Genomic DNA, 44427 nt, shown 5'->3' with positions numbered 1-44427 from the left:
TCCTAAATGCTTCCCCATAACGGATCATCCCCTTAGCTAATAGTTTAAATTATTGGCTGAGAGGACTCCAGTTTAATTAAGGGGCCTTGGAGCAATCTGCAACATTTGCAGGGATTCGAGCGATCAAAAGGTGATTGTAGGCGAGAATGTTGCATTTGATGCAACATTTCCTGCAAGAGGCCTCTTCTTCGTCTAAAATGTTGCAGAAAATGCAATATTTATCCCCGGGACTGCCGGAACGAGGAGGTATAGTTTACTTTACTATCGGCGAAGCGAGTACTGCTGCCCCTTGAAACGAAGTGCACCAATCGTTTAAGCTAGAGGAGGACCTCCCGGTGCTACAGGCGGCGGATGGCGGTCTCAACTTAATATGAGGAGTGTGCATTAAGAATGGCGAAGAGTACGGCGCGTAAGCAGCGCGATAAGAAGCTGCAGCAAGGCGGAATGGATCCAACGATGCAACGAGGGAATTGGAACGGCGTGAAACCTGTGACGAGGGTGAAGCCGGACAAACGGAAATATGCGTATCCGAAGAATGACGATGATCGAGGCTTTAAGCGTGCCGGAGCAGCTTAAAGATTGGATCATCGTCATTCTTTTTATCTATCCATCCTGCTTCCAGCTTCTTACTATGCAATCGTTTATTGAATAAAACCAAACAAGATGGTATATTATCTAGGTAATTATCAAACGAATGATGGAGTTGTTTGTTATGGATATTTCAGAATCCTTCTATACCGCATCGCTCTCTGAGCTGAAGCAAGGTTATGTATATCATGGGGAATCCGATAGCTATTACTGCTTGGTTTGCGGGGAACAATTTGAAGAGGGGATCATCTATTCCATTGATAATCGCCTGATGGAAGCTCACAAAGCAGTTGCCAAGCATATCGGCAGCGCGCATGGATCCGTGCTGCACTATCTGCTTGAACTAGATAAGAAAGCGACGGGTCTAACTGATTTGCAGAAGCAGCTCATCAGTGCTTTCGCCTCAGGCTCTTCCGATGCAGACATTGTGAAGCAAACCGGCAGCGGCAGTGCTTCAACCATTCGCAATCACCGTTTCGCATTGAAGGAGAAAGCGAAGCAGGCAAAGCTGTTTCTTGCCATTATGGAGCTAATGGACGGGGGCCTTGCACAAGGAGCGAAATTCGTGCCGGTGCACCGTACGGCGCCTCTGGTTGATGAGCGTTTTGCAATCACACATGATGAGTACAAAGCGCTGCTAAACAAATATTTGCCGCAAGGACTGGCTGGCCCGCTCACAGGTCTGCCGCGTAAGGAGAAACGCAAAGCAGCACTGCTCCGCCACATTGCAACGAGCTTCAAGAAAGGCCGCAAGTACAAGGAAGCAGAGGTTAACGAGCTGCTCAAGCGTTTCATGGAAGAAGATTATGTGACGCTTCGAAGATACTTGGTCGACTATGGTTTTCTAGACCGCGAGAGCGACGGAAGCGTATATTGGCTGAGCCTGTAAGATGGCAGAAGCACTTAGCATGAATGGGAATGGGAATGACTGGAGGAGGAATTTACAATGATGAACAGACGTAAGGAACTACAGAATGAATATGGGATGAAGCAGCGCGCGATGGGCGTGTTTCAAATCATCAATGATCGCAATGGCAAACGTTATATCGCCTCATCACCAACACTAGACTCAGCATGGACGCGCCAGAAGTTCTCGCTCGACATGAACGGTCATATGAACACTGCACTGCAAGAGGAGTACAGAGCGCAAGCTGGCGCAGACTTCAGATATGAGGTATTGGAGCAGCTCAGTCTTGGCGAAGAGGTGCGTAATGATTACAAAGATACGCTCATTCCCGGCACGGAAATCGTCGATCGCAATGCCTTAATGAACTACCGCGATTCCCTCAAGCGACTGGAGAAGAAGTGGCTTGATGAATTACAGCCGTACGAACCGAACGGTTACAACCGTCCGCCTAAATAAACCGAATAAGGAGTTAGGTACGAAATGAATACTAATCAAGCAGCACCGGCAGGTACAACAGCCCAAACGCCGCTGCTGCGGAACCGCTTTTTTCAAACGATTCTCATGTCGAATATTATGCTGCAAATTGGAATATGGGTGCGGAATTTTGCCATCCTACTCTATGTGACCGATCAAACGAACAACGATCCCATTGCGGTATCTCTGATCTCCGTTGCGGAGTTTTCACCGATTTTCCTATTCGCCTTTATTGGAGGCACCTTCGCGGATCGCTGGCTTCCCAAACGTACGATGATTTGGTGTGATTTCATGTCGGCGGCTTCCGTCCTGCTGGTGCTGGTCGCACTTGTGTATGAATCATGGGCGGCCGTTTATTTTGCCACCTTCTTATCCGCGACGTTATCGCAATTCTCGGCACCTTCATCCATGAAGCTGTTCAAGCGGTATGTCCCGCAGGAGCAGCTGCAAAGCGCGATGGGAATCTTCCAAACGCTGATGGCGGTGTTCTTAATCGCCGGGCCATCTGTAGGAACAATCGTCTATCAAAACTTCGGTATTCACGTCTCCATTGGTATTATGGGGGTAGCAAGTTTATTATCCGCACTTATCCTGTTCCGACTCCCGCAAGATCAAAAGAACACGCAGCGCGATCCCGGAGCGAAGCCAACCTCCGTCATGGCGGAAATGAAGGAAGGCCTTCGCTATGTGTGGAGCAGCCGCGTACTTCGGACGATGTGCATTACCTTTGCGCTGGCAGGCTTATCGGGCGGTATTGCGCAAACGCTGGGACTGTTTGTCGTGACGGAACGACTCGGGCAGCCGAAGGAGTTTCTGCAATATGTGCTCATGCTGAGCGGGATTGGCATGCTGATTGGCGGCGCATTTATTACGGTCATTTCGAAGAAAATGTCTCCGGTTAAGATGCTCGCGCTCGCTTTAGGCGTAAGCGCGATCGGTACAGTCGGCGTTGGTTATTCCGTGAACGTACCGTTTACGCTGAGTTTGCAGTTGATTATGGGCATGATTTTCCCGATGGTTCATATCTCGATCAATACGATTATGCTGAAATGGTCAGCGCCTGAATTTATCGGACGCGTCAGCGGCACACTAGGTCCGATGTACATGGGAGCCATGGTGCTCATGATGGCACTTGCCGGACCGCTGAAGACGATCCTTCCGCTTACCACGATTTATACGTTGTCCGGCTTATTGATGCTTGCCGGAGTGCTGTCGCTGGTACCTCTCTTTAAGCAGCGGGCACCTGAGCCGGCGGCAACGAGCGTATCCGCCTAAAGATAAATTTACCAAATACCTGTTGACACCGAAAGGGTCAGCGGGTATTATCATTTATAAATCATAGTAAATCGATAGGAAAAGAATATTTTAATCCACCGGATTACCGGAGAGGGACCAATCATCGAGAGATGAGTGCGTCTCTTTTTTTTATCACTTTTTCCTGTGATTCTGATTAAAATCCGATGGAGGGTTGCTCATGAAATCGTATTTTGCAAGGAAATCAGCCTTAACCGCATTCACGCTGCTCATCGCTTCATCCCTGGTATTGACCGGGTGTAACGAGAAGGATGCCAGTGCCACAGGCAAGACGGGGGACGGAGATCTAGAGGTATCGGAGCTCCGGTACCAAGGGTCGGTCGGCGCTGTAACCTTCTCCGAATTAGCGGAGGATCTCGGTTATCTCGCCCCGCTGAAGCTGAACTATATCGGCAATACGATCAGCGGTCCGCAGGATATTCAGTCCGTCGTGACCGGCGATACCGACTATGGCGGCGCATTCAACGGAGCAATCGTCAAGCTGCTGGCTGCCAAAGCACCGATTAAGTCCGTTATCTCCTACTATGGTGTGGATGATGCAACTTGGACCGGATACTACGTCCTTGATGGCAGTCCAATAAAGACGGCAAAAGATCTGATTGGCAAGAAGATTGCAGTGAACACGCTTGGCGCACACCATGAATTTGTCATCAAGGAGTATTTGCACAGAGCCGGGCTGACTGCAGAAGAGATCAAGCAAGTGACGCTAGTGGTCGTTCCGCCGGTCACAACGGAACAGACGCTTCGTGCGAATCAAATCGACGTTGCTGCCCTTGGCGGCACTTTGAGAGATAAAGCGGAAGAACGCGGAGGCATTCATCCGCTGTTCAAGGATAAGGATTTGTTCGGGACATTCAGCGCAGGCAGCTATGTCATGACGGATAAGTTCATCAAGAATAATCCCAACGCGGCCAAGAAGTTTGTGGAAGCTACTGCCAAAGCCATCGAGTGGGCGCGAACAACACCGCGTGAGGAAGTCGTTGCCAAGTTCGAGGACATTATCAACAAACGCGGCCGGAAGGAAGACACAGGCGCGATCAAGTTCTGGAAGAGTACGGGGGTAGCCGGCACAGGCGGGCTGATCGCCGATAAGGAGTTTGACACTTGGATCAAATGGCTGGTAGCCGAAGGCAACCTGAAGGATGGGGAGCTTACGGCGCGAGATCTCTATACGAATCAGTTCAATCCCTATCAGGGTGAAACGAAATAATCGCGAATCAGGAGAGGAGCATGACGATCATGGATGGCAAAATGGATGCCAAAATCAGCCTCCGGAACGTACACAAGTCGTTTCGGATTCAGCGTAATCTATCCCATCTGAAGGCGGATCTGCAGCCGGTATCGGCGCTGCAGAATATTAATTTGGAGGTCAAGCAAGGCGAGTTTATGGTCATTGTCGGCCCGAGCGGCTGCGGTAAATCGACCTTGCTGGATTTGCTCGCTGGACTGACAACACCGAATAGCGGGCAGATTCTAATGGACGGCAAACCGATTAAAGGGCCGAATCTGGAGCGCGGAATCGTATTTCAACAATATGCGCTATTCCCTTGGAAAACAGCGCTCGCCAATGTGGAATTCGGACTGGAGACCAAAGGCGTTCCACGCAAAGAACGCAGAGAGATCGCCCGCAAGTACATCTATCTCGTCGGCTTGGCCGGCTTCGAGAATCGGTATCCCCACGAGCTGTCCGGCGGCATGAAGCAGCGGATCGCCATTGCCCGCAGCCTCGCTTACGATCCCGAGGTGCTGCTTATGGATGAACCGTTCGCGGCGCTCGATGCGCAGACGCGCGAAACCCTTCAAACCGAGCTGCTCCGCATCTGGGAAGCGACGAAGAAGACGATTATTTTCATCACGCATGGGATCGAAGAGGCCGTTTATCTCGGGCAGCGAGTTGCGGTTATGACCTCAAGGCCGGGTAGGATTAAGCAAATTATCGACGTTCCATTCCAGTCGCGTACAACGGAAGAGGATCTGCGATCCAATCCGGAGTTTGTGCGCATTCGGCATCAAATCTGGGATTTACTCAAGGATGAAGTGTCGCGGGCACAGGAGCAGGAGAAGAACAAGAGCCTCGTCGCTGGCAGCGGCATCAAGAAATAGAGGACCAAAGGAGTGAATGTCTATGGCTAATGTAACGACAGGAAACGGTAAAGCTCTGGCGCGCTTTGAAACCGAGGCTGCTCAGGCTCAGGCACAGGCTCAGGTAGAACAGACCGGTAGTGCTGCACTGCAAGCTGCAGGTGTTCACGTGCGGAAATGGTTTCGCAACCTCGTTGTGATCGTTGCTTTTCTCGTCCTATGGGAGCTCGCTCCGCGCAGCGGATTGGTAGACAGCACCTTCTTCCCACCGCTGTCGGAAGTGCTAAAGGCGTGGTGGGGGCTGCTGTTATCCGGCGACTTGGCTGCGCACACCGAAGCAAGCTTGACCCGATCATTAGGCGGATTCCTGCTGGCGCTTCTCGTGAGCGTGCCGATCGGGCTTGCGATCGGCTGGTGGAAGCCGGTGGCCGCGTACTTAAATCCCTTGCTTGAAGTGATGCGTAATACGGCGCCGCTAGCGATTCTTCCGGTATTTATCCTGCTGCTGGGACTCGGAGAAACGTCGAAAATCTCCATTGTCTTCTATGCCTGCTTCTTTCCACTGCTGCTCAATACGATAAGCGGGGTGAAGAACGTCGATCCGCTCTTGATCAAATCCGCCAAATCGATGGGACTCTCCTCTGTTGCACTCTTTCGCAAAGTCATTATACCCGCTGCTATCCCTACGATCTTTATCGGTATCCGTCAATCCGGGGCGGCCTCGATTCTTGTGCTTGTTGCGGCTGAGATGGTGGGGGCGAAGTCGGGCCTTGGTTATCTCATTCAATATACGCAGTTTAGTTTTCAAATCCCTGAGATGTACGCCGGTATCGTGTCCATCTCCGTCATCGGCTTGATTCTCAACTATGCCATCTTGTACATCGAGCGGAAGCTAACGTCGTGGAGACAGACCTACGGCGACCAATGATTTCTCGAAATGAGGAAAGGTGCGTGGTGAAGCGATGGGCAACAAGCAGAAGAAACAGATGAATTTGAATGTATTTATTATGAATGCCGGCCATCATGAGGCGGCTTGGAGGCATCCCGGGACGGAGCCGCAGAACATTACGGATATTGCGTATTTTCAGCGAATCGCGCGAATTGCCGAGCAGGCTAAGTTCGATTCGCTGTTCCTGGCAGACGGTCTGGCGGTGAGCAATAACATCAAGCACGGTGCTTTTGTCGGGCTGGAGCCGTTCACGCTGTTGTCCGCGCTGGCTGCGGTCACGGAGCAGATCGGTTTGATCGGCACCGTATCGACGACCTACAACGAGCCATTCCATGTCGCTCGCAAATTCGCTTCGCTGGATCATATCAGCAAAGGCCGCGCAGGCTGGAACATCGTGACCTCGGGCAGCGAGTTCGAGGCAAGCAACTTCAGCCGCGATAAGCATCTGGAGCATCACAAGCGGTATGAGCGTGCCAAAGAATTCCTTGAGGTGACGACGAGTCTGTGGGATAGCTGGGAGGATGATGCCATCGTCATTGACCGTGAGGCAGGAGTGTTCGCGCAGCCGGAGAAAGTGCGGAGCATCAACCATGCCGGCGATGCGTTCAAGGTGCGCGGACCGCTGAACATTCCACGATCGCCGCAGGGTCATCCGGTGCTGGTGCAGGCGGGTTCATCAGAGGACGGCAAGGAATTTGCCGCGCAATATGCGGAGGCTATCTTCACGGCGCAGCAGACCTTGGCCGAAGCGAAGCAGTTCTACAGCGATGTGAAAGCACGCGCAGCACGGTATGGAAGAAATCCGGAAGAGCTCAAGATATTGCCCGGCATCTGCGCGGTCATTGGCGCAACGGAGTCCGAAGCGAAGGAGAAGGAACAGCAGCTGAATGAACTGACCGTTCCTGAGTATGGACTTAATCAGCTCTCGAACATGCTGGGCCTTAATTTGTTCACCTATCCGCTAGACGGGCCGCTGCCTGAACTGCCGAACGTCGGCGATATTAACGGGAACAAAAGCAGATTCCAGCTGGTAGCTGATCTTGCGACACGCGAGCGGCTGACGATTCGCCAGTTGATTCACCGGCTGGCCGGTGGGCGCGGACACCGCGTATTCGCAGGCACCGCGCTGCAGGTGGCGGATGAGCTGGAGGCCTGGTTCACGCAGGGCGGCAGCGACGGCTTCAATATCATGCCGCCGTACTTGCCGGCGGGACTGGAGGAATTTGCTTCGCAGGTCGTACCGGAACTGCAGCGCAGGGGATTATTCCGGACCGCCTATCAAGGACGGACATTGCGGGAACATTTTGGCCTCGGGCGACCGGTTAATCGGTATGGGATACAGGCACCGGATCAGGCTCCATTGGCAGCAAGGAATTAACCACATAGATGAAGGAACAATCGAAGTAAAACCAAAAACAATCCAAGGAGGCAATACCATGAGCAAAGTAGAACAAAATGAAACGGTTGGTCAAGCATTCGAGGTTCGTCCGGTAGCAGGTAGAATCGGAGCAGAGATTAGAGGCGTTACGCTCTCTTCTAGTTTGAACGAAGAAACGGTTAGCTTCATTAGAGAAGCGCTGCTGAAGCATAAGGTTATTTTCTTCCGCGGGCAGAATCACCTTGATGATGCGGGACAGGAAGCTTTTGCCCAATTGCTTGGCGATCCGGTATCTCACCCGACGGTACCGAACAAGCAAGGTACCGATTATGTATTGGAGCTCAATTCCAATCACGGCGGACGTGCCGATTCCTGGCATACGGATGTTACTTTCGTGGATGCTTATCCGCAAGCTTCCATTCTACGTGCAGTTGTCGTACCGGAGGCTGGCGGCGATACCGTCTGGGCGAATACGGCAGCAGCCTACGACCATTTGCCTGCCGAGCTGCAGAAACTGGTCGACGGCTTGTGGGCGGTACATTCCAATGAATACGACTATGCAGCCTATCGGAGTAAGCCAATAGATGTGGCGGCAGAAACGAGGTATCGCGAAGTATTCGTATCTACGTTATACGAAACGGAGCATCCGCTCGTACGTGTGCACCCGGAGACAGGGGAGCGGACGTTGGTTTTGGGCCATTTCGTGAAGCGGATCCTCGGGTTGTCTTCTACGGACTCGGCTCAACTGTTCTCGCTGCTGCAAAATCATATCACTAAACTGGAGAACACCGTTCGCTGGCGCTGGGCTGAAGGCGATGTTGTCATCTGGGATAACCGGGCGACGCAGCATTATGCCGTCAACGATTATGGCGATCAGCACCGTGTCGTGCGCCGCGTTACGGTCGATGGCGATGTACCGGTAAGCATTGATGGAAGAAAGAGTGTTACGCGCAAGAAGGTAGTAGGGCCAGCGGGTCAATCGGCGGCGGAATCCGCTTAAGTAATCACGATAGCGATGAATTGCTTGGAAGCCTCAGGTAGCGAGAAGCTGGAAACAGCTTTTACTGCCGGGGCTTCTTTTTATTTGCGAAAAAGATACTCTACTTCCCGCCCATACATGTGTATAATGTGATGGTACTTTATACCATTTGAGCACGGAATGATAGATTTCTATGATCCGATTAGAAGAGTAGGGAACCTTTCCAGCACTCTATCGTCTACTTGATGAGGTGAACGACTTGCAGTTTGATTACTTGAAGCATGTGACAGGCGGCTTAGACCGGCATGCGGTGCTGAATGAGCTTATGGCGGCGTACGGTAAAGACGTTTGGAATTTCGCTTTCTTCTACACACGTTCCAGAGAGCTGGCCGATGATATTTCCCAAGACGTATTCGTGAAGGTGTTTCAGCAGCTCTACGAATTCCGCGGGCAATCGTCGATTAAGACATGGCTGTTGGCCATTACTCGCAACACGGCGCGCGACGTGCTGCGGTCGGCATGGATTAGGCGTGTGACCTTCTTCGGAGGGATCGTCCGTCCACAAGAGCAAACTTCGCCTTCGGCGGAGCGGGAAAGCTTCGATAAACTGATGACCGAGGAAATTTGGGCGGTTGTCTTGAAGCTGCCGCAGAAGCTGAGGGAAGTGCTGATGATGAGCAGTCACTATGGACTTTCGATGCAAGAGATGGCGGACATGCTCCATGTATCGGTCGGTACGGTGAAGTCGAGACTTCATCGTGCCCGAGCTGCGGTCAATCGCAGTCTTACCCAAGAAGCGAAGTGGACTGGGGAGGAAGAATGGACATGAAAGAACCGTTAAACAGCTGGGAGCATAAGCTTGCAGGGAAACCTCCCGTGAAGAATGGGTTCACCTCAGAACTGGAGCATAAAGTGAGGGAGCGCATTCATATGCAAAATGAGAAAAGAAGGTCACCTTATCGCGCGGTTGCAGCATTGATGAGTATTGTATTGCTGCTGGGCTGCGGCTGGTGGTTCCGCGATGACGTGAAGGCGATGCTGAAACCAGATACAGCCGAGAACGTACCGGCCGCACTGCGCGGTGATTCACTTCGTGATCGGGAATATACGCTTAAGATCCATCAGTTTGCACAGGATGGCAGCATCGAATATCGGATTAAGCGGCCGTTCATTATTCGCCACCCATCCGTGAAGCTGAATACGGTCGATGCGCCTAGAGATTTATATAACGATCCCGAAATGTTCAAAGCTTGGGTGGACAAGGAGCAGCCGGACATGCTGCAGCTTCCGTTGAAGTTGTTTAGAGAGCTTGCGGCAGACGGGAAACTTAAGTCTCTGGATACGATAGTGAAAGAACACAAATTTGAGCTAGGTGCTCTCTATGCGCCATTGGTTGAACTGCTGCGCCAGTTTGGCGGAAGCGGCGAGTTGTATGGGGTACCTTCGGATTTTAATACTACAGCGCTGTATATTAATGAGGATGCTTTTGCGAAGCAAGGGATTCCGCTGCCTGAAGGAGAAGTTTCACCAGAGGAGATTATGCAGCTGGCCAAACGGTTCCAAGGTACAGGGATTAGCGGTCTCGGGGCATTTGATCGTGACAATAAATTTGCGCTCGCGAAATTATTAGGACAAGTCTCCGGGCTGCAAACCCTCAGTAAGAGCAATGAGGGTAAGACGGAGGCCACTATCAATACGGAAGCATGGAAGCAGATCTGGCAAACGGTCGCGGCCGGATATCAGGAAGGCTGGATCTTGCAGCAGAAGCCAATTGATTACGGCAAGAATGGCATCTCGATGAAGGATATGGGCAAGAATGATGCGTTTGCTCAAGGCAAAATCGCAATGATGATCGCACCGAGCTACTTCTATTCGAACTTGGAGAATTTTGAGTATGCGGGAGTCATGAAAGCGAACTGGTCGACAGTTCCGCTTCGCGTGGACCCTTCGGCCACAAACCAGTTGTCATTCTTGGGCACGAATACCGTTTATGCTATCAATGCGGCTTCCACCCAAGAGGATGCGGTCTGGGAGCTGATGTCGTTTATTATAGGCGGTTCTTGGCTGAACGGTCTGGATGATTCGCAGCGATATGCTTATGCTACTCTATTAGCGGATAAGTCGGTCATGGATGAGAAGGAAAGCAAGCACTGGAAAGCATTCTATGACAGTAAGGTAGATGCGGCAAAGGCAGCCGAGGGTTATAAGGTTGCTTACGACAATCGAGCGAGAGGGGAGCTGGATGCTTCCTTGTATACGCTTGGCGGTGAACAGATGGAAGCCGTTGTGAAAGGAACGAAGTCTGTCGATGCAGCGCTTGACGAATTGCAGACCACATTTGAAATGAGGCTAGCCAGAAAGGGTGATCAGACTCATGAATAGTCGAGTACGTCGCCCTTCAATCGTGGGTTTTATCAGCTTCCTGGTGGTTAGTTTCCTATTAAGCGGCTGTATGGCGGATAAACGGGTGGCCGGTAACGAGAAAGAGGTCATTCGTATTGCGTTATCTACCAAGAGCAGTTATAACTTTTCAATCGGGGATTTTGTGACTGCTGCTTTCCCGAATTTCCAGGTAGAACTCATCGAGATGGAGCCGGATTATAAGCCAATACCTGAGGAGCAGTATGAGAAGAAGCTGAAGCAAGAGAAGCCGGACCTTGTTCTGCTAGGCTACTCAGGTAAATATCCTGGTCTGGCGGCTCATGGCGTATTGGAAGATCTGTCCGTACGTCTGCAAGCAAGCGGGATGAAACCAGATGACTTCTATCCTGGGATGATCGATAAAATCAAACGCGAAGGGGGCGGCAATTTATATGCCTTAGCTTCTTCCTTCCAAGCTTCCGTTCTCTATTACAACGCAGATTTGTTTCATAAATACATGGTAGATTTGCCTCGGAACGGCATGACGATCATGGATGTAATGCAGTTGGCCAGCCAATTTGCGAAGGCAGGAAGTCGCAAGGACGGGATTGTCGGCTATCATCAGCCTTTCAGCAGTATGCCTAACAGTCTGCTCCTCAGTCTGTCTGACTCGGAAGGACTTCAATCCTACAATTTCCAAACCGGCAAAGTGACCGTAGACACGCCTGCTTGGCGCAGTGTATTCGCAACCGTCGTGGATCTCTATAAGAATGGCACCTTCATGATGCAGGATGTCAAAGGCGACATGGTCGATGGGACGTTAATGTTTGATGAAGATGCCGTGAATGAAGCGGATTTGTTCAAGCAAGGTAAATCTGCAATGACAATCGACAGATATAACAGCGTTAAAGGGATGAAGTTTGAAACGGGCATGGTTACGCCGCCGGTTAGTTCCATTGATACGAGCAGATCTGTTCATTTAGGGGTATACGATTATATGGCCATACCGGCAGGCGCGCGGAATGCCGATGCAGCGTGGCAAATCATCGAGTTCATGTTGAGTGATTATGTGGCAAAGGCTAAATCCGGTATTCAGGACGCTTCAAGCATGCCGACGCGCAGGTCCTACATGAGCTACGATCATAATCCCGTGCTGGCTGAGCTGTATGAGACGTTTCCGAGCATTGATCGGAGTTATTCGCTCGAAGGGTACGATCCTAAATTCTTGCAGCTGTTTCAGGAGCTTGAAGATCGTGAAGTGAAAGCAGCGGTTAATGGCGAGAAGAGTGTAGACGCATGTATCGCTGCTGTGCAGAAGGAAGGACAAGCCCTATTAGAAGCGGCGAAGCCTAGAAGTCAATAACGATTCAACTTGCTCAATTGACAGTCAATTTTACGAAATGCATATGTTCAAGCCCCAATCGAATATGGTATTATATTGGCAAAGAAACATAAACAGGCAAAGAGAGTCGGCGGCAACCGACTCCCGGCGCGATTAACCGCTTTTAAGGGCGGAAGGCTGTATCAGGATATGAGATTATAGAGTAGACCGCATTCCTTCGCGAGAGGGCGGTCTATTTTTTTTTGAGGTAAGTGAGCAGCGCGAGAATAAACATGCCGAACGTGAACATCAGCGTCATCGCGTCTTGTACCTCCATAGCGTCACCTCCCTTCCGGGAGACTAGCCGACCGCCCTTGCAAGCCATTCATCGCTTCTCTATTATAAGCGAACGCTTGTTCGTGTGTCTACATGTAATTTGGTACATGTTGGGAGGGGGCTGTGGCGCGGCGGCTGTGATATTTCATAGATAACTGTAAATGATTCAAAATAAGTTGTAATTTTTATTTCACGAATCAGGCCATTCAGTTAAATGTATAATTATGCATTCGTTAGTTGGACAATATGTTGCTCACTGTTGTAAATATCGATGAATCACAAAAGTCTCCTATATATGAGTTATTTATCTCGGATTAACGATCTCTCTTTGGTCGTAATACCCCGTTTATCCTGCATGGCGTTTTACCAATTTAAACGCTAGGACATTCGCAATCGCGACACCCGACGCCCGTTGTACTTGAGGCAATGAGCCCGGATCCGGCCGTCGACGACTGCCTTGATCTCAATCTGCCGCGTATATCAAAAAATATCAGTATTTAGATGGTGTGTGGGATGAACTTCTACCGGCGCTACATAGACTGTACAGTTCTTACGATAACTGGGAAGATATCCATGTTTTCGAAGAACTCGCTAATATAGTTATAAAGCTATGGGAACAGCTAGGGATTTATCCTAGAAATGAAAGTGGACAATTGTACATTTCAGTGCCATAAGTAGTCCGGACCAGCCTCAATCTAGGTCCTGTCAAGCAGGAGTGCACATTATAGGGCATATTTTATTAGCATAGAGCGTATTAGTGATTCTACTTAGTGGGATTACTTTGTGCTCTTTTTTGTTTTCAAAAAAGAAAAAACGGTGAACCCTATTGCTTTTAATAACTATAAACAGTACCAATAAGCGATTAAAATAGACAAATTAGTTAAAAGGCCATTTGAACTAGTTGTTCTAATACTTACACGCTGATCATCCCGAAAATGATCGGAAGTTGTGACGGAAAATAGTTTAGAACTAGTTGGAACCACAGTGAATTTTGTCGAAATATAGCTTCATATTTCCTATTCTTGATAAATTTCAAACTTGTTATGCTGGTTTAGCTGAAAATTTACAGGAAATATGTTGCATTATCTTTTTGGTGATAAGCTGGCCAGCTGTCATAGAAGTATCCTCAAAAGTTGATTGAGGATAGCGAAATTATTTACATTGGGAGGCATCACTTTGTTTAACCTGAAAAAAATAGTATCTATGGTTTGCGTTACAGCATTACTAGGCGTAAATCTTTTGACAGGACAGCAAGTCTATGCAAAGGATAGTGCAGCACCTGCTGCAGAAGAGCTAAATTCTGACGGTAATTATCTAGTCAAGCTCAAGCAAGAACCGAATGTTAATAATTTCAAAGATAAGAATGGTTTAAAGAACAAGAAAGTTAAGAAGCTTAAATCGAAATTGTTATCAGTTCAACTCAATAAAAATGAACTTGAAAATATAAAAAAAGACAGTGAAGTTGACTATATTGAAAAAGATTCAAATGTCACTATTAGTGACTCAGCGACTGGGGATGATATAAATAATGGATCGCAGACAATCCCATGGGGGAACCATTCAATTGGTGCAGATCTCATAAATGATTCAAACAAAAAAGGAAAAAATATTAAAATTGCTGTTCTCGATACCGGTATAAGCCAGCATCCTGATCTTTCCATTTCAGGAGGGGTGTCCTATGTTGATGGGACCTCTGATTATCATGATGATAATGGCCATGGAACACACGTGTCAGGAACGATAGCAGCACTGGATAATAATATTGGTATAGAGGGAGTTGCCTCTCAATCATTAATATACGCCGTCAAAGTTTTGGATCAAAATGGTTCAGGTAGCTACAGTAAGGTCATTGAAGGGATTCAATGGGCGATCGATAATGATATTGACATTATTAGTATGAGTTTTGGCGGAAGTGAGAACAGCCAGATTCTACATGAAGCTTTAATAGAGGCTAAGGATAAAGGGATCATTCTTGTTGCAGCTGCTGGGAACAAGGGAATAGGCGAAGAAACAGAAATGTCCCCGGCTTTATTCCCTGAGGTTATTTCAGTCGGAGCAGTTACTAAATCCCATAAACGATCGGTTTTCTCAAGTACTGGAGCAGAAATAGATCTTGTTGCACCGGGGACAGATATACTTAGTACGACGAATAGTGGAGCATACGGTGAATTATCTGGTACCTCCATGTCAGTTCCACATGTTGTTGGTTCTGCTGCAGCTATATGGTCAGATAACCCTCAACTTACATCAAATGAAGTCGTTAATAAATTATACGAGACAGCAACACCACTAGGGGAAGCTAATCAATATGGTCATGGTCTTATTAACTTAGCGAAGGCCGTTGGATTAACAGAATCTCCTATCGAACCATACACTAATGAGGATCAACAACCAAGCGAAAACACTTTGCCAACTCTATCTGATATTAATAAATCGGACAACTTGTTATTTGGCTACAATAAAAAATTATTGGATCTAAAAGCAAAGGCTAAAAGTGAGGGGAATAAACCGCTAGCTAAAAAGATTCTTCAGACATACAATGATTTACTCATTAATAATATTGAGCTTCATGAGCTATCTGATGAAGTTAAATCTCTATCAAAAGACGAAAATGTTTCACAAGCAATGAGTGATTACTATAGTCATAAAGAAACTGACTTTAAGAAATTAGAGGCATTGTACTTAAATGCAATTGATTTATTTAATAAACAAACCAAAGTTGAAAGTTCCGAAAAAGATAATCAGGTAACTGACACATATGAACCAAATAACAACTTTGAATATGCGCATACCATTAATCCTGTTAACACTTATAATTCAACTATCTCTAGTTCAAGCGATGTGGACTATTATAAATTCACTTCTGAGAAAACCGGTTTAGTTTATGTAAGTCTAGCTGTTCCGACTGACAAGGACTACGATTTCTATGTTTATAACAAAGACGGCTATATTCTTTCATTAGGTAATACAGGGGCGATTGGATCGGCAGAGGGATCATTTATTAATGTTGAGACCGAGCATACCTATTATATAGGTGTTCAGTCACACAACCTTGATTTCTCGGATAGTGCAGCTTATACCCTACAACTGAGTAATTATATCTTAGACCCTCAAATTCTTAGTCTAAATAATCCGATTGATGTAAGTCTTCCTCAAGGTTACTCTGTGTACCAATTTACACCAAATAAGTCCGGGAACCATAAGATTTTTACTGGCCCTTACGGTGGATATGGCGCAGCTAATGACACTGTACTTGAGGTTTACACAGATGCAGCCTTAACAAATCAAGTTGCTTCCAACGATGACTCAAATGGAACGACCTATTCTGAAATAAACACTTCATTAATTTCGGGATTTAAGTATTATATTAAGATCAGAAACTATAGAATATCAGATCCCTTAAATGCCCGCTTAATGGTTCAACTTGATTCACCACAAATTAGTCCAATTTCAGTATTTTCACCAGTAGATGTAACTGCTCTTGCGGGAGAAAGTAAGATTTTTAAATTCTCTCCCCCAGGCTTTGCGACATATAAAATTTTTACTGGGAATTATGGTGGAGAAGCAAGTACATCTGTTGTAAATGATACAGTACTTTCTGCGTATCTAGATCCTAACTTAACTCAACCTATTTCATTTAATGATGATTATAATGATTCGTTGTTTTCTCAGCTTCTTATTACTACAAGCTTGGACTTGTACATTAAAGTAGCTGGTTATGATGAAGGACAGCTAAAGGCTAGAACAACAATTCTCCCAATTGAGGATCCGGCAAGTGAATTGATTTCGTTGAATACACCTGTAGATACGGCTAAGGCACTTGGTACCAATGCGTATTATCATTTTACACCTGATCAATCGGGCGTGTATCGTTTCTACACTTCATCGTATCAAAATACCGGGGAAAATAACGATACCGTATTGTATTTATATGATAATGCTACAGGTCACAAACTTGCACGAAATGATGATGCAAGTGAAGCTAATTCATTTTCAAAGATTGAGTATGATCTAGAAGCAGGTAAGACATACGGAATTGTAATTCGGAATTTTAGTAACTGGGAGTATTTAAGAACACGTTTTCAGGTTGAGAGTGATATTAATAGTGATATAGATGATGCTATTCCAGCTACTTGGGAAGAGATTTATACCGATGATTTGTCATCTATCTATGATGTTGACTATTTTAAAGTAGAAGTAACGGAACCGACATCTGTTCATTTAAACATTACAAGTAATAAAGTAACGATTGAAGATATTGTAGGCAATCAGTATGGCATCTTTACACCAGATAATAGCGATGTATTTGAGCTTGGACCAGGTACGTACTATGCAAAAGTTGAATTTTTATCTGATGATGATTCAACTTCTACCATGGGTTCACAATCTATTAACTACGAAGTATCTCATAAGAGAGCTTCTGTTACCTATGGAAGTACGGAGACTACTACTCAAGCTGTACAAAGCTTTATCGATCCATCAAAACCTCAATTATCCGATTATGCGACACTAGATTGGTATTATTCTAGTGACCATGCTAGTACATTGGTCCAAATTATTAACGCAAAAAACTATGTGGTTTATGAAAAAACATTGGATTTTCTCCTTGGAACTTGTACTCCACCAGGAGCTCCTGAATATGTTAAGGTGTCACCTTGTAAACATAGTTTCAAGTGGGATGGTAAAGTAAATACGAATCTTTCATTTGGCATACCAGTCTATAATGTATTTAACGGGGATCTGGAATATTACTATGCTAAAAACGGGAAGTACAAAATAGTAATTAAGCCTTTAGATCAGTATTCAAAACATGCAGTAGTGCATAGCATCACTGTCATAAATCAAGCAACTACGCTCACCGGAATAATTCCTGCACCACCTGTAAAAATGAAAAAAGGATCTTCGCAAGTTGCTGTAACAGCTAGTAATAAAGGTAAATGTATTGAGTGCAGAAATTATTTCTATAAGTATGTTTGGAATAAAACCTTACAAACGCCTCAGGAAACTCAATATGTTGGCTGGTCTACTTCAATATATGGTCCAGATGGTTTGCAAAGATTTTGGAAAGCAGCAGAGTTATTTATTTATGATCCCAATAAGTCTGCAATTGATAATCTTCAAAACCTCATTTCGATACCAGGAATGATGGTTCCGGTATTTGACGCAGCCAATAGTGTTATCTATATGATGCGTGGAGATGAGGTCAACGCAGCTCTTTCGGCTGTATCCATAATTCCATTTTACGGCGATGGAACGATGGGTATTAAAATGTTCCGCAGGGTCTATAATTTGGCAGCTTGTATTAATTGTTTTACTGCAGGGACAACAGTTACCACCATTGATGGCGAAAAGCCAATTGAAGAAATTAAGATCGGGGACCAAGTACTTTCCAAAAATCCTTATACCGGAGAAGTTGCGTATAAAGGTGTTGAGCAACTTTTCGAAAGGGAAGTCTCCAGTACGTGGAATATTACAGCTGGTAAAGAAGTAATTTCTACGACTGCAGAACATCCTTTCTGGATCGTAGGTAAGGGCTGGACACTTACTAAAGATCTTAAAGCAGGGGATCAATTTGAAACCTACGATGGATCAAAATTATATGTAGAGAAAGTAGAAATCAGCAACAATAAATCCAAAGTATATAATTTCTCAGTAGCAGACTATCACACCTACTACATTTCGAATTTAAAAATACTTTCTCATAACACCGCATGTTTAACTCCAGCGGATTACATTGCTAAAAAAGTGTCTCAGTACACGAGTAGATTAACGGAAGGGACTAGTGGAACAATACTTGACAGAGAATTAATTGCAGCTGGTATTTCAAAGCCGGACGTGCCAGAAGTGAGTTCATGGGCTGCGCATCACATTATTGCAAAAAATATAAATGGTAATCCTGATATTGAAATTGCTCAGGCAATACTTGCGAAATATGATATTGATATCAACTCAGCAGCTAATGGTGTATGGCTTCCGAAGTTGAAGGGAGAATCCGGAGTACTAATTGACGGAACGATGGTATCTACTCATAATGGATATCATGTTGGAGATTATTTTGAGTATGTCCGCGAAATGCTAGAGGAAGTTCAAGATGATAGGGATAAGGTATTGTTGGCTATTGAACAAATACGTTCAGATTTGCTTACAAATAAGATTAAATTGGGTAATATTGATTCATAATAATACGATACATTAATTATCCCATATGTGATAGTTCAGTATCTATCACATATGGGATAAGTTTTGAGGTGAGCGAGTAATGCGAGTGTGGGAATTAAAAACAACAAATAAAGTACGCATTAATTGTGAGAATTTTAGCCAGATATACTATAAATATTTCGATACTCAGTTTATTGGTGCCCCAGTTAAAGAATGGGGGAGTATTGTAATGAAGATTACCCAAGGAAATGAAGAAGTATGCGATGCGCCAAATTTCGTATCTGGAAAACCTATCTTCAGCCAAAGAGCTGTAGAAGTGCTTCACGATATAATCAATCCATTCGTAGAAGTATTGCCAGTCATTCATGAGCTGTATCCAGTACACGCTATTAATGTCGTGAATGTAGTGGATTGTATTGATTATAGTAATTCCATTAAAGATACGTTATCTGATGGAACGTTTACAGGCTTTTCGAACTATGCATTTAAAAAGGAATTAGTTGAAAATCAACACATGTTTAAGATTCCTGAAAAGCTTAGGGGGCCAGTATTTGTATCCGATGAATTTAGACAAACAGTGATCGAGAATAAATTAACTGGGTTTGCTTTTAAAGAACTTTGGAATTCTGAACTCATATTAAAACCAGTTTCAAATTCTGAACATGAATTAGATGAAGCGCAAGTTGAAGGGGTATCTTTCCAAGAAGCGATGATAATCATCGAAGGAGGAGAGAAGGCTGCATTAAATGGTAAGGTTAAGTGGCAGAAAAATAAAAATAGGGTAATAGTATTAGGCCATCTACAAGATGATGGATCCTACGTCTGGATAAAACCAGTGTATATCCCAATACCGCATTTAAGCGCGAAATGGTTGATTACTGACAAGTCTTAATGGTATATAATCACGGCAGTCCGATGGTTGAGGTTAATGATCTTTTTCCGTGTCTTTGTTCATTAATGGATATAAGGTTGCTGGTGTGGAAATCCGAGTGCAGAATCCCTATTCTTAATTAACAATCAACTTGATACTCGATTCACAAATCGTATGAGGTTCTATCCATTCAAGTACGACAAAGCTTTTCGTTCATTTCTAAAAACTGTCGATGCGAAATTGCCTTTCTCGGAACGCTCACGTTTAGCTGATCCTGAGCTATCTCAAAAGCTACAGTATGCATCAATGGGAAACCTCCGAGTATTGATGCGGACAATTGAACGGGCAACCGGTGAGGCTGTTGCTGCAAATAGAGATCATATAAACGAGAATGATCTGTATGTTGCTTACAGCCAGATAGATTTATCCTCGAGACCACATGCCAAGAATCCGTTTAATGATGACAATTTTAATTTCAAAGTTGCTATTGTAGAAGAGAGAAAAAAGAGTAGTAAATAGTGATGATTAAGATAAATAGCCGGAGGTTGTTTACTTTTGACTGCTGACAATGTCGGCAGTCTTTTTTATATCCTTGTGGCACCTTTGATAAAGAAAACCCGGTCACAGTGGTTCTATTGTTGATCGCTGTATATTTATTCAAAAAATGCATGAGCCATAATTTGCACTATATTATATTATGAAATATTGTGGACTAATTCACTAAAATACCGATTAATTATGAAATAACAACAACGGAGCTATGCGGGTTTGCGGCCTCCAATTTACAATTAAAGATGAAAGATAACATGCGGCGTTATTTATTATTACGATAGAGTTTATTCATATACGCACATGATAAAAAATCAGTGGTTTGAACTAGCCAAAGAACTGGTAGCTGGACCATTCCGATTTTGTACAACCCAGATGAAGGGAAGCATCTCGTATTATTTGACATGGCTGGATTAGAAATTGCATCCTCAATCGAAGAGGCGTTAGAGATTGAACCTGCTGTTCTAGAGAGTTACTATCGTGCTTTAAATTTTTTGAAAGATAATATGAAATTATTCAAACGATAGTTTTAACATAACCAAAACATGGTACTTGAGTTGCGCAGTATTTTTCTCTCAGACTAAGCCTAGATAGGGAACATGAAAAACGCATAGGAAGAAATTAAGATCCATCTGGAATATCATTATTGATGTATTTAGTAAGTCTTGCTAATACATCTTCCTCACAGTCGAGACAGATAGTAACAGGGTACATATCAGGGTGAGAATAAATTTGAATAGGTCCGACGGTTTTTAAGGAATGAGTTGTGGCCCAACGTATCTCTTTACAACAGACACAGAATATTTGTGTAGGTAATGAATTCAATCAAAACACATCCTATTAAGGAATCATACTATTCATTTAATTGAAAAATGATTGTCCGACAAATGTCCAATCAATTAATGAAACTATCTTGTACCGAGAGCCTTGAAGTTAACGGCAGTTTTCAAGTAGTCTCCTGTTGTAAAAAACGAACCAATTGGGATGTTTTTGCTCGGTGTTTTTCTTGCACAAAAATGATCTCATTTTGAATTTCATCAGCATACTTGGTCGATCCCATATTTTTATGGATTCTATATTGTACTAAATCTTCATGTAAATAATAAAACTCATAATGTGGTAGCATTCGCAACCACATATCATAATCGTGCGTAAATCGCAGAGATTCATCGAACAAGCCAATACTTTGAAATACACCCATATCTATCATTACTGAGGAACCGTTTATAATACAGCCCAGTATTAAGGTATTAACTAGGTGAATTCTTTTCGGGAAATCAAATCCTTTCAGAGTTCCTATTATCTGATTTTTATCATTAATTTGAGAATACGATGTGTGACAAAAATGTCCACTATTATCAAGCATTACAATGATTTGTTTTGTTATTTTGTCCGGGTGAAATACGTCGTCTGCACTTAGCCAGACAAAGAAATCACCACTAGCATTGACAATTCCCGTATTTAACGCAGTCGCTGTACCGCCGTTTACTTTTCTGATGTACTTAATTTTCTCCATATACGGCTCCACTTTATCTAAGAATTGAGTAGATCCATCATCCACGACTAATATCTCAATATTTGCGTAAGTTTGGTTCATTACACTATTAAGAGCTTGGTCTACGTAAGGGCAATCATAAAACGGAATAACAACGGATACTAATGGCAGCATTTGTTTTCACACTCCACAACAGTTGGCTTATGTTCCGGTTCCTAGGAAAAAGAACCGAAAAGCTAAAGGAATCAACTTTTCGGTTACAAGTAACTTAGTTAAGATAATGGACTTAATACATCAATGAAGGCTAATTCAGGCGGTGTAAAGCGCTGGTTATTAACGAGATTTCCAAACTCGTCAATTCCGTATACTGTTAATACAGTATTGTTAGTTAGCGGCATTATTTCTTCAAATTGAACTTCATATGCAACATTACCAGAAATAAAATACGTCATGACCTGACTGGTATTTGGTGGCAATAGAAATGATTGTGCATAAACAGGTACGAAGCTAGAGGAATCCACTGACGCGAAAATTCCCAAAATGATTGTTGCTGAATTTACTTGGTCATTATTTTTGAAGTTAACGACGATGTTCGATGCAGCCGTGCCAAAATCACGTGTGTTTGTGACCCAACCTGTAGTAAAAGGCATCCAATATCACTCCTTTCTGTCAAATCAATTCATCTATGAAGATGGAGTAGAGCCACTTCTCATAAGAATCTTCAATTAGACATGTTATATTCTATGAAAACAAATTAGGGCTTGTTACATTATTTGGAATTAATAGGTTTTTTTGCTGTAACTAGCGCGTGTCCCTTGCATTATCTATTGGTAGTTGCCAGCTAATGTTCGTACGTCTATGGGAAGTGTGTTGCTAAATACAGCCGAGTCAACAGGTATGATTAACATCGCCATCAACAGCGACTTATTTAGGAGTTGTAAGGGCCTCAGCTATTTCATTGACAACTTATGGTTACGTTAATTTGAAGGAAGCAACCTTGGTGTATGACACCATGCAATAGTTAAATCAACTTTATTTGATTTAACTATTGCTCTAAAGTTGAATATGTGGTAAATTTTACTCAAGTAGATAAATCAAAAATAATTGATGTAATTGAGTTGTTGAATTGCACCTAATTGTGCAGCTGGATGAATAAGAGAAATGAAGTTGTATGAGGGGTAAGAGAGGCACGCTGCGTTAATAACTGCTGTGTAATCAATGCATAAAAGAAGGTGATCGTGATGACAAAATCTATTCCAGTCTATGAACTAACAACTATACCTTTAACATTTGAAAAGTACGAACAAAAATTTAAAGCATTAGCCGATGAAAAGAGACTTCAGATCCTATTTGAGTTGTGCCAGCGCGGCAATACCTGTGTTTGCGACCTAACTGAAGTAGTGGAGATGCCGCAATCCAAACTATCGTATCACCTGAAAATACTGCTGGATGCCGGACTTATTACAAAGGAGACCAAAGGTACTTGGAGTTATTATGAGCTTAATGCAGATGAAATTGGATCATTACTGTCCGAGCAGCTATGCTGTATTTTCAGACCGAACATGAAACAAGACGGCTGTTGCTAATTATTTGCTTAAATAATCAAAAAAAATTGATTTAAAGAGGAGTGTTGATGCATGAAAATGCACGTAGCCATTAATGTTAGAAATTTGGATCAATCGCTCGAGTTTTACAAAAAGCTGTTTAATGCAGAGCCGACCAAAGTAAAAGAAAACTACGCCAAGTTTGAGCTTGATAATCCTGCATTGCATTTTTCGTTAAACGTTCGTCCATACGAAAGCCGTGGTGTGTTAAATCATTTCGGTTTTCAAGTACAGAATACCGAAGAGGTGTTGGCAACAAAAGCACGTTTGCAACAAGCCGGACTGGTTTCATTTGATGAAATGAATACAACATGCTGTTATGCCGTGCAGGATAAAATTTGGGTATCAGATCCGGAAGGTAATCCATGGGAAGTGTTTTACACCAAAGAGGATAGTGAGTTTGAAGCAGCGGAAGATCACGTAAATACGCAACAAGATGTTTGCTGTGTCACGCCTGCCCCTCAACAAGTGGAACTTACTGATATGCGTGTAAAAAACAAATGCTGTTAATTCAAAGGGCCCGCTGGATACCGGCGGGCTGTTTTGTGAAGTGTATCATTTACAAAACCTCAATATATAATCTGTTGATTATATAATTAAATCATTATATGATTATGACGTGATTTCCACTATACGAGGTGATGCTATGAGAAAGCCTTTACGCATTTATTTTTTGTCCATTCATAGTCGTTGCAATGGGAAATACCTGATCCGACGCCTAAGAATGGTGAGCAAGGAAACATTGATGATTTTCGTTCAGTACGGGATGAAATAAAAGACAAAGTGCTTCAACTGCTGAAAGAACAGCGGATGATTGGTGCATAAGGGAGATTAAGTATGGAACAAATTCAAGTGATGGCAGATCAATTTAAATTGCTCGGAGACAAGACTCGTCTTACCATGCTTGCAATGCTGAAAGAACGGGCGCTTTGCGTATGCGATCTGGTCGATTTTCTTGAGACTTCGCAGCCAAACGTCAGCCAGCATTTGCGCAAGTTAAAAGATGCTGGGCTCGTTAACGAAACAAGAAAAGGACAATGGATTTATTACTCACTTCATATCGAGGACAAACCTTATATCGGTACCATATTAAATCATATCCCGTCCTTGAAAGAGCAAATAGACAACTTAAAGAACGACTGCTGCGAGTAATATGGGGGTTCATCATGACGATAATAGCGTTTTTAATTTTTCTGGTCACTTTAACGTTTGTCATTTGGCAGCCGAAGGGTCTAAATATCGGCTGGTCAGCAAGCGGAGGTGCAATTCTTGCTTTAATTTTCGGAGTGGTGGATCTCGCCGATGTCGGAACCGTAACAGGAATCGTGTGGAATGCGACACTTGCATTTGTAGCTATAATTTTGATTTCGCTCATTCTAGATGAGATTGGTTTCTTCGAATGGGCAGCCTTGCACATGGCAAGGCTTGCCAAGGGCAATGGTAAACTTATGTTTATTTATGTTGTACTCCTTGGCGCAGCTGTTGCAGCTTTTTTCGCCAATGACGGTGCCGCGCTCATATTGACACCGATTGTCCTTGCTATGGTGCGTGCACTTAAATTTGAGCAGAAGATGATATTGCCGTTCATTGTGGCTAGCGGTTTTATTGCAGATACGACATCGCTGCCGCTTGTAGTTAGTAACCTGGTCAACATCGTCTCTGCCGATTATTTTGGTATCGGGTTTGTGGAATACGCCAGCCGGATGATCATTCCAAATTTATTTTCGCTTTTAGCAAGCTTGTTGGTCTTGTCTTTGTTCTTCCGCAAGAGTATCCCTAGCAACTACGATTTAAATCATCTCAAGAATCCGGCAGATGCAATTAAAGACAATAAGCTATTTCGACTTTCGTGGATTATCCTCGCGGTGCTATTGGTTGCTTATCTAGTTAGCCAGTTCATTCATGTCCCGGTTTCAGTCATTGCAGGTGTCGTCGCGATATGGTTTATTATTGCAGCGCGCCGAAGCCCGGCAATTCATACTTGGCAGCTTGTCAAGGGCGCACCGTGGGCAGTTGTCATTTTTTCTATAGGTATGTACGTTGTTGTGTATGGATTACGCAACGTTGGGCTTACCGATGAGCTGGGCAAAGTTATCGACGCAATTGCGGATAAAGGACTTTATATCTCCACGATCGGTATGGGTTTCCTTGCTGCAATTTTGTCTTCGATCATGAACAATATGCCTACAGTGATGATTGATGCGCTCGCCATAAAAGGAACATCAACACAAGGTGTGATTCGCGAATCTTTAGTGTACGCCAACGTAATCGGCAGCGATTTAGGTCCGAAAATAACACCGATTGGATCACTTGCCACGCTATTGTGGCTGCATGTCCTCTCACGTAAGGATGTTAAAATCACTTGGGGCAATTACTTTAAAACAGGTATTGTCCTTACGGTTCCAACGCTCTTTATCACGTTGTCGGGATTATATCTGTGGCTGCATTTAATCCATTCAACAAACATAAACGTTTGGATTTTGATCGGTATAGTTGCGGTAATCACAATAGTCATTGCAATGTTGATCAAAGCGCTGGTTGGCGCAAAGACAAAACAATGAAAACCTTCAGAAGTATTAAATATCAAATAAATAGCCGAAAAGGGAGATCAACAATGATGAAAAACAACAAACCGCTCGTTTACTTTCTATGTACAGGAAACTCTTGCAGAAGCCAGATTGCTGACGGCTTTTTAAAGGCGCTCGGCAGCGATAAGTATGAGGTGAAAAGTGCAGGTCTTGAAGCACACGGCTTAAATCCTCGTGCTGTTCAAACCATGAAGGAAGCCGGAATTGATATCACAAATCACACCTCGGATGTCATTGATCCTGAAATTTTGAAAGAAGCGGACTACATCATTACCCTATGTGGACACGCTAACGACAACTGTCCAGTTGTGCATAATGACAAAGCCGAAAGATGGCACTGGGGATTCGACGACCCAGCTAAAGCAACTGGCACTGAGGAAGCAATCACGTTGAAATTCAACGAAGTTCGCGATTCGATTAAAGATCGTATTGAGCAATTTGTGAAAGAAGGCAAATAAATCAATGTCACAGGAAAAGAGGTATCATAACCTTCACGACAACATGATCTTCATGGGTGGAGCTGCTGATGTAGAAGCAATGGTGAAGAACGAAGGTGTTGAAGTTATCGTTGATCTACGAGCCGAAGCTATAGAGTGTGCTTATCCGGAAGCCGATGTAATGTGGATCCAGGTACCGCTCGAAGACAACACAGAGGATCTTGAGGAAGAGCTTTTTAAGGAAGCCATCAATCACGTCCTGGAAGCATATAAAGGTGGCAAAAAGGTGGGCTTTCATTGCGGTGGCGGTAAGAGTAGAACAGGAACTGTTGCAGCAGGTATGCTGATCGCATTAGGCGAGTCCAACACAGTCGATGAGGCTGAACAAAAAGCAAAAAGTATTCGTTCGATAATAAATATTAAACCGCCGCAACTCGCTGCGCTTAAAAAGATTTTTCCAAATAATTAAGTTGAAAAGGATGGCATGCGCCATCCTTTTTTGTAAAAAAAACCATACAAACGACTAGAGTACACGTCTGGCCGTTACGTAATGCGTGGACCAATAACCGGAAGTCAGCGAATTGATTGCAAGCCCGTCCTTGGACGGGGTGTTGTGGATGAATTGACCGCCGCCGATGGAAATCCCGACATGGTTAATGACTTTGTTGTTGCTTCCGATCGTATCGAAGAAGACGAGATCGCCTTTGCGCAGGCTGCTTTTGTTTGTGTAAGAGCCTTGGTTCTTCTGAGATTTCGTGCCCCATTTCAGATCCACGCCAACTTTAGCGAATACGAATTCCGTAAAGGAAGAGCAATCGAAGATCAGTTTCGACGGGTTGCGCGTACCGAAATCATAATGGACCCGGCCTATATAGCTTCTGGCGATATCGACGACGCGATCCGTTTTCGAGCTGCTAGAGCTTGATGAACCCGACGAGCTCGAAGCATCGTGGTTCGTATATTTATCGTTCGCGGATACGTAGCCGGTATTCCCTCGTTTATCGGAGACCTTAAGCCAATAGCTGTTTACCTGAGAGATGACGTGGATCGATTCACCTGTCGGAATCAAGCGAATGACGCGGCCGCTTGTGCTTGCACTTGCGCGCAAGTTAACTCCGGACGTGACCTTCGTTTCGTAGACAGTCGCGGCTGACGCTTTCGGTAGAAGCGAGGCTTGTCCGATGCTTATTGCTCCGAACCCGATTGCGGTGCACAAGCCGACGGCCATTATTTTACGCAGAATAGGCTTTATAGACATGAGAATCCCTCCATTGTTTGTTGTCGGGATTCACTCTATCACAAATCCGAAAGCCTAATCTTTTCCTCTAAGAGAGGAAAATCCGTCAGATCGGCTACTTTGACTCTTTATTAGAAAATTATGAGAATTTATTAAGGAATGCTAGGAAGCGTGATCTATACCGATTGGCGATTCTGCAATTGGCTGTAACTGGTTTCGAATATCGTAATCGTTTACAAAATTAAGCGTCTCATGTATGATCTATGAAGAACTGCATATTCGTTGTTTTCTAGGAGGAGTCTGCCAAATGGGGGCTCTTTTTGTCGTTTTTTAAGCTTAAATGGAAGATGAGAGGGCTAGTCACTTACGATAAAACCGTTTGGAATAAAATTAAACGCTTGAGAATAATTGGAAAATGGAATAACCTAAATATACGACATCACAGGAGGAATTATGGACGTACAAGCATACTGGGCCATTGGCATTTTTTTAGTTATTTATGCTTTAATCATCTCTGAGAAAATACATCGCACGATTATAGCCATGCTTGGCGGCGGTTTAATGCTTGTTTTCGGAATTGTGGATCAGGAAACGGCATTACATCATATCGATTTTAATACGCTAGGACTCTTAATCGGGATGATGATTATCGTTAGTATTACGGCTGAAACGGGGTTGTTCAAATATATAGCGGTTTGGGCTGCCAAAAAGGTAAAAGGTGAGCCGATTCGGATCCTGATCGCGCTAGCACTGATAACGGCGACGGGCTCAGCTTTTTTGGATAATGTAACAACCGTTTTGCTTATTGTCCCGGTAACGTTCAGCATCACGCGACAACTTCAAGTAAATCCACTTCCATTCCTCTTTACGCAAATCATCGCGGCTAATGTGGGAGGAACAGCTACGCTAATCGGAGATCCTCCGAATATCATGATCGGCAGCGCGGTAGAAGAACTAACGTTCATGGCGTTTATCGAGAATCTTGCTCCAATCACGGGGATTATCATGCTTTCCTATATCCCGATATTTGTATTTATGTTCAGAAAGCAAATCAAGACTACGCCGGAATTGAAAATGAGCCTGCTCCAACTGGATACCTCACAGCTCATTACAGATCATAAATTACTTCGCAAATGCTTAATCATGCTTGGGTTGACGATTATAGGATTTTTCCTGCACCAGTCGTTACATTTAGAGTCTGCAACAGTTGCACTGGTCGGTGCCTTTTTGCTGCTCCTGATGACGGGAGAGCATATGATGGAAGAGGCCTTTACGCGCATTGAATGGACTACGATATTCTTCTTCGTTGGGCTCTTTGTACTTGTATCGGGCCTTGTCGAGACCGGCGTCATTGCTGAATTGGCCGCACGTGCTATAGAATGGACCGGTGGTGACGTTTTAGCTTCGTCCATGCTGATTCTATGGCTAAGCGCCATTGCTTCCGCTTTCCTTGATAACATCCCCTTTGTGGCAACGATGATCCCTATGATTCAAGAGATGGGGCACATGGGGGTATCGAATCTGGAACCGCTATGGTGGAGTTTGGCATTGGGCGCATGTCTGGGGGGGAATGGTACTTTAATCGGTGCCAGTGCAAACTTAATCGTGGCAGGCCTTTCCGGGAAGGAAGGCCATCCTATTCGTTTCACTTCCTATTTGAAATTTGGCTTCCCTTTGATGCTGCTGTCGATCTTATTATCAAGTGTGTACATTTATTGCCGCTATCTTATTTAAGAAACGGAGGGCTACAAATGCTCAGCTATCAGTTTGATAACAAAGTGCTGGATATTAAAGAGACCCAAGACGGTACCGATTTTGAATTTCACATTCAAGTTTTAACGGAGAAGCCATATGTGGAACGCATCAGACAGGTTTGGCATTTCTTTGATCAGAATAAGGACTATACGGACGTTCTCTTCTATGCATACCCGAATCATGAATACAGAGTTATTGTACGGCAAGAGCATTACGTGGACTTTCTAACGGAACTGTTTAAAGCTCAATTACTATTGCGGTTGGAATGGAGTAACATTTAAAAGTTAAAACAACGTCAAATAGCCCACGTCATGTTTACATGACGTGGGCTATTTGACGACTATGAGATTATGTACTAAGGAATCACATGCCCCATTAAAGCATGTACCTTGGTACGAGCCAATTCAGCTGAGTCTGCAGGTTGAAAAGTAACTTCATAAATAAGCTGGGTTCCACCGCGCAAAGGGTAATAATAAAGTCGCACGTCCGGTTCTTGCCGGACATAGGCGTCTTTGTCAGTCTGATGTTGTAAGGCGATTTGCTTAGCTTGTTTGGGAGATAGAACGGGATGCGTCGCCCGATTGAACAAGGTTCGTTCCAAGTGTGGATATATAGTGCCTTCCACTAGGCGAACAATGCCCGAATGATCGATCCGAACCGTAAGCGTTGCGCCATATACAGGGGTATTAAAGAGCATCTGCTGCAATTTCAGGTTTGTGTTAAGATCAGCTGTACGCTCGAGATCCACGATTTGTAAATCGCGTTTAGGGTCACGCAAACCATAGGTGGATCGCAGCTTATTGAGAAACCCGTATGCAATCCATTGGGGTGAATGTCCCGATGGAGAGCTTAAGGAACCCTGCAAGAGGGAGGGGGTTCCTAATTTATCGTTCCAATGAATCGCGATTTCATTATTCTTTAAACCAAGCTTTTTTGTAATCGATTGTGTGGCTGGCGGGATTTGTGAAGAAGGGCTGGCAATGGTGCTTAAAGGCACTAAAGCAAACCACAGAAGCAGGATACTTGAAGCAATTCTCATATACACTTAACTGATGCGCCTCCGGATAATAGGATCCCTTTCTCTTATATGGTCTTTCCTATGCTATCTATTTTATACAGGGAAGGGATGCTTTTGTTTATCTCTGATCTGCCATACGCCACCATGTAAGTGTACCATACATGCCAAGTAGGCCGGAGAGTACCACGATTACGTAACTTACAACACTTAGTTCGGCATTCTCCGGTCCTGCGGCTCCGCTGAAGAATGCAGGAATCGACCATGGGAAGTAAGCGCCATAACCGATTGTTCCAATGATTTGGGATAGAAAAATCGTTCCGATGACGAAGCCCATAGGTGCCATGTAACCGCGGCCGTAACAAGCGATAAAAGCAACGGGAGTACACAGTACGATATTCATAACAGCTGCTCCTATAATAATAGAGGCACTATACCTTGCAAGCTCCGAAGACCAGCCCGGTAACCCGATCGAGAAGCCAACTACGAGTCCTACTGCGATAACAACCAAACTAAGAATCGTACACCATAATGCGATTGCGATAAATTTAGAGAGGACAACCTTTGTTCTGGATATCGGTAAGGCGAGCAGATCCTTGATTGTTCGATCGGTATATTCACGACCAAACACCCAGGCCGCGACGAATCCGAACAGTATGATGCCGCCGATGGAGACGACTTGAGCTATCATGCCGAAGTATGCAGGCCAGTCGGCTTCTCCGGCGAGATTTGCCTTTTTACCCAGTAAACCAGCATTACGTGCGAACTCCGGATTTTTTTGGATGAACATAAGGAATCCCAGCATGAGCGGAGCAAAGGTGAACCCAAGTATTGTGAGCCAAAGCATGTTAGATTTGATTATTTTCAGAATCTCTACCTCTAAGGAATTCCTAATCTGATTCATACAGCCGTAGCTCCTTTCTGCCCGATTACACGAACAAAATAGGATTCAAGATCCTCTTCGATTACTTGGAGTAAGGTTGGCGGACATTCTGCTTGAACGAATAGGCGGGCGACATGATCCGGTCGAAGAACTTCTGCAGAGCGGCTGAGTTCAAATATTCCTTGTTCGTTAACCGTATAGGGCAAGCCGTTTAGTTTCAGAATGGATTCGGCAGTATGTTGGTCGCGTGCAGCCACAAGGAGACGTTTTCTGAGGCACTGCTCTAACTCGGACGCCTTCACCTCTTGAAGCAGGCTGCCAGCGTGAATAATTCCAATGCGCGTTGCCAGTTTGGAGACCTCTCCCAGCAGGTGGCTGGAGATAAAGATGGTTACGCCTTGCTCATAGGCCAAACCTTGAAGAAGCTCGCGAATCTCGACAATACCGATTGGATCAAGACCATTAGAAGGCTCGTCTAAAATAAGGATATCAGGCTCGTGCAATAACGCTTTCGCTATTCCGAGCCGCTGTGCATTTCCCAGAGAGAGGTTTTTTGCCTTCTTATTCTGATATTCCCCTAGCTGCAATCGATCTATGATTCGTTCCACGCTGCGATAGTCAACGATGCCACGCAGTTTCCGCATGGCTTCCAGATTCTCTCTCACCGTCAAATCGGGGTAGGCATAGGGGGTTTCAACCATATATCCTACCTGATTCCATATCGTTGAAGAGGCAGCGTTGATAAGCTTGCCCTTTAGGTACGCAGCTCCGCTCGTTGGACGAATCATCCCAAGCAGCATGCGAATCATCGTTGTTTTCCCTGCACCGTTCAATCCCAGAAATCCGTAGATCTCTCCTCGAAGGACTTGGAGTGAAACATCATTTACTGCATTGAAGCTCCCGTATTGTTTCGCCAATCGCTCTGTAAGGATTACCTCATTCATAGGTTTCACCCTTTGTCACAATCAGTTGTTCTACAACGGCGTCGATAAGAAATGAGAGAGTTTCCGGATAGGCTGCTCCAACCTGTTTGCGTTGTGTGGCAAGCAGGAACAGGGAGCGTAATACCCCTGCCACGGTCTCTGGGTCAACAGATAGAAGTACGCCATCTTGTTTCCATTTTTCGATGATTGGCAGTAGCATATCGGTATCCTTGCGCAGGTGAGTTTCAAGCCATTTCGTGAGGGCTTCTTGACCGAAAATGCTTGAGAAATACCTGAGAAATATTGCAGGGAACACATATTTCGAAGCATTGACAACCATGTTTCTTTTAATTACAGTAATACCACCATAGGTTCCTGAGAATAATATCTTGAGAGTGGAGGGGCTTTTTTATTTGATAAATAAGGGGAGAGTGAACATGAGAAGCGCTATAGTTGGGGTTAAAAGGAAAAAAATAAAAATTTCGGCACCCAGAATGATTGTGTTCGGTTTTGCCATATCCATTCTGATTGGGATGATCTTGCTTGCGCTCCCGATATCATCAGAAACCGGAGATAGTATTGGGGCGTTGGATGCATTATTTACGTCAGCATCTGCGGTTTGCGTAACAGGACTAATTGTGCTAGATACGCCGTCGACGTTTACAACATTCGGGGAAGTTGTCATTATGATTCTGATCCAAATTGGCGGACTTGGTTTCATGACATTTGGCGTATTCATTGCAGTTCTGCTGGGTAAAAAAATCGGTCTCAAGGAACGCTTATTAATTCAACAATCTATGAACTCCCTGACATCGCAAGGAGTAGTTAAATTAGCATTGAATATTTTTTTTATTGCTATGATAATTGAGTTTTCTGCTGCTCTCTTACTTACTGTGGGCTGGATGGGGGAATATGGGGTTGCGAAAGCTTTATATTATGGCGTGTTCCATTCCATCTCTGCATTTAATAACGCCGGTTTTGCATTGTGGCCGGACAGTTTGATGAGATACGTTGGTGACCCTGTTGTTAACATTGTAATTTCCTTTTTATTTATTCTAGGCGGTCTTGGATTTACAGTAATATTGGACCTTATGAAGAAACGCAACTGGAAAGAATTATCTCTACATACCAAAATAGTAGTATCCACAACACTGATTCTAATCGTTCTGGGGGTTGTAGTTACATTTGTTATAGAGATGACCAATACAAACACCTTCGGGCATCTTACGTGGGAAGAAAGATTATGGGCGAGTTATTTTCAAGGCGTTGTGCCAAGAACGGCGGGCTTTAATTCAATTGATATTACAATAATGATGCCCGCGTCGCTATTTTTCATGATCTTCTTAATGTTTATCGGGGGCTCCTCGGGTTCAACGGCAGGTGGAATCAAAACGAATACTTTTGCAGTGTTGGTATTATCCGTAATCACGATAGTAACTGGCAGAGAGGATTTTCAACTCTACAAAAAAAGAATTGCAACCAGCCTCATTTTACGCTCATTGGCGGTTATTATTATTTCGCTTGGCGTTGTGCTAACTTCTACATTTTTACTTACAATCACAGAGCATCGTTTAAACAAAGACTTTTTGGAGATATTGTTTGAAGCGACTTCTGCATTTGGAACAGTAGGGATGTCTATGGGATTAACGAGTGAGCTTACTTCAGCAGGTAAGCTAGTTATTATTACCACCATGTTTATCGGACGATTAGGGCCATTAACACTAGCCTATGCACTGGCTCGAACGGAAAGCAAACAACTATATCGTTATCCTGAAGAGAAAATAATGATTGGTTAACTGGCTGGTTTAAATGGACGGGAGGAGGAAATAACTTTACATTACGGAGACTCCACCGTATAATCGGGATAAACCCAAACATAATATGCATGTTTTACCGGAGGAGCCTGCCAACAGCGGGCTCTTTTTGCTTTTTTTACATCATTTCTTCTTATGGAGGTTAACATGGAACAACAAGCTATCGTTGCAATCGGGGTATTTCTTGTTATTTATGGATTGATTATTTCAGAAAAAATCCACCGCACAATTGTTGCTATGATCGGTGGAGTATTGATGGTTGGTTTGGGAATTGTCAATCAGGAAACAGCTATTCACCACATCGACTTTAATACGCTAGGACTTCTGATTGGGATGATGATCATTGTGAGTACTACGGCAGAGACAGGATTGTTTAAATACATCGCCGTGCTTTCAGCCAAGAAAGCCAAAGGTGATCCGATGAGGATATTGCTTGCATTAGTCGGGATAACGGCAATTGGGTCGGCATTCCTTGACAATGTGACGACCGTTCTTCTTATGGTCCCCGTAACATTCAGCATTACACGTCAGCTGCGGGTGAATCCGATGCCGTATTTAATCACTCAGATTATTGCGTCTAATGTGGGAGGAACAGCGACATTGATCGGCGATCCTCCGAACATTATGATTGGCAGCGCGGTCAAAGAATTAACATTCATGGCGTTTATTAACAATCTAGCGCCTATCGCGATCATTGTCATGGTAACCTACATTCCGATGTTCTTTTATCTCTATCGTAAGCATATTCAGACGAGCCCTGAACTCAAGCGCAGCATAATGGAAATGAATGAAAAAGAATTAATCACGGATCAAAAATTGTTAAAAAAGTGCTTGGCTGTATTGGGCTTCACGATTCTTGGTTTTTTTCTTCATCAGATGCTGCATTTGGAATCGGCTACAGTCGCATTGGCAGGCGCATTCTTGCTCCTTCTTCTCACTGGAGAACATATGATGGAGAGTGCGCTTACTAAAGTAGAGTGGACGACGATATTTTTCTTCGTCGGATTGTTTGTCCTTGTCTCCGGACTAATCGAAACAGGTGTCATTGCCGAGTTAGCGGCACAAGCCATTGAATTGACGGGCGGCAATATAATTGCAACATCGATGCTGATATTATGGCTAAGTGCCATCGCATCTGCATTTCTGGATAATATCCCTTTTGTAGCAACGATGATTCCGATGATACAAGAGATGGGAAATATGGGGGTCAGCAATCTTGAACCGCTGTGGTGGAGTCTTGCACTTGGTGCCTGTTTGGGCGGTAACGGTTCATTGATCGGAGCAAGTGCCAATTTGATCGTTGCCGGCTTGTCGGCCAAAGAAGGGCATCCGATCAGATTTGTCCAGTTTTTGAAGATCGGTTTTCCGCTGATGATATTTTCCATCGTTTTATCAAGCTTCTATATCTATTTCAGATACTTGATGTAAAGATACGGAAGGTTAATCGATGGGACAGTTTTTTGTTATTATAGTAGAGTGTATTTATTCTGTTTTCAGGGATGTGAGATCGTAATCGTGTTGAATCCAATAGCTATTTCTTTGGGACCTATCCAGGTGCACTGGTATGGAATTATTATTGGTTTAGGTGCTCTACTTGGTTTAATGCTTGCGATAAGAGAAGGAAAACGATTTGGTATTTCATCCGATTTTTTTATGGACTTACTGTTAATCGGGCTGCCATCCGCTTTAATTGGCGCGAGGACTTACTATGTAGCATTTGAATGGAACTATTATAAAGATAACTTAACCGACATTATTGCAATATGGCACGGCGGCATAGCCATTTACGGCGCTTTAATTGGTGCTATTCTGGCGGCTGTTATTTATACGCGGAGGAAAGGGTATGACTTCTGGCGAATTGCTGATTTTTGCGCACCTGGTTTAATTACCGGACAGATGATCGGGCGCTGGGGGAACTTTATGAACCAAGAAGCGCATGGCGGTCCTGTATCGGAGAGTTTCTTGCGAAATACCTTGCATCTTCCAGACTTTATCGTAAACCAAATGTACATTAACGGGCAGTATTACCACCCGACGTTTTTATATGAATCAATATGGAGTTTAACCGGACTTTTGCTTTTGTTATGGATTCGCCGAAGATCGTTCTTGCGGTCAGGCGAGCTGTTTATGAGTTATTTCATCTGGTATTCGCTCGGTCGTTTTTATGTAGAAGGTGTTCGCACAGACAGCCTTGCCTTCGCAGGCCCTCAGTGGTTGGCCTCGTTTCTTAAAGAAATATGGAGCCCGATGAGTTCCTTTGGCTGGGGAGCGATGGAAGCGGGTAAAAATATTCGTATTTCTCAGTTGCTTGCGGTAGCCATTCTTATAGCAGCCGTTGCGTTTATTTTTATTCGCCGGAAACAAAAAAGCTCTATCCCTTATAGTTCCTCCGTTGAAACCGAAATCTGGGCTGCTACAGCAATTCAAGGGCAGCAGCCCCGTGAAACCTAATACTCCATTCTATACTCCTGCCATACTTATGGCAGGAGTTCATTTTTGTTATACAAAGGCGGGAATAGCAGTATTTTTAATGTATATCATGTTTATGGAATGAGAAAGATAATTCAGCAAGTGAATGTATTTAATGAAATTATTCTGGGGGGGAAGAACTAATGAAAACGACAAATAAAGCATCTGCTGTCTTGTTAGCTGTTTCAATTGTAGTTTTAGGATTACTTTTGCTTGCTATCCTTTTCAGTCTTATTTTCTGATGAAAAAAATGTACCCGATCCGTTAACCTATCCTTGCGCTATTCCTTAGTTAACGGACTTTACGTGTTCCAAAACAATAAGAGGTTGACGGAGAAGCAAAAGTTCACTATAGTATTTATATACCCATACGGGTATTGGTATCAATAAAAGGGGTCTAAAAAAGGATTTCTTTCGAAACCGGAATTGATAAATATTTTTTTTGCCTTAAATAATACCCCATGGGGTATAAAGACTGAAACATACTAAATTTATTTTTTAGAGAGGTAGGAGCCTTATGGATTTGGCATGGATCATGACCATTTTCGCGATTGGCTTCTTGGGCTCATTCATTTCTGGAATGGTGGGAATCGGCGGTTCGATTATTAACTATCCGATGTTGCTGTTTATCCCGCCTGCTTTAGGATTTGCGGCTTTTACTGCTCAGGAAGTATCAGCAATCAGTGCAGTTCAAGTTTTCTTCGCGAGTTTTATGGGAATGCTGGTTTTCCGAAGAGGCGGACATGTTAATAAAACATTAGTTCTCTATATGGGCGTGTCCATTATCACGGGGAGTTTCTTGGGCAGCTTTGTTTCAAATACGTTGCCAAGTTCAGTGATCAATATCGTATATGCCATCTTGGCTCTGATTGCAGCCGGAATGATGTTTCTGCCGAAAAAAGGGAATGATTCGCAAAATTTAAGCAAAGTGACATTCAATAAACGTTTAGCTATTACTTTAGCTTTTATGATCGGTACTGTTTCTGGAATTGTAGGAGCAGCAGGCGCTTTTATAACTGTTCCAGTGATGCTTGTGGTACTAAAAATTCCAACAAGGGTAGCAATTGCATCCTCGCTTGCAATTACGTTTATTTCGTCGATTGGATCCACGACAGGAAAGTTAATGGGCGGACATATGTTATTGATTCCATCCATTGTCCTGGTTATTGCCAGCACCATTGCTTCGCCGATCGGTGCGAAACTAAGTAAAAATATCAACACAAAGATGCTTCAATGGATCTTGGCAGGATTGATTTCAGCAACAGTCTTAAAAATTTGGATTTCGATTTTATTTTAAGAAGAGCTAAATGAGCAGAAAAACGTATTAGGAACAGCTTCTAGTTTGCCGCAGCGGCAATCGCAGTGGAAGAGCATGTGAATAGTTATGATTATGGAGTTTGGTAAATAACACAAGGGGGTTTTATGGATGACTAATTTGCAAGTTAACCAAACATTAGAATGTGAGGGTCTAGCATGTCCGCTTCCGGTGGTGCGTACCAAAAAAACGATAGAGGAGATGAGGACAGGCGAAGTATTAGAAGTACGTGCAACCGATAAAGGCTCCGTTGCGGATCTTCAAAGTTGGGCGAAGCGCACCGGTCATCAATATATCGGCTTTAAGGAAGATAAAGGTGTCTTCCGGCACTATATTCGGAAATCAGATCCTACTGAAACCAAGGAAGAAAGTAAATTTCCGCATACGATTTCCAATGAGGAAATCCGAAATAAGCTTTCCGCTGGCGAAAAGTTAAAAATTTTGGATGTCCGCGAACCTGCTGAATATGCTTTTGGTCGAATTGCTGGAGCCCAATCCCTACCATTAGGAGAGCTTGAAAAACGACTGCATGAGCTTGATCCGGAACAGGAATATTATTTGGTTTGCCGCAGCGGCAACCGTAGTGATATGGCTTGTCAAACATTAGCGGAGCAGGGTTTTAAAAATGTGAAAAATGCTGTTCAAGGCATGACCAAATGGACTGGCGAAGTTGAAAAAGATTAATCACAGGTTCCTTGACTTTGCGCAAGATGCAACTGTCACACTAATGTTCTAATACAGGAGGATGAAATAGCAACTATGACGATACAAAAAATAACTGCAAAAGAAGTCGCGAAAATGGTCCTTCATAACGAAGAATTGTGTATCCTGGATGTACGGAATGAATCTGATTTTAAGGATTGGAAAATTGAAGGAAACAGCGTTGAAATCATAAATATTCCCTACTTTGATTTATTGGATGACATTTCTCCAGCTCTTGAAAGTATCCCGGATGGTAAAAATGTCATAGTGGTTTGTGCTAAAGAAGGTTCGTCTATTTTTGTCGCGGAACAAATTGCTGAGGCGGGTAGAAGCAATGTTTTTTACCTTGAAGGTGGTATGAAATCGTGGAGCGAGTACCTTGAGCCTGTAAGAGTAGCCGATCTATCCGGTGGAGGAGAGCTTTACCAATTTGTTCGTATTGGCAAAGGCTGCCTGTCATATATGGTGATTTCTAATGGTGAAGCCGCAATTATCGATACAAGCCGCATGATCGATCAATACGAGCAATTTATGCAAGAGAAAGGTGTAAAGCTGCTTCATACGATCGACACACATCTTCATGCCGATCACATTTCCGGGGGAAGAGCACTGGCTCAGAAATACGGCGCGACGTATCTCTTGCCGCCAAAAGATGCGACTGAAGTGACGTTCGACTATGAAAAACTCGAAGAAGGTAAAGACATTTATGTCGGTAATGAAACGATTAAAGTGCAGCCTATTTATTCACCGGGGCACACAATTGGATCGACATCCTTCATTATTGATAATAAGTACCTTTTGACTGGAGATATTCTCTTTGTTGAGTCGATTGGACGCCCCGATTTGGCAGGACTCGCGGAAGATTGGGTTGGTGATCTTCGTGAGACGCTTTACAGCCGCTACAAAGATCTATCCGAAGCGTTGATTGTACTTCCTGCCCATTTCGGTAAAGGAACTGAACTTGGCGAAAGAGGTCTTGTATCCGGTCGCTTAGGAGCTCTGTACAAAGAAAATCCGGGATTAAATATTCAAAATGAAGGTGAGTTCCGCAAAATTGTAACCGAAAACTTACCGCCTCAACCGAACTCCTATCAAGAAATTCGCCAAACCAATATGGGGAAAATAAATCCAAATAAGGAAGAACAGCGTGAGATGGAAATAGGTCCGAATCGTTGTGCAGTTCATGATAAATAAGGAGGAAAAACAATGAACAGCGATAAAGTGTTGGATGCTAAAGGCTTGGCTTGTCCGATGCCTATTGTAAGAACAAAAAAGTCTATTACAGAACTTGAATCAGGTCAAGTATTAGAAGTGCATGCGACAGATAAAGGTGCTAAAAACGATCTTGCGGCTTGGACTAAAAGTACAGGACACGAATTGCTTAGCCACGCAGAGGAAAATGGCGTATATAAATTTTGGATTAAAAAAGCGTAATAAAACGAAGGAGAAGGAAGAAGTTCCGCGTCATTTTCCTTTTAAAAACCAAAACATCAATCTTTTTGAGGTTAAAACAATGTGCTTTTTTTTAATAATATTGAATACCCATACTCGTATATGTACAATAAGAAGGGATGAACATTCTTGACAGGAAATAATGAAAAAACGACAATCGTTCTTTTTAGTGGAGAATTAGATAAGGCTATTGCAGCATTTATTATTGCGAACGGGGCGGCTGCATATGACCATGATGTGACTATTTTCTTTACATTTTGGGGGCTTAACGCGCTTCGTAAAGATGAACAAGTAGCTTTAAAAAAGGGATTCTTAGAAAAGATGTTTGCAAAGATGATGCCACGCGGCGCGAATAAGCTGGGTCTATCCAAAATGAATTTTGGCGGAATGGGACCTAAAATGATTAAGCATGTAATGAAGAAGCATAATGCTCTGTCTCTCCCTGAGCTCATTGAATTAGCTCAAGAGCAGGGGGTCAAATTAGTGGCTTGTACGATGACCATGGACTTGCTCGGTTTGCAAAAGGAAGAGCTGATGGATGATATCGAGTACGCAGGGGTTGCTGCATATTTGGGCGATGCAGTAGATGCGAAAGTAAATTTATTTATTTAAAGATCGAACGAAAAAGTATACCCATATCCGTATAAAATTGGAGGGTTCCGAATGCAATATGATGATGATGTAAAACGAAGATTAAAGCGTGTTGAGGGACAAATACGCGGGGTCTTGAAAATGATGGAAGAAGAACAGCCTTGCAAAGATGTCGTAGCACAGTTATCTGCTGTCAGAAGTGCAGCAGATAAAGCAATTGCCTACATCGTAGCAGTAAACCTCGAAAAATGTATCTTTGAAGAAAAAGAAGCTGGCGGAGATACAAGCAAATTAGTCAAACAAGCGGTGGAATTGTTGGTCAAAAGCCGTTAAAATATTGCAAAATAATAAAAAATCATTAGCACATATGGGCTAATGATTTTTTTTCTTACATAGGTTTTATGAATTTGCACATAATTATTTTGTTGAATCCTTGTAATGCTCGATATATCCATCTAATGAAGGGATGAACTCCTTCTGGTAGTGTTCATTAGGGCATGATTTCAAGATATGAGAAAAAAGTGAGTTAGATTTATCAGCGGTTAGTGTTTCGTTACAGATGAATTGTAAATAAAAAAATCTATTGGAGGGACGTTATCTCTAATGAAATGTAACGTCGGTAAAACTGAGCAAGTTATAAGAATTTCGATTGGAACAATAATTATTCTTATTGGAATTTATTATAAAAGTTGGTGGGGATTAATTGGCTCAGCGCCAATTATAACGGGGGCTATCAGATATTGTCCTGTTAGCGCAATACTAGGTGTTTCCACATGTAAGCAAACAACAAGAAGTTAATTTTTATTTAAGGGTATTCGTGGTGCTGCCGTATGTGTAATCTCATTGCTTAGTTCAATTTATTTTATACGTAAACAGCAGCATAAGGTATTGGATAAAAATACCAGTATGACTACAGTTAAACATCCGGTATTATCCAATCCGATTGTGCTTGCGTACTTCGCACTTCCAGTTCTTATAATTTTCGGTGCGATTATCTGGTCACTTTTTTTAAGATAGTGGTAAAGGAGGATCTTACATGGAAAAAAGAAAATATTACGTTTCGGTTCAGTCAAAATGCATTATGCATAATCAAGGCGATGCTGCCTATGAATTAGAGATCTATGCGTCTGAAGATGAAGTCGAGAAGTTAAAAAATTTATTTGATGATTGGGAACGAGCGGAAGAGCATACTTATTTCCGTGCACATTATCCGGGTATTCCTTATCACCATGACAGTGAAAATGACGAATATGATTTCTTACTTAAGGAAATTTATAAAACCATTGGCGATATAGGTACTGATGAAACTAAGAAATTTATTGCTTCAATGGATTTACAAATGGGAGCACCTAAAGAGTTTTAAGCAGTAAAGTCGCAAACAATCATAATGTGACCAATTTCCAGTTGTGGAAATTGGTTTTTTAATAGCCTATTAATGCACATTTTGACGATCCCTTAATTAGGCATCTGCATATGATAAAAGATGAAAAACAGGTGTCAATGAAGGGAGAACGAAAATGTACCAACAATCATGCTATCCGTATCGATGGCATAATCCTATGTATTCGAACTGGAATCATAACATTTGGTGTAATAATTGGAATCCTCATTCTTACAATTGGAATACGATCAACCAGAATTCATATGGAAACATCATACTAACAGATTATGGACCGAAACCCTTTGTCGTGAATATTGATCAAGCCGCTAAGCAAAACAAAACATACCGCACGGCATTATGGACAGGGAAACATTTTCAAGTGACCTTGATGAGTATTAATGTTGGAGAGGACATCGGTTTGGAAGTTCATCCGACAACAGATCAATTCATACGTATTGAAGAAGGTCAGGGACTTGTTCAAATGGGTGATAGCAAAAATAAACTGGATTTTCAAGAAAGAGCCTATGACAACTATGCCATTATGATACCTGCAGGAAAATGGCACAATGTAACCAATACAGGTCATACACCACTGAAAATTTACGTTATCTACGCGCCACCTGAACATCCACATGGTACGGTACATGAAACCAAGGCAATTGCCACGGCTGCTGAATAATACTTCTTTCACAATTTAATTAGCTTGTTAATAGAGTGAGCATGACGACCCATGAATAGGTCTATGGATTGACCCAAGGATTGACAACTCTCGTATTATTGAGTACAGTATAACCAGCTTAGTTTCCGGTATAACCGGAAAACGGGGAAACCAATTTTTTGGGGCGAATCGGTCGATTATTCGATCGTAGGGAACCATCTATCCCGAGTCCGTCAGCTAACCTCGTAAGCTTTGGATGGGTCATGTGTTTTTTACAGTGTAACTCTGTATATCAATGACCCTTTTACGGGGTCTTTTTGTGTTTTTATTAGGCCCTTAGCGTGCAGAAAAGGTATTTTTCTGTTCGCGCGAGGGTCTTTTTTATTTTATTTTGGAGGTGAGAAGCGTTTCCCGGCAGGAAGAGCCGAGTGATAAATATACCTTTTGGAGGGATTATGAATGGCACAACCAAAGTATATTACGGACATTGGAAAGATCACGGCGATCACTGAGTTGGAACGAGAACGACTAAAGCGAATAACAGACAAATTCGTATTTCGCGTGAATGACTACTATCTCAATTTAATCGACTGGAGCGATCCTGACGATCCCATTCGAAAGCTTGTCATCCCTAATGAAGGGGAGTTAGAAGAATACGGGCGATGGGATGCTTCGGATGAAGATACCAATTACGTCGTGCCGGGCTGCCAGCACAAATATAAATCTACGGCATTATTAATCGTTTCCGAGGTGTGCGGGGCTTATTGCAGATATTGTTTCCGAAAGCGTCTTTTTCGTAACGATGTGAAAGAAGCCGTGTCAGACGTGGAAGCCGGTCTGCAATATATTGATGAACATCCTGAAATAAGCAATGTGCGCTTGACGGGAGGAGATAGTCTCATCTTGGCTACTCCGAAGCTGCGCTCGATTCTTAAGAGATTACGAGCAATAGGCCATGTTCGGATAATTCGTCTCGGCTCCAAAATACCGGTGTTCAACCCGATGCGAATTTATGAAGACAAAGAGCTGCTGGAAACGATTAAGGAGTTTTCCTCTCCGGAGCGAAGAATCTATGTGATGGCCCATATCAATCATCCGCGGGAGATTACGGAAGAAGCGAAGCGTGGTTTCGATGCGTTACATCAAGCAGGGGCAATTGTCGTGAATCAAACCCCCATTCTTAAGGGGATAAATGACGACCCGGTTGTACTCGGCGACCTCCTGGACCAACTATCATGGGCAGGCGTTACACCGTACTACTTTTTTATTAACCGTCCGGTAGCCGGGAATCGTGACTTTGTCCTTCCCCTTGAGGAAGTCTACGAAATTGTAGAGCAAGCCAAAGCACGTACATCAGGCCTTGGCAAACGGGTCCGGCTCTCTATGAGCCATACATCGGGAAAAATCGAAATTCTTGCAATAGAGCAAGGTAAGGCGTATCTCAAATATCATCAATCAAGAGATGGACAATACGGGCGCTTTATGATTTTGGATTGCCCTCCGGAAGCATCGTGGTTCGATGAACTGCCCGGGAATGAAAAGTATTGGATGAAGCCGTCGAAGAAAACGAATGCCGTTGTTTCAGTAAACGAAATGCCGGATCTACCATCGAGCAGAAGGGTAATCGCAGACAGGTACGTAATCAATGACTAATTCGCATGCGCATGAAGTAGTTAAGCCTTTGTTATCCAAAGGCTTAACTTGTCAAGTTGGAGGTAACCTATGGGTGTAAAACAAATGACTTATACCTTATACATAAGCCGATCTTGGAATTTTAATGGCGCTTACAACGAATTGGAGGCACTCTCCGGTGCGTGGGAGGCTAGGGATAAATGCCGTTC

The 44427-nt window shown here is 43.6% G+C and carries 44 protein-coding genes and 1 riboswitch (1 of these 45 running past the window's edge); of the genes, 36 read left to right on the top strand and 8 right to left on the bottom strand.

Annotation, left to right across the window (positions count from 1 at the left end; all coding sequences use genetic code 11):
• The first annotated feature begins 390 nt into the window (after positions 1–390).
• The 12 genes from BLW29_RS25775 to BLW29_RS25720 all read left to right on the top strand — a co-directional run bounded on the left by BLW29_RS25775 (position 391) and on the right by BLW29_RS25720 (position 12395).
• The gene (locus tag BLW29_RS25775; protein WP_090985040.1) at positions 391–576 is read left to right on the top strand and encodes a hypothetical protein; all 186 of its coding nucleotides are present in this window, start codon (positions 391–393) and stop codon (positions 574–576) included.
• Positions 577–712: 136 nt separating this feature from the next.
• Positions 713–1477 (top strand): DUF2087 domain-containing protein, encoded by a 765-nt coding sequence (locus tag BLW29_RS25770; RefSeq protein WP_090985038.1) that lies wholly within the window; start codon positions 713–715, stop codon positions 1475–1477.
• A 57-nt stretch (positions 1478–1534) separates the two neighbouring features.
• Positions 1535–1951: a GIY-YIG nuclease family protein gene (locus BLW29_RS25765; protein WP_090985036.1), complete on the top strand. Its 417-nt coding sequence runs from the start codon at positions 1535–1537 to the stop codon at positions 1949–1951.
• A gap of 24 nt (positions 1952–1975) precedes the next feature.
• Positions 1976–3244, top strand: a complete 1269-nt coding sequence (locus BLW29_RS25760) for an MFS transporter (protein ID WP_090985034.1) — start codon at positions 1976–1978, stop codon at positions 3242–3244.
• A gap of 199 nt (positions 3245–3443) precedes the next feature.
• Positions 3444–4493, top strand: a complete 1050-nt coding sequence (locus tag BLW29_RS25755; protein ID WP_090985032.1) for an ABC transporter substrate-binding protein — start codon at positions 3444–3446, stop codon at positions 4491–4493.
• 41 nt (positions 4494–4534) lie between these two features.
• Positions 4535–5386 carry an ABC transporter ATP-binding protein gene (locus BLW29_RS25750; protein WP_090985061.1) on the top strand — a complete coding sequence of 284 codons (852 nt, stop codon included), beginning with the start codon at positions 4535–4537 and terminating at the stop codon, positions 5384–5386.
• Between the two features lie 22 nt (positions 5387–5408).
• The gene (locus tag BLW29_RS25745; protein ID WP_090985030.1) at positions 5409–6293 is read left to right on the top strand and encodes an ABC transporter permease; all 885 of its coding nucleotides are present in this window, start codon (positions 5409–5411) and stop codon (positions 6291–6293) included.
• A 34-nt stretch (positions 6294–6327) separates the two neighbouring features.
• Positions 6328–7692 carry an LLM class flavin-dependent oxidoreductase gene (locus BLW29_RS25740; RefSeq protein WP_090985026.1) on the top strand — a complete coding sequence of 455 codons (1365 nt, stop codon included), beginning with the start codon at positions 6328–6330 and terminating at the stop codon, positions 7690–7692.
• Positions 7693–7750: 58 nt separating this feature from the next.
• On the top strand, positions 7751–8692 hold the full coding sequence (locus BLW29_RS25735; RefSeq protein ID WP_090985024.1) for a TauD/TfdA dioxygenase family protein: 942 nt from the start codon (positions 7751–7753) through the stop codon (positions 8690–8692).
• A 229-nt stretch (positions 8693–8921) separates the two neighbouring features.
• A complete protein-coding gene (locus tag BLW29_RS25730; RefSeq protein WP_371264793.1) occupies positions 8922–9500 on the top strand; it encodes an RNA polymerase sigma factor in 579 nt (192 codons plus the stop codon).
• Positions 9497–11053 (top strand): ABC transporter substrate-binding protein, encoded by a 1557-nt coding sequence (locus tag BLW29_RS25725; protein WP_090985020.1) that lies wholly within the window; start codon positions 9497–9499, stop codon positions 11051–11053. The genes BLW29_RS25730 and BLW29_RS25725 overlap by 4 nt, the downstream gene beginning before the upstream one ends.
• Positions 11046–12395 (top strand): ABC transporter substrate-binding protein, encoded by a 1350-nt coding sequence (locus BLW29_RS25720; RefSeq protein ID WP_090985018.1) that lies wholly within the window; start codon positions 11046–11048, stop codon positions 12393–12395. Before BLW29_RS25725 ends, BLW29_RS25720 begins: the two co-directional genes overlap by 8 nt.
• Positions 12396–12606: 211 nt before the next feature.
• Here BLW29_RS25720 and BLW29_RS31925 read toward each other — a convergent pair whose 3' ends face one another.
• Positions 12607–12690, bottom strand: a complete 84-nt coding sequence (locus tag BLW29_RS31925; protein WP_256208904.1) for a putative holin-like toxin — start codon at positions 12688–12690, stop codon at positions 12607–12609.
• A 1175-nt stretch (positions 12691–13865) separates the two neighbouring features.
• Between BLW29_RS31925 and BLW29_RS25715 the strand changes: the two genes are divergently transcribed.
• A complete protein-coding gene (locus BLW29_RS25715; protein ID WP_090985016.1) occupies positions 13866–18869 on the top strand; it encodes a S8 family serine peptidase in 5004 nt (1667 codons plus the stop codon).
• A 79-nt stretch (positions 18870–18948) separates the two neighbouring features.
• Entirely contained in the window at positions 18949–19740 is a 792-nt protein-coding gene (locus BLW29_RS25710; RefSeq protein WP_090985014.1) for an imm11 family protein, read from the top strand.
• Between the two features lie 1474 nt (positions 19741–21214).
• On the opposite strand, the gene BLW29_RS25700 is transcribed toward BLW29_RS25710, so the two are convergent.
• Complete coding sequence (locus BLW29_RS25700; protein WP_090985010.1) at positions 21215–21937, bottom strand: glycosyltransferase family 2 protein; 723 nt, start codon at positions 21935–21937, stop codon at positions 21215–21217.
• 98 nt (positions 21938–22035) lie between these two features.
• On the bottom strand, positions 22036–22413 hold the full coding sequence (locus BLW29_RS25695) for a hypothetical protein (protein ID WP_090985008.1): 378 nt from the start codon (positions 22411–22413) through the stop codon (positions 22036–22038).
• A 591-nt stretch (positions 22414–23004) separates the two neighbouring features.
• Here BLW29_RS25695 and BLW29_RS25690 point away from each other — a divergent pair.
• From BLW29_RS25690 to BLW29_RS25665, 6 genes are all read left to right on the top strand, one after another.
• Positions 23005–23349 (top strand): ArsR/SmtB family transcription factor, encoded by a 345-nt coding sequence (locus BLW29_RS25690; RefSeq protein ID WP_090985006.1) that lies wholly within the window; start codon positions 23005–23007, stop codon positions 23347–23349.
• A 51-nt stretch (positions 23350–23400) separates the two neighbouring features.
• Positions 23401–23877, top strand: coding sequence for an ArsI/CadI family heavy metal resistance metalloenzyme (locus BLW29_RS25685; RefSeq protein ID WP_090985004.1), 477 nt, complete (start codon positions 23401–23403; stop codon positions 23875–23877).
• 327 nt (positions 23878–24204) lie between these two features.
• Positions 24205–24519: an ArsR/SmtB family transcription factor gene (locus BLW29_RS25680; protein ID WP_090985002.1), complete on the top strand. Its 315-nt coding sequence runs from the start codon at positions 24205–24207 to the stop codon at positions 24517–24519.
• A gap of 14 nt (positions 24520–24533) precedes the next feature.
• Positions 24534–25928, top strand: coding sequence for an arsenic transporter (locus BLW29_RS25675; RefSeq protein WP_090985001.1), 1395 nt, complete (start codon positions 24534–24536; stop codon positions 25926–25928).
• 56 nt (positions 25929–25984) lie between these two features.
• Positions 25985–26413: an arsenate reductase (thioredoxin) gene (arsC, locus tag BLW29_RS25670; protein WP_090985059.1), complete on the top strand. Its 429-nt coding sequence runs from the start codon at positions 25985–25987 to the stop codon at positions 26411–26413.
• Between the two features lie 4 nt (positions 26414–26417).
• Positions 26418–26861, top strand: coding sequence for a protein-tyrosine phosphatase family protein (locus BLW29_RS25665; protein ID WP_090984999.1), 444 nt, complete (start codon positions 26418–26420; stop codon positions 26859–26861).
• A 54-nt stretch (positions 26862–26915) separates the two neighbouring features.
• Here the strand turns inward: BLW29_RS25665 and BLW29_RS25660 are convergent, their stop codons facing one another.
• The gene (locus tag BLW29_RS25660; protein WP_090984997.1) at positions 26916–27650 is read right to left on the bottom strand and encodes a C40 family peptidase; all 735 of its coding nucleotides are present in this window, start codon (positions 27648–27650) and stop codon (positions 26916–26918) included.
• Positions 27651–28082: 432 nt separating this feature from the next.
• Here BLW29_RS25660 and BLW29_RS25655 point away from each other — a divergent pair, with 432 nt between their 5' ends.
• Positions 28083–29363, top strand: coding sequence for an ArsB/NhaD family transporter (locus tag BLW29_RS25655; protein WP_090984995.1), 1281 nt, complete (start codon positions 28083–28085; stop codon positions 29361–29363).
• A 17-nt stretch (positions 29364–29380) separates the two neighbouring features.
• Complete coding sequence (locus BLW29_RS25650) at positions 29381–29665, top strand: hypothetical protein (protein ID WP_090984993.1); 285 nt, start codon at positions 29381–29383, stop codon at positions 29663–29665.
• A gap of 74 nt (positions 29666–29739) precedes the next feature.
• On the opposite strand, the gene BLW29_RS25645 is transcribed toward BLW29_RS25650, so the two are convergent.
• The 4 genes from BLW29_RS25645 to BLW29_RS25630 form a co-directional block, all read right to left on the bottom strand.
• Complete coding sequence (locus tag BLW29_RS25645) at positions 29740–30429, bottom strand: hypothetical protein (RefSeq protein WP_090984992.1); 690 nt, start codon at positions 30427–30429, stop codon at positions 29740–29742.
• A 91-nt stretch (positions 30430–30520) separates the two neighbouring features.
• A complete protein-coding gene (locus tag BLW29_RS25640; protein ID WP_090984990.1) occupies positions 30521–31303 on the bottom strand; it encodes an ABC transporter permease in 783 nt (260 codons plus the stop codon).
• Positions 31300–32226 carry an ABC transporter ATP-binding protein gene (locus tag BLW29_RS25635; protein WP_090984988.1) on the bottom strand — a complete coding sequence of 309 codons (927 nt, stop codon included), beginning with the start codon at positions 32224–32226 and terminating at the stop codon, positions 31300–31302. Before BLW29_RS25635 ends, BLW29_RS25640 begins: the two co-directional genes overlap by 4 nt.
• The gene (locus tag BLW29_RS25630) at positions 32219–32545 is read right to left on the bottom strand and encodes a hypothetical protein (RefSeq protein WP_090984986.1); all 327 of its coding nucleotides are present in this window, start codon (positions 32543–32545) and stop codon (positions 32219–32221) included. The genes BLW29_RS25635 and BLW29_RS25630 overlap by 8 nt, the downstream gene beginning before the upstream one ends.
• 97 nt (positions 32546–32642) lie before the next feature.
• Here BLW29_RS25630 and BLW29_RS25625 point away from each other — a divergent pair, with 97 nt between their 5' ends.
• From BLW29_RS25625 to BLW29_RS25560, 14 genes are all read left to right on the top strand, one after another.
• Entirely contained in the window at positions 32643–34001 is a 1359-nt protein-coding gene (locus BLW29_RS25625; RefSeq protein ID WP_090985055.1) for a TrkH family potassium uptake protein, read from the top strand.
• 165 nt (positions 34002–34166) lie between these two features.
• Positions 34167–35447 carry an ArsB/NhaD family transporter gene (locus tag BLW29_RS25620; RefSeq protein WP_090984984.1) on the top strand — a complete coding sequence of 427 codons (1281 nt, stop codon included), beginning with the start codon at positions 34167–34169 and terminating at the stop codon, positions 35445–35447.
• Between the two features lie 78 nt (positions 35448–35525).
• The gene (gene lgt, locus BLW29_RS25615) at positions 35526–36470 is read left to right on the top strand and encodes a prolipoprotein diacylglyceryl transferase (protein WP_177186825.1); all 945 of its coding nucleotides are present in this window, start codon (positions 35526–35528) and stop codon (positions 36468–36470) included.
• 534 nt (positions 36471–37004) lie between these two features.
• Positions 37005–37784 carry a sulfite exporter TauE/SafE family protein gene (locus tag BLW29_RS25610; protein WP_090984980.1) on the top strand — a complete coding sequence of 260 codons (780 nt, stop codon included), beginning with the start codon at positions 37005–37007 and terminating at the stop codon, positions 37782–37784.
• 129 nt (positions 37785–37913) lie between these two features.
• Positions 37914–38486, top strand: a complete 573-nt coding sequence (locus tag BLW29_RS25605; protein ID WP_090984978.1) for a sulfurtransferase TusA family protein — start codon at positions 37914–37916, stop codon at positions 38484–38486.
• 75 nt (positions 38487–38561) lie between these two features.
• Positions 38562–39698, top strand: a complete 1137-nt coding sequence (locus BLW29_RS25600; RefSeq protein ID WP_090984976.1) for an MBL fold metallo-hydrolase — start codon at positions 38562–38564, stop codon at positions 39696–39698.
• A gap of 12 nt (positions 39699–39710) precedes the next feature.
• Positions 39711–39938, top strand: a complete 228-nt coding sequence (locus BLW29_RS25595) for a sulfurtransferase TusA family protein (RefSeq protein WP_090984974.1) — start codon at positions 39711–39713, stop codon at positions 39936–39938.
• Between the two features lie 147 nt (positions 39939–40085).
• A complete protein-coding gene (locus tag BLW29_RS25590; protein WP_090984972.1) occupies positions 40086–40568 on the top strand; it encodes a DsrE/DsrF/DrsH-like family protein in 483 nt (160 codons plus the stop codon).
• A 51-nt stretch (positions 40569–40619) separates the two neighbouring features.
• Entirely contained in the window at positions 40620–40880 is a 261-nt protein-coding gene (locus BLW29_RS25585; RefSeq protein WP_090984970.1) for a metal-sensitive transcriptional regulator, read from the top strand.
• Positions 40881–41150: 270 nt separating this feature from the next.
• Positions 41151–41345 (top strand): YgaP family membrane protein, encoded by a 195-nt coding sequence (locus BLW29_RS25580; protein ID WP_090984968.1) that lies wholly within the window; start codon positions 41151–41153, stop codon positions 41343–41345.
• Between the two features lie 238 nt (positions 41346–41583).
• Positions 41584–41910 carry a hypothetical protein gene (locus tag BLW29_RS25575; RefSeq protein WP_090984966.1) on the top strand — a complete coding sequence of 109 codons (327 nt, stop codon included), beginning with the start codon at positions 41584–41586 and terminating at the stop codon, positions 41908–41910.
• Positions 41911–42064: 154 nt separating this feature from the next.
• Positions 42065–42607, top strand: coding sequence for a cupin domain-containing protein (locus tag BLW29_RS25570; protein WP_090984965.1), 543 nt, complete (start codon positions 42065–42067; stop codon positions 42605–42607).
• A 105-nt stretch (positions 42608–42712) separates the two neighbouring features.
• Positions 42713–42853: riboswitch (cyclic di-AMP (ydaO/yuaA leader) on the top strand.
• Positions 42854–43045: 192 nt separating this feature from the next.
• Positions 43046–44239, top strand: a complete 1194-nt coding sequence (locus BLW29_RS25565; protein WP_090984963.1) for a KamA family radical SAM protein — start codon at positions 43046–43048, stop codon at positions 44237–44239.
• Positions 44240–44396: 157 nt separating this feature from the next.
• Positions 44397–44427, top strand: partial view of an ATP-binding protein gene (locus BLW29_RS25560; protein WP_305728489.1) — the 5' end (the start) only. Its footprint extends 260 nt past the window's final position; 31 of the gene's 291 nt are visible here — the first part of the coding sequence; the start codon lies at positions 44397–44399; the stop codon falls past the right edge of the window.

The sequence above is a fragment of the Paenibacillus sp. CF384 genome (assembly GCF_900106745.1).
Classification (GTDB): domain Bacteria; phylum Bacillota; class Bacilli; order Paenibacillales; family Paenibacillaceae; genus Paenibacillus_Z.
The sequence above is the reverse complement of the archived record's forward strand: the minus strand, read 5'-3'. Positions and strand labels throughout refer to the sequence as shown.

Bases quoted from the DNA above. Each gene is read 5' to 3' on its own strand.
- BLW29_RS25775 (WP_090985040.1), top strand. From the start codon at position 391: ATGGCGAAGAGTACGGCGCGTAAGCAGCGCGATAAGAAGCTGCAGCAA.
- BLW29_RS25770 (WP_090985038.1), top strand. From the start codon at position 713: ATGGATATTTCAGAATCCTTCTATACCGCATCGCTCTCTGAGCTGAAG.
- BLW29_RS25765 (WP_090985036.1), top strand. From the start codon at position 1,535: ATGATGAACAGACGTAAGGAACTACAGAATGAATATGGGATGAAGCAG.
- BLW29_RS25760 (WP_090985034.1), top strand. From the start codon at position 1,976: ATGAATACTAATCAAGCAGCACCGGCAGGTACAACAGCCCAAACGCCG.
- BLW29_RS25755 (WP_090985032.1), top strand. From the start codon at position 3,444: ATGAAATCGTATTTTGCAAGGAAATCAGCCTTAACCGCATTCACGCTG.
- BLW29_RS25750 (WP_090985061.1), top strand. From the start codon at position 4,535: ATGGATGCCAAAATCAGCCTCCGGAACGTACACAAGTCGTTTCGGATT.
- BLW29_RS25745 (WP_090985030.1), top strand. From the start codon at position 5,409: ATGGCTAATGTAACGACAGGAAACGGTAAAGCTCTGGCGCGCTTTGAA.
- BLW29_RS25740 (WP_090985026.1), top strand. From the start codon at position 6,328: ATGGGCAACAAGCAGAAGAAACAGATGAATTTGAATGTATTTATTATG.
- BLW29_RS25735 (WP_090985024.1), top strand. From the start codon at position 7,751: ATGAGCAAAGTAGAACAAAATGAAACGGTTGGTCAAGCATTCGAGGTT.
- BLW29_RS25725 (WP_090985020.1), top strand. From the start codon at position 9,497: ATGAAAGAACCGTTAAACAGCTGGGAGCATAAGCTTGCAGGGAAACCT.
- BLW29_RS25720 (WP_090985018.1), top strand. From the start codon at position 11,046: ATGAATAGTCGAGTACGTCGCCCTTCAATCGTGGGTTTTATCAGCTTC.
- BLW29_RS31925 (WP_256208904.1), bottom strand. From the start codon at position 12,690: ATGGAGGTACAAGACGCGATGACGCTGATGTTCACGTTCGGCATGTTT.
- BLW29_RS25710 (WP_090985014.1), top strand. From the start codon at position 18,949: ATGCGAGTGTGGGAATTAAAAACAACAAATAAAGTACGCATTAATTGT.
- BLW29_RS25700 (WP_090985010.1), bottom strand. From the start codon at position 21,937: ATGCTGCCATTAGTATCCGTTGTTATTCCGTTTTATGATTGCCCTTAC.
- BLW29_RS25695 (WP_090985008.1), bottom strand. From the start codon at position 22,413: ATGCCTTTTACTACAGGTTGGGTCACAAACACACGTGATTTTGGCACG.
- BLW29_RS25690 (WP_090985006.1), top strand. From the start codon at position 23,005: ATGACAAAATCTATTCCAGTCTATGAACTAACAACTATACCTTTAACA.
- BLW29_RS25685 (WP_090985004.1), top strand. From the start codon at position 23,401: ATGAAAATGCACGTAGCCATTAATGTTAGAAATTTGGATCAATCGCTC.
- BLW29_RS25680 (WP_090985002.1), top strand. From the start codon at position 24,205: ATGGAACAAATTCAAGTGATGGCAGATCAATTTAAATTGCTCGGAGAC.
- BLW29_RS25675 (WP_090985001.1), top strand. From the start codon at position 24,534: ATGACGATAATAGCGTTTTTAATTTTTCTGGTCACTTTAACGTTTGTC.
- arsC (WP_090985059.1), top strand. From the start codon at position 25,985: ATGAAAAACAACAAACCGCTCGTTTACTTTCTATGTACAGGAAACTCT.
- BLW29_RS25665 (WP_090984999.1), top strand. From the start codon at position 26,418: ATGTCACAGGAAAAGAGGTATCATAACCTTCACGACAACATGATCTTC.
- BLW29_RS25660 (WP_090984997.1), bottom strand. From the start codon at position 27,650: ATGTCTATAAAGCCTATTCTGCGTAAAATAATGGCCGTCGGCTTGTGC.
- BLW29_RS25655 (WP_090984995.1), top strand. From the start codon at position 28,083: ATGGACGTACAAGCATACTGGGCCATTGGCATTTTTTTAGTTATTTAT.
- BLW29_RS25650 (WP_090984993.1), top strand. From the start codon at position 29,381: ATGCTCAGCTATCAGTTTGATAACAAAGTGCTGGATATTAAAGAGACC.
- BLW29_RS25640 (WP_090984990.1), bottom strand. From the start codon at position 31,303: ATGAATCAGATTAGGAATTCCTTAGAGGTAGAGATTCTGAAAATAATC.
- BLW29_RS25635 (WP_090984988.1), bottom strand. From the start codon at position 32,226: ATGAATGAGGTAATCCTTACAGAGCGATTGGCGAAACAATACGGGAGC.
- BLW29_RS25630 (WP_090984986.1), bottom strand. From the start codon at position 32,545: ATGGTTGTCAATGCTTCGAAATATGTGTTCCCTGCAATATTTCTCAGG.
- BLW29_RS25625 (WP_090985055.1), top strand. From the start codon at position 32,643: ATGAGAAGCGCTATAGTTGGGGTTAAAAGGAAAAAAATAAAAATTTCG.
- BLW29_RS25620 (WP_090984984.1), top strand. From the start codon at position 34,167: ATGGAACAACAAGCTATCGTTGCAATCGGGGTATTTCTTGTTATTTAT.
- BLW29_RS25610 (WP_090984980.1), top strand. From the start codon at position 37,005: ATGGATTTGGCATGGATCATGACCATTTTCGCGATTGGCTTCTTGGGC.
- BLW29_RS25605 (WP_090984978.1), top strand. From the start codon at position 37,914: ATGACTAATTTGCAAGTTAACCAAACATTAGAATGTGAGGGTCTAGCA.
- BLW29_RS25600 (WP_090984976.1), top strand. From the start codon at position 38,562: ATGACGATACAAAAAATAACTGCAAAAGAAGTCGCGAAAATGGTCCTT.
- BLW29_RS25595 (WP_090984974.1), top strand. From the start codon at position 39,711: ATGAACAGCGATAAAGTGTTGGATGCTAAAGGCTTGGCTTGTCCGATG.
- BLW29_RS25585 (WP_090984970.1), top strand. From the start codon at position 40,620: ATGCAATATGATGATGATGTAAAACGAAGATTAAAGCGTGTTGAGGGA.
- BLW29_RS25580 (WP_090984968.1), top strand. From the start codon at position 41,151: ATGAAATGTAACGTCGGTAAAACTGAGCAAGTTATAAGAATTTCGATT.
- BLW29_RS25575 (WP_090984966.1), top strand. From the start codon at position 41,584: ATGGAAAAAAGAAAATATTACGTTTCGGTTCAGTCAAAATGCATTATG.
- BLW29_RS25570 (WP_090984965.1), top strand. From the start codon at position 42,065: ATGTACCAACAATCATGCTATCCGTATCGATGGCATAATCCTATGTAT.
- BLW29_RS25565 (WP_090984963.1), top strand. From the start codon at position 43,046: ATGGCACAACCAAAGTATATTACGGACATTGGAAAGATCACGGCGATC.